Origin of the sequence: Mediterraneibacter catenae (assembly GCF_008691045.1) — a bacterium.
Classification (GTDB): domain Bacteria; phylum Bacillota; class Clostridia; order Lachnospirales; family Lachnospiraceae; genus Mediterraneibacter; species Mediterraneibacter ornithocaccae.
The window spans coordinates 1-57,671 of the sequence record NZ_VMSO01000013.1 but is presented as its reverse complement, the minus strand read 5'-3'; the positions used below and the strand labels follow the sequence as shown (position 1 = coordinate 57,671).

Sequence of the window (57,671 nt, the reverse complement as noted above, 5' to 3'; positions counted from 1 at the left end):
TTCATCAATGCTATAGTTATCCCATTGTACCCATAGAACATCTCTGTTTTGAGATGACCGAAGAAACCTTCACAGGCGGAATTATCCGGAGAGCAGCCTTTCCTTGACATAAATCTTGTGAGTCCGGCATCATCCATGATTTTAATCCATTCAGGCCAACGGTAATGGCAGCCTCTATCTGAATGAACGATGGGCTTCTCATCAGGAGAAAGAGTTGCTTTTTGCAAAGATCTGGCAGTGAATACTTACTTTTCAGGGCGTCGATTATCACTGCCTTCTCTCGGTTCGTGAGAGCTGTCTGATCGACGCCGGGGTCTTTTTTTAGACATTTATGGTTTCCTTAAGAATATCAATTTCCATTTGCATCTCTAGCATCTGTGCTTTGAGATCATCAATATTTTCGGCATTTGCAGCATTTGGAGTTACTGTATGTTTATCAGATTTTTTCATGGAAGGAAATATCCCTTTCTTGCGATAACGTCGATACCACCCATATATGGATGATGGCGTATATCCTATTTCTTCTGATACTGATTTTACATTCTCTCCATCAATAAAACAACGCTGAATTATTTCTAATTTGAATTCAGAAGAAGCTTGTTTCCAGTGTTTTACCTGTGGTGAATTATAAAGCTCTGGATATTTCTTTCTCCAGTGATATAACATAGGGTTAGAAGGATAACCAAGAATTTCTATAACTTTTCTTGGGAAACCAGTAGCCCCCAGCATCTGTAACGCGATAGCTATTTGTTCTTTTGTGTATTTCATCGTTAGTCACGATGTGTAAGAGTCCAACTTTTTGTCCACACACCCTCTTACATACCGAATTTACTTTTTCAATTCAAGGATTCTCCACCGGCCAATGTACCGCCCTCTTCCACAACATTGGCAAGATCGATAATCTCCTGCAGGGATGTCTCATCCGGATACATTACATAAAGAAGCTGGCTTGATGCTGAATAGCAGTAGTCCTGACCACCTTCTCCTTCAAGAGCCACTGACTGTATCGTCCACTGTGCATTGGTCCTGAGCTGATTACGGATCAGAGCGTTAAGCTGCGGCTGTGTCACATTCATCTCAACATCCTTGCTCACCTGATTCATGATCGTACCAGCCCTCAGAAGCATCGTAGGGGAAATCACCTTCTTCAGCATACCAGTAATTACTGCCTGCTGGTTCTTGCCTCTCTGATTATCTCCGTCTTCCAGATTGTGACGTTCCCTGCAGAATGCCAGGGCCTCCTCGCCGTCAAAGTGATTAGATCCCTTCTGGACTTCAACAACAGCGCCTGACTCATCACCGGTTGTGAAAGCATACTCCGAATCTACATCAATTCCTCCAAGGATGTCTACGATATCTATCAACGAAGTAAAGTTGAGCCTTACATAATAATTTATTTCTGTGTGATACAGCTCACCCAGAGTCGCCATTGAAGTCTCAATACCGTATACTCCGGCATGTGTCAGTTTATCCATAGATCCCTGGGAATACGTCGGTATCTGCGATGAAGGACCGTACAGCGGCACATAGGAGTCTCGCGGCGTAGTGATCAGCAAAATCTGATGTGTGGTCGGATTGACAACAGCGATAATATTAACATCGCTTCTGCTAGTCTCTGTTACCTCTCCGTAAGTATCTATTCCGCTGATATAGACCGTGAACGGCTTATTTGTCAGACTGGTATCCGAACCGCCGCCCAGATCGAGTTCTGTCTCTATAGACATTTCATATATGATTCTGCTGTTGTCACTGAATCCCTCTACTGCGTCATCCATAAGCTCTGTATATGCTTCATTATAAATAACGGCATCCACTTCTCCGTCCATCAGGGCCTGTGCCTGATCCTGCACAGATTCACATTCTGTCACGTTAAGTGTTGTCCCAAGTTCTTCCTGAAGATTAGTCACTGCAGTCTGTATGTTATCCCCGCCCTGCTGGAACTGGACGCCAAAGTCATAATCTATAGCATCCTCAATTGTTTCTGCCGGATTATCTGCAAGGACAGCCACAGCCATCTTATCCACCCGGGTATTTCCTCCCGTTATCATGGAAAGCATATTGTTTGCCTCGGCAATATTATATGTTCCAAATGCCAGAACACATACCATAACCAGACTGTATATCTTTCCCGCAGTCCCCCTTTTCTTTCTGACTGCCTGAGATGTAAAGGCAATACACCATAAAAATACCAATATCATCGCTACAAGAGCCAGATAGTTTCCGGGGAGCATATCAAGCAGCACGACCACTATCATAAAAATAATGCTGATCAATGCCTGCAGTATCAGGCAGAAAGAACCAAGCCGATTGCTTCTGGTCCTTCCAGATTGTCTTTTTCTTGCCATAGCGAATTATCCTTTTTCTGCTTGTCTTTAGTCTCTTTCGGAAGAATACAGTACGGAAGGATACACGCCATCCTCAATCAGTTTTTTAACTGCATTCATCACTGCTTCACGATCTTCTTTGTATGTCACTCCAAACCACTGGTCATGCGATTTCAGGACTTTTACTGTAAGTTCATTCTGCTGCAACAGATTGCCGATAATCGTCGGAAGCAGATATTCTGCCTTCAAATCGTCCGGAGCAGTATTATGAAGGAACTCATCAAATCCTGCTTCCAGAACATTTATAAAATCAGGTGTAAGCCCCCACATATTCATGGAGACCGGTGAGCCGGCATCCAATTTCACTTTACCGTCAGCAGTGCTGACCGCCGCACCTTCACCGTCTTTTTCTATGTTGTGCGTCTCTACAATACCTGTGAGCATACCTTCATGATCCACCTGGCATATCCCGCGTGTAACTCCGCCATTATCGCTGAGCGTATTCTTCAATACAAAGCCGACCATACAAATCTGTATTTTATCAGTGTCGTGCATACTTGTCAAATAGGAATACGCTTCCTTAAACGCATGCTTGCCATAATAGTCATCTGCATTGATTACCAGGAATGGACAATCAATCACATCTTTGCAACAAAGAATTGCCTGTCCGGTTCCCCAGGGTTTCGTCCGTTTTGGAAATTTCCCATGATACTTTTCCGGAATATCTGCAATCTCCTGATACGCATATGCAACGTCAATCTGTTTCTCAATCCGGTTTCCGATCACCTCTTTAAAATCTTTCTCAAGATCCTTGCGAATAACAAAAACAACCTTATCAAACCCCGCCTCAATTGCATCATAGATTGAGTAATCCATGATGATTTCCCCGTTTGGCCCCACCGGAGCCAGCTGCTTGATTCCGCCTCCAAAACGACTTCCAATACCTGCCGCCATGATGACCAGTGCTGCTTTGCTCATAGTATTTTCCTCCTGGTTTATATTTTCTCACTATAGCTGTACCATCGACTATTTCTTTATCCAATATTGTTTATGCTGCTGTCTACTCTCCCAGCCCGTCCTCTACAAGCTGTACCATTTCCCGCAATGCCGCTTCCTCATCTGTGCCTTCGCAGACAATTTCAATCTCATCTCCGCTCTTGATGCAGGCTCCAAGTACGCTCAATACACTTTTTGCATTAGCAGTCACATCTTCGTGACGCGTTTTCTTGAGAACAGTGATTTTGCATTTAAACTGCATGGCAGTCTTGCAGAAAAGCCCGGCAGGCCTTAAGTGTAGTCCGGTCGGATTCTTGATCTTCACTTTTCCGTTTACCATATTGTGTTCACCTCTTGTATATTACTTCATTATTCTTCCCCGGAGGGAGAATCTTCCTCCTGCCCCGAAGAATCATTTGACCCAGACGGACCTTCAGTATCACTTTCCGACTTATCCACCAGAGTAAGTTGTACAGTCACCTCTGACGTCAGTGTAATTCCTTCCGGAAGCGTAACGTTAACCGGAACATCGTAAGTCCCCGGTTGTGTATATCCTGACAGATCTACTGATACCGCATTACTGATATCCAGCACATCCAGTTTATCTTGTTCTCCGCTGAATGTAAATCTTATCTCCGCTCCCGTTTCATAACTCACTGATAAATCATCTGCCAAGTCATTAATTATGATTGAGTTAACAAGGAAATCAATTGTACGGGTTCCCTCCTGTTCAACCATTGCAGTCACTGTTATATTCTTTGCATTTTCGTCAACCAGTCTCACTCCGTCAGGCAGATATTCCGTAATATCCACTGTCTGCTCGACCGGATTTCGAGCACCGTTGACGCTGATTGCCGATGCCGGAATTGCAATCTCCTCCACATCCGCGATTACATCACTTTTGCCGCATATCTGCACACTTTCCGGTTCTGCAGTACAACTGGTGTATCTGTATCCCTCAGCAGGGCTGCCCGATGCCTCTGCCGTCACAGGAACAGTCTTTTGCTCCAGTACCTCGATTGATACAGTAATACCTTCATCACCCAAATTGTTTTCCAACTGGTTCTGACCTATCACATTCCCGTCCTTGCCGAACAGTATCAAGTCGGCGGATCTCTCTTCATCTTCCGAAATTCCATTAATATCGACCTGTGCTACCGCCCTGTCAATCTGCTCCAGTGTGGATTCTGCACCCGTGATTGTAACATTCTCCGGATTAACAGTCATGTCTCCGACAATATACCCGTCACGTTCATCTCCTGTAGTCTCTACCGTCAGCGCAAAAACCTTTCTCCCGGATTTTTCTCTCTGGATCTGGAGGTTTCGCGGCACTGCTTCCGCTGATGCATCCCGGTAATTCGGAATATCTACAGTAATGGGCACAAGCCCTGTGCTCGTATCCATCTCTCTTATATCCGCTGTAGCTACAATATCGTCTGCCGTCAGCTCCTGCTGTATCTGACGGTTAGCATATACCACAACGCTTACCGTCTGCTCCCCTACTACCTGATACACTTCTCCCGATGATGTAATAATATCATCATTTACAATTGTAACCGGTATGTTATTATACGTAATGCTGGAAACGGGATTATCGATATTCACTACAATCAGCCACAGAAAAACAGAAAAAACAAATGCCGTGATCTTCAGGCCGAGATTAATTGTAAGCTTGTATTTCTTCATTTTCTGCGCCATCCTTTCCGTATAGTGAATCTCCTCTTCGTCTCTGTATTCCTATACTGAATCTGGCTCAGTTTCTCCCGCAGTTCTTCCCTCTTGACTCCCCGTGTCAGATTTCCTCCCATGGCAACTGATACCAGGCCGGTCTCCTCTGAGACGACGATCACAAGCGCATCACAGACCTCACTCATACCGAGCGCCGCTCTGTGTCTCGTACCCAGATCTTTACTGATACTCATGTTATCTGAGAGGGGCAGATAACATGTTGCCGAGGTAATTCTGTCACCTCGTATGATGACTGCCCCATCATGGAGAGGTGTATTGTGCTCAAATATATTGATCAATACCTGGGAGGATACTTTACAGTCCAGTTCGATTCCGGTCATCTCGTATTCGTTGAGCCTGATCGCCTGCTCAACCACGATAAGCGCTCCTGTACATACATTCCCCATTGCATAGCATGCTGAAACAATACTGTCTGCTGTCATATCAGAAAAACGTTCATTCTCGCGACTCTTATCAAACAGATTGATATTGCTCAGCAGATTCTTTTCCCCCAGCTTCTCCAAGGCACGGCGAAGTTCAGGCTGAAAAACCACAATAGCAGCAATTGCAAGCACATTAATGGACTGGGCTGCCAGATACAAGATCGTATGCATTTGAAAAATCCATGCCAGCAGGATAAAAGCCCCAAGCATAATGATTCCTCTCAGGAGCATCCACGCCTTCGTGTTCTTGATCCAGAGCATGATTTCATACAAAATCACTGTAATTATCAGTATTTCAACAACATCTTTAATCTGCACATTCGGAAGATACATTCCCTCTGTGTAGTTGTCTATAAAATTTTTCAGCCAGTCTATCATAACTGTATGTCACCGCCTTATTTACTCGGTTTTCCCCTTTTCCTGGTCAAGTCCGAGCTCTTTACTTAAGCTTCTTGTCAGAAGTATCTCTTCTGTATTTGTATTCCCGGTTTCCTCAGGTGCGGTGTCCTGTTTCTCACGGGGCTTGTTTCCTGTAATATGTTTTACTTCTTTTTCAGGAACAGAAACTCCGACTTTCGGAACCGCCTTTACATAATAGTAGTATTCATCATCCTCAAACTGTATATTCTCTGTTCTGGAATAATCAACCGAGAAGAAAAGGAATTCCAGAACCAGTCCGACTGCAATCCCCAGTATGGCACTGACAACAATCTCCGCATAGGAAATCCCTGCATCCAAAGCAATATTACCTGCTGCAGAAGCGATCACGCAGACAGCAGCTCCTGCTGCAGAGGCAATCTTCCACGCATGATCCACGGCCCGTGTACGAATCAGATTCACTACAAGTATCCCCAGCACGACAGTCACCACCATCAGCCACATTTCTTTGCTCGTCAGTACCTGCCTGGTAAAACTCATCAGGCTGTCAAAAAGCCCCTCCGCATCTGCGCTTCTGAACGCCGCCGCGGAATCCTTAACAAAATCCACCATATAAAATGCTATCACACCACAGGACGCCGGCACGATCCATACCGGTGTTCCCATAAGTCCGAACACAACCGGAATCACAAGCGGAATCTTAAGTCCGAAAGCGAGCGCTGCAAGAAGAACCAGCCATGCCTTCTTCGGGGTAAAACGGAAATAAAAAATATACATCACCAGAAAGATAACCAGTGAAACTGCGGCGATCGGCAGTGATAGTGAATAAAAATGTACAAGGATGAGAACCGCTGCTGCCGTGACCATCACGATCATTGGGAAAAAAGTACAGATTACCGCCAGACCTACTGTACAGAAAACAGAGGAAGCCATTTCCATGAAACCTATATTGACATTGATCAGGCCAAACAGGACAAGGCCAAGTATAAGCTGCAGTGCTTTCAGAATATAAGTGGAATGCTTCGCGTATATTTCCCGCAGCTTTTCTCTCCAGACAAATAACGTACTCATGATCTGTGTATCTCCTTTTTTTGACTCATTTTTTCCAGTCGGGATAAATCCCGCATATATTTTTTCATTCTCTGTTTAGCCCGGATATGTTTTTTCCTGTAAAATGAACCTGCCCCGATTCCATATATGATCAGGAGAGACAGATAGGATACAAGAACAGCCGCTGCAATGAGAAGGAGCCTTGCTATCGTGATGCCTTCCACCAGGTCTACACCCACCGCCAAAACCAAAAGAAGTGCAAGCAGGAGATATCCCGCGGTCACCCAGATCAGAGTAATCCATGTATTTATACTTGAGTAATCTTTCTGATAATAGCCGGTGATTTTTATATCTTCTTCCCCATATTTCTTTTCATAGATTGAAGCTCTTGTCATCAGACGTACTTTTCTCTTATCAATCATAACGCTTTTACACGTCCTTCCTATGTACTGCATACTATTTCAGTCCATTATGTTTTAGTATATCATATACTCAGATACCTTGTCCAATGCTTATGGTTAAAAAGTAAACATTTTGAACCCCTGCCATTCTGAGCATTTTTGCGGCTTTATTGAGCGTTGCCCCAGTCGTATAAATATCATCTATGAGAAGTGCATTTCTGCATGGTTTCCACGTTTTTGAAACTGCAAATGCCCCCTGCAGATTTGCCTGTCTTTTCTTTCTTCCGAGGCTTTTCTGTGGCGCCGTCTTCCTTATTCTGAACAGTGCATTTGTACACACTGATATTCCTGTCGCATCGGAAAGTTCGCGGGCTATGATTTCGGCCTGATTAAAACCGCGCTTTCTCATGCGGGATCTGTGAAGAGGGATCGGGATGATCTGCTCAATCTCCCAGTTACTGATCTGACTCCTGTAATGCTCTGCCAATTCACAGGCAAATATCTTTCCGAAGCTGCGCCTGTTATGGTATTTAAATCTATACAGCGCTCCGGCGACTGGTTCTCTGTGCATCCACAGATTCAGTCCGCAGTTCAGATAAGATCCGTGTTCCCTGCAGTCAGGACAATACTCCTCTGTATCTGTACGGAGCGGTTTTCCGCACTTCATGCAGCGCGGTTCTTGTATATATACAATTTTCTTCCTGCATCTCTCACAGATCCCCTCGGGCGATATCCGGCCGCAAAACGGACAGACTGCCGGATAGAGAAGCCCGAGGATCCAATCCGCAGCTATATTCAGAAGGGAGCCTGATACTCTCTGATTCTTTCCGCCAGACTTGTATATCTCTCCTGCTCGTTTTTGTTTTGTATCATTTCCTGGAATACCGCATCACTCCCCACGATCGTCAGACATTTCTTAGCCCTGGTCACTGCTGTATATAATAGGTTTCTTGTATAGAGAAGTCTTGGACCCGGCAGAAGCGGAATAATCACTGCCGGATACTCACTCCCCTGGGACTTATGCACCGTGATCGCATAGGCCAGCTCCAGTTCTTCTGTCATATCATATCCGTATTTGACTTTTCTCGCCTCATCAAACTCTACTTCTATTGTTTCCGTATATTCATTGATTTCCGTGATTATCCCCATATCACCGTTAAAAATCCCAGTGCCGCTGTCTACCGTCAGTCCGAACTTCGTCGTAATCTCCCACTCAAGCTGATAATTATTCTTGATCTGCATTACCTTGTCGCCTTCGCGGAAAAGGCGGCCGTTAATTTCCTTTTCGTTCTTCTTCGGGTCTTCCGGATTCAGATATCTCTGCAGGATCGTGTTAAGCCGCTCTACTCCCAAAAGCCCTTTTCTTGTCGGTGTCATGACCTGAATATCATTTTGACCGGCATGCACGTACTTCGGCAGCTTTTTCTGGATCAGCATAATAGTGATCCCTATGATCGTATCTGCATCCTGGCGCTTCAGGAAAAAGAAATCTCGGCTCTTATTATCCAGCACGACAGGTTCTCCTGCATTGATTTTATGTGCGTTGACAACAATATCACTTTCTCCCGCCTGCCGGAAAATCCTTGTCAGCGTTACAACAGGGAACTGTTCGGACGCGATTACATCTTTAAGGACACTGCCCGGCCCCACGGATGGAAGCTGATCCACATCCCCCACCAGGATCAGGCGTGTTCCCGGTACAACAGCAGACAGAAGCGCATGCATCAGCGGCAGATCGACCATTGACATTTCATCGATAATGATCACATCTGCTTCCAGAGGATTCTGCCGGTTTCTCAGGAAACCGCCCACACTCTCTTCCTCCTCCGGATTGACATTGACTTCCAAAAGCCGATGGATCGTCTGTGCCTCATATCCGGTAGCTTCGGTCATTCGCTTGGCTGCCCGGCCGGTGGGCGCGGCAAGAAGGATGCTCATGCCTTCGCTGTCAAAAAAGCGGATCATCGTATTGATAGTTGTCGTTTTACCTGTTCCCGGTCCTCCTGTCAGAATGAGCAGTCCGTGTTTAATAGACTCGATCACTGCTCTGTGCTGCATGGGGTCAAGCTCGATCTGTTCTGTCTCCTCCACTTTAGAGAGCCGCCGTTCCATCATGTCCTCCGGCATGTCACAGTTGATATCAAGATCATGGAGCATTTTGGCTGTATTGAGTTCCAGATAATAATAATGAGCCGGATAGATCCGTATCTCTCCATCCTCTTCTTTCATCACAGTCTTCTTCTCAATACAAAGATCCATGATATGCTTCTCTATGTCATGGATCTCCACCCCGAGAAGCGCTCCCGCTCTCCGCATCAGGATCTCCTGCGGCAGGAACACATGCCCTTCACCGACTGCCTGCTGCAGAGTATAAAACAATCCGCTCTTGATCCGGTAATCAGAATCTGTATGTATGCCGATACGCGCTGCGATCTCATCTGCTGTCTTGAACCCTACGCCTTCGATATTGTCAGCAAGCTGATATGGATTTTCCTCAAGCACTTTGTATACACGCATACCGTAATATTGATAAATCTTTGCCGCAAGCTTTGTTGAGATTCCGTATTTCTGGAGATAGATCATTGCCTTACGCATATCCTTCTTCTCCTCAACCTGTACCGCGATCTCTCTGGCTTTGCGCTCACTGATTCCCTTGATCTCCGCCAGCCTTTCCGGCTCCTCCTCTATGATCCGAAACGTGTCTTTCTTGAACTTCTTTACGATCCGGCCGGCCAGAGCTGCACCCACACCTTTAATTGCACCGGATCCCAGATACTTTTCGATCGAAATAATATCTTCCGGCTCCTTTACTGTATGGGAGATTACTTTCAATTGAGTGCCGTATACGTTGTGGTTTACATATTCCCCTGACAGCTCCAGCAGTTCCCCTTCATTGATGAAGTTAAAATTTCCCACGCAGGTCACTTCACCGTCGTCATTTCCCAGATGAAATACTGTATAGCCGTTTTCCTCATTGCGGAACACAATATGCTCCACGTAACCTGTAACTGTTTCCAAAATTTAACCCTTTCATTTACGCAGAACAGGGATGTGTCTTACCGCTCACATCCCTGCTGATAACCATTCCCACGGCAGATACTCAGAAATCCTTTCTGCCGCTCATAAACTCTACAAACTCGCCGGTTCCAATAGCCACCACTTTCATCGGATCTTCGGCAGTCATTGTATTGATCCCTGTCTTTTCTTCAATCAGTTCCTCAAGTCCCCGAAGCATCGCTCCTCCTCCTGTCAGGACAATCCCCCGGTCGAGGATGTCCGCCGAAAGCTCCGGAGGCGTCTGCTCCAGAACTGAGATGACAGCCTCAACGATCTGGCTGGTGGCTTCCCTCAAAGCCTCCTCCGTCTCGGAAGAAGTCACTGTGACAGTCTTCGGCAGTCCGGTCACAAGGTTTCTCCCTCTGACTTCCATCGTCTCCTCTTCCACGAGAGGATAGGTTGTCCCGATCTTTATCTTGATATCCTCCGCGGTTCTCTCACCGATCAGAAGATTATGTTTCTTTCTCATATAACGGACGATTGCCTCGTCAAAATCATCTCCCGCGACTTTAATAGAAGTGTTGACTACTGTGCCGCCAAGAGAGATAACAGCGATATCTGAAGTCCCGCCGCCGATATCCACGATCATGTTCCCGCATGGTTTAGCGATATCAATCCCGGCACCTATGGCTGCCGCCACCGGCTCCTCGATCAGATGAACCTCTCTCGCCCCGGCCGCAAATGTAGCTTCTTCTACTGCCTTCTTCTCCACCTCAGTCACTCCGCTCGGTACACAGATACTGATGCGCGGCTTCTTAAAAGTACGTCTCCCGAGAGCTTTCTGTACGAAATACTTGATCATCTTCTCCGTCACTGTATAGTCTGAAATCACACCCTGACGCAGCGGCCGAACCGCTACGATATTCCCCGGTGTTCTTCCGAGCATGAGACGTGCTTCCTCGCCGATCGCTTTTATCACATTTGTATCCCTGTCAAAGGCAACGACCGAGGGCTCTTTGAGCACAACGCCCTTGCCATGGACATACACCAGTACACTGGCAGTACCAAGATCGATCCCGATATCTACTGACATATTCAATTCTCCCTTCCAAATCTTTATACTCTTTCCCGCGAAACCGCTCTGCTTCGTAATGGTAACCGGATTGTATCCACTCCTGCGCAGAGCATCCCTGTATCTCACTCCCTATAGGTTTTCTCTTACTATCCGTACGACGGAATACAGGCAGGTTCCCTCCTCCTGCCTGTCCGCATTATCCAGTATAATAGACTTTCTAAAAAATGGAAAGCTTTTTTTCGGATTTTATTTTCTTTTCAGCATTTCATCTATATATTTCCCTGTGTAGGACTTTTCATTCGCCGCCACTTCTTCCGGAGTGCCGCAGGCTACCACCGTACCGCCGCGGTCACCGCCCTCGGGACCGATATCGATGATATAGTCCGCCGTTTTGATCACATCCAGATTATGCTCAATAACGATGACCGTGTTGCCGTCACTGGCGAGTCTCCGGAGTATCTCAGTCAGCTTATGCACGTCCGCAAAATGCAGTCCTGTTGTAGGTTCATCTAATATATACACGGTCTTTCCTGTACTGCGTTTGCTCAGTTCCGCCGCCAGTTTGATCCTCTGCGCCTCTCCTCCGGAAAGTTCCGTTGAGGGCTGTCCCAGACGGATATACGAAAGCCCGACGTCATATAGTGTCTGCATCTTTCTGCGGATGCTGGGTACATGTTCAAAGAACGCCAGAGCTTCTTCCACAGTCATATTGAGTACATCGTAAATCGATTTGCCTTTATATTTTACTTCCAGAGTTTCACGGTTATAACGTTTACCGCCGCAGACTTCGCAGGGCACATACACATCCGGCAGGAAATGCATCTCGATCTTGAGAATACCGTCACCGGCACATGCCTCGCACCTTCCGCCTTTGACATTAAAGCTGAATCTGCCCTTCTTATATCCTCTGGCTTTGGCGTCCGGTGTTGCTGCAAAAAGATCGCGGATAAGATCAAAGACACCTGTGTAAGTCGCCGGATTAGACCTCGGTGTACGCCCGATCGGCGACTGATCAATATTTATCACCTTGTCTACCCTGTCCAGTCCCTCGATCTTTCTGTGTTTTCCGGGAATAGTACGCGCACGGTTCAAATCACGTGCAAGCCTCTTGTAAAGGATCTCGTTTACAAGGGAGCTCTTCCCCGATCCTGACACTCCTGTCACGCATGTCATCACTCCGAGCGGGAATGCAACATCGATGTTTTTCAGGTTATTTTCCTTTGCACCGATCACCTTCAGCCATCCGTCCGGTTTCTTGCGTTCCTCAGGCACCGGAATTTTAATCTTTCCGGATAAGTATGCCCCTGTAACGGAATTTTTATTTTGCATGATCTCTTCCGCTGTGCCGGCCGCCACAACTTCTCCGCCGTGTTCGCCGGCTCCCGGCCCGATATCCACAATATAATCTGCCGCCAGCATGGTGTCCTCGTCATGCTCAACTACGATCAGTGTATTTCCAAGATCCCTCAGATGCTTGAGAGTGGCAAGAAGCTTATCATTATCCCTCTGATGGAGCCCGATGCTCGGCTCATCTAATATATACGCCACTCCCACAAGTCCGGATCCGATCTGTGTAGCAAGGCGGATACGCTGCGCCTCCCCGCCTGACAGCGTTCCGGTAGCACGCGACAGTGTAAGATAATCCAGTCCTACATCCATCAGGAACTGTATTCTTGCCCTGATTTCTTTTAGAATCTGTCCTCCGATCATCATCTGTGTGTCAGACAGTTTCAAATCTTTCAAAAACTGCTGAAGCTTTTCTATGGAAAGAGAAGTCACTTCTGCAATGTTCTTATCAGCGACAGTTACTGCCAGTGCGCCGGGTTTCAGTCTTTGTCCGCCGCAGGCGGAACAGGGCGTAACATTCATAAATGTCTCATACTCTGCTTTCACCGTTTCTGAACCGGTTTCCCTGTATCTGCGCTCCACATTTTTGATCAGCCCTTCAAAAGCTACGTCGTAAACGCCCTCCCCGCGCTGTCCTTTATAGAATACTTTTACACTCTTTCCGTTTGTACCGTTTATAAGGATGTCATGTATCTTTTTCGGATATTTTTCAAACGGTGTGTCCAGATCAAAGTTGTATTCTTTGCAAAGTGCATCCAGAATTGCCCTTGTAAAGCTGGACTTATCCGTACAGGACTGCCAGCCGAGCACCGCGATAGCTCCCTCGTTGATAGAGAGCGACGGATCCGGGATAATCAGCTCTTCCGCAAATTCCATCTTGTATCCCAGTCCGTAACATTCCGGACATGCTCCGAACGGATTGTTGAATGAGAAGCTCCTCGGCTCAATCTCCTCGATGCTGATCCCGCAGTCCGGGCAGGAAAAACTCTGGCTGAAGTTCATCGGTTCACCATCGATCACATCAACCACTAAAAGCCCCTCGGCCAGATGAAGCACGCTCTCCACGGAATCTGTCAGACGCTTTTCGATCCCGGGCCGAACGATCAAACGATCCACAACAATCTCAATATTGTGCTTGATATTCTTCTCAAGTGCAATATCCTCTGACAGTTCATACATATTGCCGTCTATACGGACACGGACATACCCGCTTCTCTTGGCACGTTCCAGAAGTTTTGCGTGAGTCCCCTTGCGTCCCCGCACAACAGGCGCCAGAAGCTGGATCCTTGTCCGTTCCGGCAGAGCCATGATCTGGTCCACCATCTGGTCCACTGTCTGCTTGGCGATCTCCCTGCCGCACTTCGGGCAGTGAGGAATACCCACTCTCGCATAAAGAAGACGGAAATAGTCATAAATCTCCGTCACAGTTCCCACTGTGGAACGGGGGTTATGGTTTGTAGACTTCTGGTCAATGGAAATCGCCGGCGACAGGCCCTCGATGCTCTCCACATCCGGCTTCTCCATCTGCCCTAAAAACTGTCTCGCATAGGAGGACAGTGACTCCATGTATCTCCTCTGCCCCTCGGCATAAATGGTGTCAAAAGCCAGCGATGACTTTCCCGACCCGCTCAATCCGGTCAGGACAACCAGCTCGTTTCGCGGGATGTCCACATCTATATTTTTCAGATTATTTTCATTAGCACCCCGGATCCTGATGTATTTCCGGGCATCCATCTTAGTTCCCATGTATGTCTTATGTTTCCTTCCTATATTTCATTTATCGTAACAATTCCGAATCATTCAAGGTCATTCAGCATCTTCTTAAGATCAACCAGCTTGTCACGCAGCTCGGCTGCCGCCTCGAAGTTCAGTTCCGCCGCGGCTTTCCTCATCTGTTTCGTCATATCCTTGATAAGTTTCTCCAGTTCTTTTGTGCTCATGGATTCCGGATCTTTCTCCATGCGCATCTCTTCCGCCGCAACTTTCTTTGAAATACTGATCAGATCGCGGACAGATTTCTGGATCGTCTGCGGTGTGATGCCATGCTCTTCGTTGTATTTCATCTGAATCTCTCGACGGCGCTTTGTCTCGTCGATCGCCATCTGCATAGACTCCGTGACAGTATCTGCGTACATAATGACATGGCCTTCTGCATTACGTGCAGCACGCCCAATCGTCTGGATCAGAGATGTCTCTGAACGCAGGAATCCTTCTTTGTCCGCATCCAGGATCGCCACAAGAGTGATCTCCGGGATATCAAGTCCTTCTCGCAGAAGGTTAATACCGACAAGCACATCGAACACATCCAGACGCATATCACGGATAATCTCTGTCCTCTCCAATGTATCTACATCAGAGTGAAGATATTTCACACGGATACCCACTTCGCGCATATAATCTGTAAGGTCTTCTGCCATCCGCTTGGTGAGTGTCGTCACAAGCACCTTATTTTTCTTGGATACTTCTTTATTAATCTCGCCGATCAAGTCGTCGATCTGTCCCTCCACCGGACGCACGGATACCTCCGGATCCAGCAGTCCTGTAGGACGGATCACCTGCTCTGCCCGCAGGAGCTCATGCTCTTCCTCATATGGTCCCGGTGTTGCCGATACGAACATGACCTGATTTATCTTACTCTCAAATTCTTCAAAATTCAAGGGGCGGTTATCCTTCGCCGATGGGAGCCGGAAGCCATAATCTACCAGCGTGGACTTTCTCGACTGATCCCCGTGATACATGCCGCCGATCTGTGGGATTGTCTTGTGAGACTCATCGATCATCATAATAAAATCATCCGGGAAATAATCAATCAGCGTATAAGGCGGCTGTCCCGGCGCAAGTCCCGCCAGATGCCGCGAATAGTTCTCAATCCCCGAACAGAATCCGGTCTCTTTGAGCATCTCGATATCAAAGTTCGTACGCTCCGCGATACGCTGTGCCTCCAGGAGCTTATCCTGACGCTTAAACTCTTTCACCCGCTCGTCCAGTTCTTCCTCGATATCATGCACTGCCCTCTTTATATTCTCTTTATCCACAACATAATGCGACGCAGGGAAGATTGCCACATGCTTCAGTTCGTCTTTTATCTCTCCAGTAAGAATATCTATCTCTGTGATACGGTCGATCTCATCCCCGAAGAATTCAACCCTTATCGCAGTCTCGCTCTCATATGCGGGTATGATCTCAAGCACGTCACCCCGCACGCGGAACGTACCGCGATGGAAATCCATATCATTGCGGTCGTACTGAATCTCGATCAATTTCGCCATCACTTCGTCCCTGTCCTTCACCATGCCCGGGCGCAGGGAGATCACCATATTCTGGTAGTCCACCGGGTTTCCCAGACCGTAGATACAGGATACACTGGCAACGATGATCACGTCGCGTCGTTCTGTCAGCGCCATCGTGGCGGAGAGGCGGAGTTTGTCAATCTCCTCGTTGATGGCGGAGTCTTTGGCGATGTAGGTGTCAGAGGAGGGGACGTAGGCCTCGGGCTGGTAATAGTCATAATAGGAGACAAAATATTCCACTGCGTTATCAGGGAAAAATTCCTTGAACTCGCCGTAGAGCTGTGCCGCCAGAGTTTTGTTATGAGCAATGATCAGCGTCGGTTTATTCAGTTGCTGGATGACATTTGCCATCGTGAATGTTTTTCCGGAACCGGTGACGCCCAGAAGTGTCTGGCACTGGTTGCCTTCCTTGAAGCCCTTGACCAGGTCGGCGATCGCCTGGGGCTGGTCGCCAGTCGGTTTGTATTCTGATACTAATTCAAAATGATCCATGATTTATCCCTGCTCCTTTTTCTGATGTTTGATTTCTTCCCTGACACGCATCAAAATTTTCCCTAACAGATTTTGGCCTCTCCACCTATCTATGCAATGCCTGTTCTCATCTTTCATAGAAAGGCCAATTCCCCAGATCCGATCTTTTACAGCGCATTCCGAAATTATTTCTTCACCTGTCTTCTCCAGGTTTTCAGCAAGTTCAGGATTCTGACGGAATTTCTCGCGTACACCTTTATAAACAATTTCTTCTCTTACCTTTATCCAGATCTTATCATCAAAATGCTGTACAGATCTGCCTAATGCTTTTATATCTGCTACATTATCTGTCTGTAAAATCTTCTCTGCTGCTTCTTGATCTTGAAACAGCAATGCCTTTTCATACATCATATACTGTTCCATTGATGAAAACTTAATGCCATCAACTGTAAATTCAGACAGATACCAGTTGCTCAAATATCCATTCTCTTCTTCCGGATTATGAAAACAGATCATATCTCTTTCCCCCCGTAATTATCAGCAGCTTTATGGTACATTAAGCTCACACTGCTCTCCTACCTTACGAACAGCCACATACAAATCAAGATCATGCAGGCCCGGATATGCTTCAAACATAAATTTAACCGGGACCAGTTTAACGACTTCTTTGCTTGGTAGTCGGTATATCCATTGAAATAATGCATAAAACTGTCCAATCCAGTTTGGAGCAAATCCTCCTGCCATTTTTCCATGCTTTGGTTCATATTTATCATTTTCCAGGAAATAATTGTATAATGTTTCTGCATCCATTGTACAGACATAAGCCTGTCCTTCATCGACCATAGTTCTTGTATAGCTTTTCATATATGACTCTATAAAATCCGCCACATCAATTCCAGGATAATGTTCTTCTGCATATTCAAATAATTTTCCTTGATTTTCAACAACTTCTTCCAAGTAACTTTTACTGAACACTTCCATGATCTTACCTCTTATATTAATTTACTGAACACATTTTCAATCTTATTTTTATCAGAGTTGATCAAAGCATACATTGCCTCTCTTGCTGTTCTGTCACGCTGTGTATATTGCGGATTCACCTTATTATACTCAATTTCTTGCAACGCCGCAAAATCTTCTCTGAGACATTGAAATGCTTTTTCTGTCTTTAAACAGTACTGAATTCCCAAATCTCCCAATTTTAATAACTCTGGTAAGATATCAAGATCTACTTCATCCCGGACAAAACACTTGGCAATATAAAAATATGATGCATTTGCACGCCAGCCTTTGATCACGTCATATTTTTCTGTAGATACCTGATATTTTTGAATGAATTTAGGCGCTAATACTCTATATCTTCGCCCTGTATCTGCATCCCGATGTTTCATAAGCTCTGCAAGCCACGAAAGTATATCATATTTTTCAAAGTCCAATATCTTTAATACGCTGGTATCCAGTACAAATTTATGTACCCACCCATTCTTTTCAATCGGATTGCATACGGACCATTCAGATGCTAACACCGGACTTCCGGTCAGATAAAATCCTTTTCCGTAATCATGCTTGTCATTTCCCAATCCGTATGTCGGTACAATTTGTTTATCAGGCCTTCCATGATATAAAACAAGTTCATTTCCCTTGTTGCTCATTGCGATCTTCTTTATACTCAATAAAAATATGTTTCTTATTGTTCAAATTGGTGAAACACTGTTTCCCTAATTAATCTCTCGAATAAACCAGAATATACTTTTCATATTGCCATTTGAACATAAATCCAATAAAACTAATTTTTGAATTCGCCTCCATTGGACTCTTCTACATCATTATCTGATAACATGATATTTTCATCATCCGGCATAAAGTCTAAAAAATCACGAAAATTTTTCTTTTGTTCATCTGAAATATTTTCATTTTGTAATATTGCTTCTTTTATTTTGCCAAGTTCGTTTTGCAATGTATAAATTTGTGAATGCAATGACTCACTGTTCGAAATCATTACCCTGAATTCTTCTTGATCCAATGCTTGCATTTCATACAATGACAAAATATCTGCTCTGTATGTTAACTCTAACAATATTTGAAAATCTAATTCATCCGCCATAAACCTATATAATATCTGATTTGTTTTTTGAGGATGTTCCTCCTCTATTTCATCACAATTTTTTACCAAAAGTCACAAAATCATTTTGTCCACTTGGTATCATCCAGTCCGTTTCATCTTATTCCGTCCACAAAATCCGGATGAAAAAGCACTAAAACTTCACTAAAAAGAATCTGATAATCTGCAGTTTTTATTCCACTCTCCCGCTATTATAGCAGAATATGAAAGCAAAGTACAGAACAAACATTCGGGTTTCTTCTATGTATTCAGAATATACTTATCCACAGCAATATTTAAAACAAAAATAAGACACAGAACATCCCTGCTCTATGTCTTATTCTTATCGACCACATTTTCAATTATAAGTTCTCTTTGATCTTACGGATCATTTCTTCATACTCTTCCTCCGAGAGATATGTCTTCTGCGGATTCATCTGGAACACTCCGCCCCATTCATCTCCGCCTTTATATTTAGGCACGAGATGCATATGCAGATGGCATCCGGTATCGCCGTACGCACCATAGTTCACCTTGTCCGGACGAAATGCCTTATGAAGTGCATTTGCAGCTCTTGCAACGTCGTCCATAAACGCATCCCGCTCTTCTTTTGAGATGTCTACGATCTCACTGACATGATCCTTGTATGCGACGATACATCTTCCGGGTTTGCTCTGCTCTTTGAAAAGAATCAGGGAACTTACACTCAGATCACAGATATAAATTCCGAACTGATCCAGAAGTTCACCGCGCATACAGTAACCGCAATTTTGATCTTTTATAAAAATCACTCCTCCGCTTTCGCCGTTTTCTTTCATTATATCACCTGAGACGAAGAAAACCACGATTTTTTGAGGACAAGTGTAAATCAGCCCAGCCATATCCTGACAGCTGACTGCTGCGATCAAATACGGGTTTCAGCCGGATATTCCACGCCTTCCGGCAGTGGATCCCACTCGTTCAGCCCAAGGCGCTGTTTGAACATAGCCTGCTCCAGTGACAGATTCGGTGTGTCTTCTGACAGATATTCGATCAGTTCATCGACGCCTTCTCTTGTCACATTATTCACCATGAAAATGCGCTCGCATCCGGCATTGAGCAGCCACTGTCTCACCATCGGAATATTGGCATACGGGGAATCGATCTTTGTGATAATACCGATCAGCGGACGCTGGATAAATGCCCGGCTGCTGTCTCCAAACAGATTGAACGGCTCATCCGCCGCCTGGACAATGGCTACCACGTCCGCCTCAAACGAAAAGCATGCAAGACCCACGCTGAAGCGTTTGGATTCCGCATACTCTCCCGGAGAGTCGATCGTATCGTCCTCTGTGTTTGTATACTGTGTTTTTATATAATGAAGTTCTTCTCCTTTGAGCGCCTGCGTCAGGGAAGTTTTTCCCGCTTCGCTCCTGCCCATCAGAAACATCTTTCTCATCCCGTCACCTTACTTAACTTTCTCTAACTCCTGTGTATCTCACAGGTCTTAAATCCCAGGACCTCATCAAAGAATCTGACAACGCCCTCCACCGCTGTCTGAACCTCGGCCAGACCTCCGGTAATAATGAGGGAACCGCAGAAGCGGTCCATAAAACCAATCTCTACATGTGCGCTTTTTACCGCGGTATCCGCTGCCACAACAACAGCCTCCCATGGAGTAAACCTCATCAGGCCGATGGACTCCCCGGTATGATCCTCTCCCTCATGGACTCCGATATGCAGCGCAAGATTCTGGTAGATCCGTGTGTCGGACGGACTGATTATGTGCGCCATGCACACCTCTTTTCCGGGCACGCGGACGCGCGTCATGCGCAGTTTCTTTCCTTTCAGATGTTCGTAATCATCGTGGAACAGCTTTTCCAGCAGTTCCTCTTTCGTCATTCGAGCCATGGATGCACTTCCTATCTCTTTGTAATGTTGCAGACTACATATCCCAGAGAATCACGGAAGTATTCCACGATCTCCGTCAGTGCTGTCGTAACATCCGAAATCTCTCCTGTTATGATCAGCGTACCTGTAAAGCGGTCCGCAAATCCGAGATACACATTTCCACTCTTGACCGCGATATCAGATGCGATAACGGCAGATTCCGGCGGTGTCATATTCATGATACCGATTGCCGATGAGCGGTAATCCACCTGCGGATTCAGACCCAGTTTCTGATATATAATAGGAGATGGTCCGCCCATCACGTGTGCGAACGTGATTTCCTTTCCTGCCACAGTCTCCTGTACGATTCTTATCTGTTCACCATGATCATTTGCCATTAGTCAAATCCTCTCTCTCCTATGTATCTGCCCGTCTAAAAGCAGTCTCAACTATTAAAAATCATACTATTATGTATTCCGACTGTCAAGCTAATATATAGCCACAGCCGCCTCAAATACAACATATTATTTCATATCTTTCACGAGTTTTACAATACGGCTCGTACCCAGACGGTCCGCTCCAAGCTCCAGAAACTTTTCTGCATCCTCAAGTGATGAAATACCGCCTGCTGCCTTTATTTTCACATCCGGGCCGACATGTTCAGAAAACAGTTTAACATCTTCGAATGTGGCACCGCCGCCTGCAAATCCCGTCGAAGTCTTGATATACTCCGCGCCTGCCTCTGTCACGATCTGACACATTTTCACCTTTTCCTCATCTGTCAGAAGGCAGGTCTCAATAATAACTTTGAGGATGTTCTCCCCGCACGCCTCTTTCAGGGTACGGATTTCATTCTCGATCAGGTCATACTTCCCGTCTTTGAGCCATCCGATATTAATGACCATATCGATCTCGGATGCTCCGTTTTTAATGGCATCTTTCGTCTCAAACTCTTTTGCCGCCGTGGTCGTATATCCGTTCGGGAATCCGACCACCGTACACACTGCCGCTTTTCCGTTCAGGTAGTCGCATGCCTGTCTCACGAAGCTCGGCGGAATGCACACGGAAGCAGTACGATATGCAACGGCATCATCGCAGATCTGCCGGATTTCTTCCCACACAGCCGTCTGAGACAGAAGCGTGTGGTCAACATGTCTCAAGATTTCATTTACGTCCATACTTATGCCCATATTTATCTCCTTTTCTCTCTGTCGCTGTGTATCAGATTACGGACAGCTTCCACCGCCACCTGCACCGCCATATCAGTGTCGTGTACGACCGGATTATCCAGACCCAGTTTTTCCCTCTCCTGATTGGCAATAACGAGGAAGCAGGAGCCGACTCTCGCTTTAAGACAGCTTGCGACAACGAACATCGCCGCTGATTCCATTTCCGAGGCAAGGCACCCGAGACGCTTCCACGCTTCCCATTTATTCAACAGCTCATAGCTCACCGGCTTTACCTCCGGCTCATGCTGACCGTAAAACGAATCCTTGCACTGTACGACACCTGTATGATACGGATATCCCTTTCTACTGGCAGCGGCAGCCAGTGCATTTGTCACATTCAGATCCGGAACTGCCGGAAATTCAATGGGCGCATATTCCCTGCTCGTCCCCTCCATGCGGATTGCTCCTGTAGCTATCACGATATCGCCGCTCTTTACCTCCGGCTGCATCCCTCCGCACGTTCCGATACGGACAAATGTATCAGCTCCGCACCGGTACAGCTCTTCCATAGCAATTGACGCTGACGGACCACCGATCCCGGTGGAGGTCACACTGACCTTTTCTCCGTCAAGTGTTCCTGTATACGTTACGTATTCCCTGTTATCTGCGATCAGGACCGGATCATCAAAATATTTTGCAATCTTTGCGCACCTTTTCGGATCTCCCGGCATGATCACATAGCGGCCGACTTCTCCCGCAGCTACCTGAATGTGGTACTGTCTGCTGGCATCTTCTGAATAATTTTTCATGTTGCGACCTCCTCTCATATAACACTATCCATATAACTGTATGGTATCACATTCTGCCGTAAAATGCACCAGTGCACTTTAAACCTTTTGGTTTAAAGTGCATAACCAGAACATGGCTTCTTATGCCCGCGATTCCGGATTACAATATATGCAGCAGACTATCAAAATTAACAGGAGACCAGCTATGAAAAAAACACAGACTGACAGCACAGACAAGGCGGTGACAGATATGAGCAGCACTACGATTACAAATGCCACTCTCCCGGAAGAGCTTGCAGCTATCCCTCAGGATTATCTCTCCGAATCGGATCAGCCCGGAACACTTGTGGAACTTGAATATGACACTTACGAATCCATGACTTATAGCGAAAAAGACCTGGTGATCCACAAACGGGCGATCGTCTATCTTCCCTACGGATATTCTGAAGATATAGAGTATAATGTATTCTATCTGATGCATGGCGGGTGGAGCGACGAGACAACTTATCTTGGTACTCCGGATTATCCCAGCGAGTTCAAAAATGTACTGGACAATGCGATGGCCGACGGAAAGATTCTCCCCATGATCGTGGTATGCCCGACATATAACAATGAAAGCAATACAGACAGCTCCAGCTATTCACTGGCGCTTCAGCTCACGGACAATTATCACAACGAACTGATCAATGATCTCATTCCCGCTGCGGAGGGAACATACATTCCAGTACTGCCTTGACTATTTCCGCTATTTTCTGCCGTCCAGCGGAAATCTCACTTCCAACGGGGAATACATGGCGGATATCGTGCGGGATTCCGGCCATGAGTGGAATGATTTCTTTATTTTCGCAGCATCCGGCACAGATGATTTTGCTTATTCCGCATTTAGGAGTCAGATCGAAGCAATGGCAAATGTAGACGACGGCACATTCCGCTATGCTGACAACGAAAGAGAAGGTAATCTCTATTTTCTCGAACAGGACGGCGGCGTCCACAGCGGCGAGTACGCGATGGAGTATTTCTATAACGGACTTTGCTGGATCTGGCAGTAAGAAAGGAGTTTTACCATGAAAAGACCTTATGTAATATGCCACATTTTGAGTTCTCTGGACGGAAAGATCAACGGACCGTTTATGGGTACGCAGTCAGCAGGAAGTCTGGCGCGGGAATACGGCAGAATCCGCACGGAAATGGACGCAGATGCCTGGATGTACGGCACGTCCACCACGAAAGAATTTACAGCTCATAAAAAGCCTGTTTTAAAAGGTGGAAATCCGGCAGCTCTGAAAGATGATTTCGTGGCTGATGATCACGCCGAATTATATTATGTTTCAATTGATACAGCGGGTGAGATCGGATGGGATTCCGGAGCGTTCAATATCCGCGGAAGAGATTCTCACGTGATCGAGCTCCTCACCGAAGCCACACCAGATGAATATAAGGCTTACCTGAGAGAAAAAGGCGTCTCCTATGTCATCGCCGGGAGCAAAGAACTAGACTGCCGGATAGCGATGGAAAAGCTCTACAGCCTCTTCCATATTAAAAAGTTACTGCTCTGTGGCGGCGGTATCGCAGACTGGAGTTTTCTGAGGGCAGGCATGGTCGATGAGCTCAGTCTGCTTCTGGCACCTGTAACGGATGGTGGCAAAGGAAGCGCTTCTCTTTTTACTCAGAAAACAGGCATCACGGAAGGCGCCCCGGTAGAATTTACATTACAAAAAACAGAGACGATTGGTGACAGCGGGCTGTATCTTAATTACCTTGCCAAAAATGCTGTTTTGGCTGTATAATACTATCTAAACAGCAGTGCAGCGTGGGCCTTTACGGCCTGCGGGGCGCTGCTGTTTCTTTACAATACAGAAAGCCGAGTTCCCTGTTTTCAAGGGTTCTCGGCTTTTACCATCTTATTTCATTACAATATTAACAATCTTCTTCGGCACATAGATTTCTTTGATCACATTACCTGTAAGCTTGTCGGCGACAGCTTCTTTACCTGCCGCAATCGCCTCGTCCTTTGTAGCCTCGGTTGAAATACTAATAACAGCTTTTGTCTTGCCGTTGATCTGTACCGGAATCTCGATCTCGTCGTCTTTCATCTCGTTCTCATCATAGGTCGGCCAGCCTGCCTTAAAGACAGTCTCACTGTGGCCTAACTGCTCCCACATCTCCTCTGCGAAGTGCGGTGCGAACGGAGAGACGAGGACTGCGATTGTCTCCAGAGTCTCTTTATCGATTCCGCCCTCTTTCTTAGCAACTTCGATAAACTTATTGTTGTACTCCATGAAACCGGAGATAACCGTATTCAGGCTGAAGCTCTCCAGACGGCTTGTGATGTCGTAAACCATCTTGTGACGGAGCTTGATCATCTCTTTCGTCGCCTTGATATCCTGATCCTTGCTGTCCTGAAGCAGGTTCCAGAGACGTTTCAGGAAACGGTTAACACCGTCGATCCCGCGGTCATCCCACTCGGCATCCAGCTCCGGCGGTCCTACAAAGAGCTCATACATTCTCAGGGAGTCGCAGCCGTAATCACGAACGAGATCGTCAGGAGACACGACATTGCCCTTTGACTTACTCATCTTGATTCCGTTCTTTCCTGTGATCATTCCCTGATTGAACAGCTTGTGGAACGGCTCGTCAAAGTCGATCACTCCGATATCATACAGGAACTTCGTATAGAATCTGGAGTACAGAAGGTGGAGAACCGCGTGCTCAACACCTCCGATGTACATATCTACCGGCAGCATCTCGTCCGCTTTCTCTCTGGATACCAGTTCTTTATCATTGTGGTTATCTACATAGCGCAGGAAGTACCATGATGATCCCGCCCACTGCGGCATGGTGTTTGTCTCTCTCTTCGCCGGTTTTCCACATACCGGGCATGTGCAGTTTACCCACTCATCAATCGCTGCAAGCGGTGATTCTCCGGTTCCCGTCGGTTCGTAAGACTCTACATCCGGAAGCGTAAGCGGAAGTTCTTCTTCCGGTACCGGCACACATCCGCAGTCCGGACAGTGGATGATTGGAATCGGCTCGCCCCAGTAACGCTGACGGGAGAATACCCAGTCACGGAGCTTGTAGTTCACTGTCGCGCGGCCAAGTCCTCTCTCCTCGATAATATGCGGAGCTTCTTTCTTGAGCACAGCGGACTCCATTCCATTCCACTCACCTGAATTGATCATCGTTCCCGCTGCCTCTGTATATGCCTCTGTCATATTCTCGATCTCTTTGCCGTCTTTTGCGATGACCTGCACGATCGGAATATCAAATTTCTTCGCAAACTCAAAGTCACGGTCGTCATGAGCCGGCACGCACATGATAGCTCCCGTACCGTAATCAGCCAGTACATAGTCGGACAGCCAGATCGGCGTCTTCGCACCGTTTAACGGGTTGATCGCATAGCTTCCCGTAAATACACCTGTCTTCTCCTTGTCCTGCATACGGTCTACATTAGACTTCATGGAAGCCTCGTAAATATATTTCTCTACGGCGTCTTTAGTCTCCGGTGTTGCGAGAGATTTCGCAAGCGCGTGCTCCGGGGCAAGTACCATAAATGTAGCGCCGTAAAGTGTATCCGGTCTTGTCGTATACACCGTGATCTTCTCATCTCTTCCGTCTACCGGGAAGTCAACCTCTGCGCCGTAAGATTTTCCGATCCAGTCTGTCTGCATCTTCTTTACCTTCTCCGGCCAGTCCAGTTTGTCAAGGTCATTTAAGAGACGGTCTGCATACTTCGTGATACGGAGCATCCACTGGCGGAGGTTCTTTTTCGTCACTTCCGCGCCGCAGCGCTCGCATTTGCCGTTTACTACTTCCTCATTTGCCAGACCAGTCTTGCAGGACGGACACCAGTTGATCGGGAACTCTTTCTCGTATGCAAGTCCTTCCTTGAACATTTTCACAAAAATCCACTGTGTCCACTTATAGAACTTCGGATCTGTTGTATTTACTTCCATATCCCAGTCATAGAGTGCTGCGATATCATTGATCTGCTTCTTGATATTCGCCACGTTCTCTGCCGTGGATTTTGCCGGATGAACGCCCATCTTGATGGCATAGTTCTCAGCCGGAAGTCCGAACGCATCCCATCCCATCGGATGTACGATATAATATCCCTGCTGCAGTTTATAGCGGCTCCATACGTCGGAGATAACATAACCTCTCCAGTGTCCTACGTGAAGTCCGTTTCCTGACGGGTAAGGGAACATATCGAGGCAGTAGTATTTCTGCTTCTTATTTCCATTATCGTCAACTCTCGGATTGACCGGCTTTTCTTCCCATCTCTCACGCCATTTTTTTTCGATTGCTCTGTGGTTGTACACGATCTTTGTACCCATCTGATGATTCCTCTCTTTCTTCTCTCACTAAACGTCCGCCTGAAAACTGTTCTGATCTTTCATTTTAGCGGGACGCATAAAGAAAGCCTTTTCTTCTCATATCAAGAGACGAAAAGGCTTATTTTCCGTGGTACCACTCTCATTCATCTGACCAAAGTCCGATGCACTCATTGATTCTGTAACGGGAATTCCCGCTTCCGGCTACTCTGCGTTCACCGAAAGGACTCCAAGACCAGTTCAGAGTTTACGCTGCTGCCTCGCACCTTCCGGCAGCTCTCTGAAAACGATACGCTCCTACTACTTCTCTTCTAAGTCTCTGCAATATACTCAACCATTATAAAAAGAACATTAAAATAAGTCAAGAGGTTTCTGATTCAGATTCTCAGGATTTGCGGATTCTTGTTATTTTTTGTAACCACATCCTTACTTTTTCCGTCTAATCTATGTAAACTAAAAGGAGCGCCCCTTTTTATACACCGAAAAGGTATCAGAAACATGTCGGGAAAGGCATGAAAACGAAAGGAGATGCTTAAATGGATACAAGTGAAGAATTCCGGCTGGCAAAAAAAGCTATCCACGGAAATCCGGAGGCGTATGGCAGGCTTATCATTCTCTATCAGGAATATCTCTATAAGATTGCTTTCCTGTATATGAAAAACGAACAGGATTCCCTTGATCTGGTAGGCAGCACAATATTAAAAGGTTACCAGAATATCCGTACTTTAAGAAAGCCGGAGTTATTTAAAACCTGGCTTGCAAAAATCCTGATCAATACCGCGAAAGATGAACTTAAAAAAATCGTCTACTATAATGAGATTGATGAGGAACATATCTCTGACCGGTATCAGGCCGTATCCCTCGAAGAGACATTAGATCTGAAATCAGCAATTGAACTTCTTCCGGAAAAATATCGCACGGCCATCATCCTGAAATATTTCAGCGGACTATCTGCACGCGAGATCTCATATATCATGAACGCGCCCGAAGGGACTGTCAAAGCATACTTAAGCCGGGCACGTAATGAACTCAAAAAAATATTAAAGGAGGGCTATTTTTATGCTGGTTGATTTTAATAACATACATATTCCAGATGAAAAACTCAATCTTGTTGTGGAAGAAAGCCTGAACAAGGTTAAAAAGATTCATAGAAGAAACCGTTTACGCCGCATTACAGGTGGTACGATTGCAGCAGCAGCCGCAGTCATCGTACTGACAGGTATCTGCGCGTCCAATCCTGTGATTGCCGAACAGTTTACTAAACTGGGTGAGATCTTCGGTCTGGTGGAAAACGAACAGGATTATCCCGGCGATTATTCATCTGTCAGCGTTCCCGTTCCCTGAACCCCTCCGCCAAAGTGTAGCTGATGCAGATAAAAGCGGCGGTTCTTATCTAATGCTGGTCACTGAACAGGATACTGATTTTGCAGATCTTCCGATGAACCCTGACGGGAATCTGTATGTAGAAGCCGAGGGGGCTTTTCAGGACGAATATACCTTTGCCGGAGCATTCCGCATTGACTTTAATGTGTATCCATATGCGCTGTACGAAATCCCGGATTCTTTTACATGGGATCTTAAGATAACCAATATCTACGGTCCGGACTGGACCGGACAACCGGACAGTCCCCTGTCACTTCCCGGAGAATGGACTTTCTCCAGCCAGATCACCCGGCAGGAAATCGATACGAAGACAGTTGATGTGAACCAATATGCCCCCAACGGCGACGGTATTGTAAGCGTTACCATAACTCCCTATGAAGTTGACGTAGAAATGGGATATGACGAAGGCAAAGTCCAGCCCGGATATGAACGATTTGACAGTATACAGTCTGTAATGCTGGATGGATCAGGCAAGCTGATCGAGGATAATATAGGGCTGTTTTCCCCAGACGGATATGATCTGTCAATGATCACCGTCTATTATATGGAGACTCCGGATGAGGCATCCTGGTTGGAAATACAGGATAAACTGCTTGATGAGGATTTTGCGCCACAACTTCAGGAATATCTGGAAGACATTGCGATCCAGAAAATAGAAATACCATTGTAAATCCTTTCTTTCATATACAGATAAACACAGTTCCCGACAGTCGGGAACTGTGTTTATCTATACAACAAAGACAGAATTTACATTCCGCGCTTCACTTTTGCTTCCCACGGCACAATCTCACCGCTCTCCAGACTTTTTTTCACATCAATGATCCGCTGATTGGACGATCCACGGAACACCAGCCTGATGTCTTTCAACGCTTCCACGAACCTCCCGTCCACAAGCACATCTATCATGGACAGCATCTCGTCCGTATGTTCACATCTTGCACGGCTTTCGCTGAGCAATTCTCTGTCATAGAGATAACCGGTATAGCACCAGATATTTTTCTCCGGATACCGCTCTTTCACTTTCCTTAAGAGCTGTACAATCACCTTCTGGTTCTGCGGCTCAAACGGCTCTCCGCCAAGCAGTGTCAGTCCGTTTATATAACCTGGTGAAAGTGCATCTAGAATTTCCTGTTCTGTCTCTTCCGTATATTCTTTCCCATATGCAAAATCCCATGTGTCCTGATTAAAACACCCCGGACAGTGATGGGTACAGCCTGAAACGAAGAGGGAGACTCTTACTCCCTCACCGTTGGCGATATCGCATTTTTTAATTTCTCCGTAGTGCATATTTTCTCCTGACACCAGTTGACTGCACTGTTATTACAAATGCAGTACTCTTTCTTTGATCTCCTGTGTCCTTCCCTGATTCCAGAACTGCGTTCCGATATAGCCGCAGGTACGTCTCGCCACATTCAGTTTATCCTGATCTCTGTTGCCGCAGTGTGGGCACTCCCATTCAAGCTTTCCGTCTTCTGTCGTCACGATCTGGATTTCCCCGTCGTATCCGCATACCTGGCAGTAGTCACTCTTTGTGTTCAGCTCTGCATACATAATATTATCGTAAATGAACCGCATTACCTGAAGCACTGCAGGTATGTTGTCCTGCATATTCGGCACTTCCACATAGCTGATCGCGCCGCCTGTAGAGAGCGCCTGGAACTGTGACTCGAATTTCAATTTGGAGAATGCATCTATCTCCTCACTTACATGAACATGATAGCTGTTCGTGATATAACTCTTGTCTGTCACGCCCGGCACAATGCCAAATCTCTTCTGGAGACATTTTGCGAATTTATAAGTCGTACTCTCGATTGGAGATCCATAGATACTGAATCCGATGTTCGTCTCCTCTTTCCACTTGTCACACGCATCATTCATATGCTTCATAACATCCAGTGCAAACGGTGTTGCTTCCGGATCAGTATGGGATTTGCCTGTCATGTATTTCACACATTCGTACAGCCCTGCATAACCGAGAGATATTGTGGAATATCCACCGTAAAGCAGCTTGTCTATCGTCTCCCCCTTTTTCAGACGTGCAAGTGCGCCGAACTGCCATAGAATCGGCGCCGCATCGGAGAGCGTTCCCTTCAGTCTGTTATGTCTGCACATGAGAGCACGATAGCACAAATCCAGTCTGTCGTCAAAGATCTTCCAGAATTTATCCATATCTCCTCCGGAAGAAAGTGCTACGTCCACAAGGTTGATCGTCACAACTCCCTGATTGAAACGTCCGTAGAATTTATATTGGCCGTTCTCATCTTTCCACGGACTAAGAGCACTCCTGCACCCCATTACCGGAAAGCAGTTTCCCTCTTTAAGCTCTTTCATCTTCTTCTCGGAAATGTAATCCGGTACAAGTCGTTTTGCCGTGCATTTCGCAGCAAGTTCTGTCAGATAGTAATACGGAGTTCCTTCATCCACATTATCTTCTTCCAATACATAGATAAGCTTCGGGAACGCCGGAGTCACCCATACTCCTGCCTCGTTCTTCACTCCCTGATACCGCTGCTTGAGCGTCTCCTCAATGATCATGGCGAGATCTTTTTTCTCCGCCTCGCTCTTCGCTTCATTTAAATACATGAACACTGTGAGGAACGGAGCCTGCCCGTTCGTCGTCATCAATGTGATGACCTGATATTCAATGGTCTGGACACCTTTGGTAATCTCCTTTTTCAGGCGTCCCTCCACAATTGCATTGAGCTGGTCAGCCGGGCAGTCAAAGCCGATCGAACGCATCTCATCTTCCACCTCTGCACGAATCTTATCTCTCGACACCTGTACAAAAGGTGCCAGATGTGCAAGTGAGATACTCTGCCCGCCGTACTGGTTGCTGGCTACCTGGGCGATAATCTGTGTTGCGATATTGCAGGCTGTTGAGAAACTGTGCGGCTTCTCGATCATTGTTCCACTGATGACAGTACCGTTCTGCAGCATATCCTCAAGGTTCACCAGATCACAGTTATGCATATGCTGTGCATAGTAATCGGAATCATGGAAATGAATGATTCCCTGTTTGTCCGCCTCTACGATATCCTCCGGGAGGAGCATCCTCTGTGTCAGGTCACGGCTCACCTCGCCTGCCATATAATCCCTCTGTACACTGTTGACAGCAGGGTTTTTATTGGAATTTTCCTGCTTTACATCCTCATTGTTGCACTCAATGAGCGAAAGGATACGGTTGTCCGTTGTGTTTGCTTTACGCACAAGGGAACGTTTGTAGCGGTACCGCACATATCTCCTTGCAAGATCAAAAGCACCTGTCGCCATGATCTGGTTCTCTACCATATCCTGTATCTCCTCAACAGATACGGCGCGGTTCAGTTTGTTGCACTTGAATTCCACGAATTCCGCAATATCCTCGATCTGCGCGTCCGTCAGGCTTCTGCTCTCAGCCTTTGTGTCCGCTTTTGTGACCGCTCTCACGATCTTCCTGTTGTCGAATATTTCTTCGGAACCATTTCTTTTAATAATTTTCATACTGCCTTCTCCTTAATCGCCTCTATATTATATCTGGAACAGCCCCGCAACCGCCCCGGCGGATTTTCCTGCTGGGTCTGTATATCCGTCCGAAATCCATTCTAATACAAAATATAGTGCATTGCAATCCCCAAAACACACTATCATGTATTTTCAGAACTACCAGTTTCTATGTGAGGATTATCACGAAAATGAAATTATTTTATTTTTTTGTCATAACAACAGAACACACTTTTCATAATATTCTGTTATTTTCACACAAAAAGAACAGCCTTCACCCGGAAATTCCAAATAAAGACTGTTCTCGTGATTATGGCAGACTGCTCACCGCCCCTGTTTATTTCATTGTTTTAAGTCTTGCAAAATAATCTTTCGATTCTCTGACTACAACTCCGTTTAATGCAAGCAGCGCAATAAGGTTCGGGAATGCCATTAACGCGTTGAATACATCCGCGATATTCCATACCGCTGCAACCGTCATGTAAGGTCCGATAAAGACAGCCGCAATATACAGCCATCTGTAGCTTTTTACTACGGTCTTATTTCTGTTAAAAAGATACTCAACGCACCGCTCCCCGTAGTAATTCCATCCGAGGATCGTAGTAAATGCGAAGAACACAAGACAGATCATCAGAGAGAATGTTGCCACTTCCGACGGAAACGGCAGACCTTTCTGGAATGCATCCATCGTGATTTCCACACCTTCCAGATCCGGGTTCATCCAGGAACCCGCGATCACTACAGAAATCCCCGTCATCGTACAGATAACGATCGTGTCGATAAATGTTCCCGTCATAGATACCAGACCCTGTCTGGCCGGCTCTTTTGTCACGGCCGCTGCCGCTGCGATCGGAGCACTTCCGAGACCGGATTCATTGGAAAAGATACCTCTTGCGATACCCTGCTGCATGGCTACGACCATACTTCCCATGGCGCCTCCCGCCAGCGCGCTTCCCGTAAAGGCTGACTTAATAATCGATACAATCGCTGCCGGTACTTCTGTGATATTTGTAATAATAATAATCAGCCCAAGTACAACATACAGCACTGCCATAAAAGGCACAACGACTTCTGATACTTTTGCTATCCTCTTGATACCGCCGATCACGACCAGGCCCACGCACAACGTCAGGATGATACATGTGATCACCGTACTCCAGGAATATGTTCTTCCAAACAGCGACACAACATTTTCCGCGCTTGGATCAAAAAAGTTAGTAACCGCCGATGAAATACTGTTCACCTGTGTGAATGTACCGATTCCGAAAAGACCAACACACGCACCAAAAAATGCGAATATCTTCGCCAGCCATTTCCAGTTCTTTCCCATACCATTCTCGATATAATAGAACGGTCCGCCCAGAATATGTCCGTCTTTGTCAACGGTGCGGTACTTGATCGCCAGAAGACCTTCCGCATACTTCGTCGCCATGCCTAAAAATGCAGCCACGATCATCCAGAAAAGCGCACCCGGACCTCCGGCGGCAAGCGCAGTCGCCACACCGGCAATATTTCCGGTCCCGATCGTCGCGGACAGTGCAGTACACAGCGCACCGAAACTTGTCACTTCCCCGTGACCTTCCTCTTCATTTTTAATCATAAATTTGAATGCTTTGCCGAGATGCCTTATCTGTAAAAGCCCCAGCCTGACTGTGAGTAGAAATCCTGTAAACAGGATAAGAAGGATCAGCGGCAGCCCCCACACAGCGCCCTGAACCGCAGTAATTATTTCGTTGATCTGCTCCAACATTCCTTTATACCTCCATCCTTTTGCCTGAGAGACTCACGTTTCTCCCTGAATCTCCCTGTCGGGATCATCCGGCATCAACGCTTACACCTTCGGCGCTCTTCTGCAGTTTGTCCGGCACAAATGACCGGAATCAATCCGTAAAAGAGACTCTCCTGAGTATTTTCTCCCGTGTATTAACACGACAGATTAAACAATAGCACTATTACTGCATAAATGCAAGTAAAAATTCGGATTTATCAAACTGACTGGCGATAAATAATAATGTCCGAAAACAGATGGAGATAAGGCACAGAAATACTTTTTTAAGGTGACCGACATGTGCTTCAGGCTCCGCTCCATAATCTGAGAAAAATTAAAGAGTCTGAAAACTGATTAAATACAAAGCCGCAAAATGGACAACTCGCCTTCGGCTCAGACAATCCATTTTGCGGCTTAACATCAGTTCCTGGACTCTTAACTTTTTCTGACAGATTATTCCGAAGTCGCCTTCCTCACATGCCGGTCACCTCTTTTCCGTCTTTCCATGCCTTATCTCCGTCCGTTTTCTACTTTATTACTATCAGCAGTCATTCCGACAAACCTGAAAGCTACAAAAGCGGTAGAAAAGGGATCGCAGTCGAGAAAGATCCGGCTTTGTTCCTTCTGTTTGAAATTCGATTTTCGGGATGGGAAAGAAAGCAGCCGGGAGGTATGTATTGTGTACGCACCGTTGGAGCGGCGTCGGCACTTAGAGCGCGTCTTTTGCGCTCTTATGTACCGTTACGCCGCGACCGAGTGAAAACGTGTGCGCTAACAATACATACCTCCCGGCGGACTTTTTCTCAGTCAGATAAATCCGAAGTTTACTTCTTCAGGGCAATCTCCTCTTTGATTTTCTCAACGAACTCCCCGAGTCCGCACTGTCCTTCATCACCCTGTTTTCTGCTTCTTACAGATACTTTTTCTTCTTCCTCTTCTTTGGCGCCGACTACGAGCATGTACGGGATCTTCTTCATCTGCGCCTCGCGGATCTTATATCCGATCTTCTCTGCGCGGCTGTCGATCTCAGCGCGGATGCCTGCTGCCTGCAGTTCATTTAACACTTTCGTGCCATACTCCATGTGCTTGTCTGAGATCGGCAGGACTTTCACCTGTACCGGAGCGAGCCATGTCGGGAATGCGCCCGCAAAGTGCTCGATCAGGATTCCGATGAAACGTTCGATAGAGCCGAATACTACTCTGTGGATCATGATCGGTCTGTGTTTCTCTCCGTCCGCTCCTGTATACTCCAGGTTAAACCGCAGAGGAAGCTGGAAGTCGAGCTGGATCGTACCGCACTGCCATGTCCTTCCGATGGAATCCTCCAGGTGGAAGTCGATCTTGGGACCATAAAATGCACCGTCTCCCTCATTTACAATATACGGAAGTCCGATATCATCCAATGCTGCTCTGAGCGCGTCTGTTGCCATTTCCCAGTCTTCATCGCTTCCCATACTGTCATCCGGACGAGTGGACAGTTCTACATGATATTTGAACCCGAACAGACTGTATACTTCATCGATCAGTTTCACGACGCCCTTGATCTCGTCCTTGATCTGCTCCGGTGTCATGAAGATATGTGCATCATCCTGAGTAAAGCAGCGCACGCGCATCAGTCCGTGGAGCTGTCCTGATTTTTCATGGCGGTGTACCAGTCCCAGCTCTCCCATACGAATTGGAAGATCGCGGTAAGAACGTGGCTCTGACTCGTAGACGAGGATACCGCCAGGACAGTTCATCGGCTTGATAGCGAAATCTTCTTCATCGATCACTGTCGTGTACATATTTTCTTTATAATGATCCCAGTGTCCGGAAGTCTCCCACAGATGGCGGCTCAGCATGATCGGAGTATTTATCTCTACATAACCGGCTTTTCTGTGGATTTCTCTCCAATAGTCAAGCAGTGTATTTTTGAGCACCATGCCGTTTGGCAGGAAGAACGGGAAGCCAGGTCCCTCTTCTCTCATCATGAACAGTCCCAGCTCTTTTCCAAGTTTCCTGTGATCACGCTTCTTCGCCTCTTCGATCATGGTCAGATACTCTTCAAGCTCTGCTTTCTTCGGGAATGCAGTTCCGTAGATTCTCTGGAGCATCTTGTTGTGCTCATCGCCTCTCCAGTATGCTCCGGCCACACTTGTCAGCTTAAACGCCTTCACCGGCTTTGTTGTCATAAGATGCGGGCCTGCGCACAGGTCAGTAAATTCTCCCTGTGAATAGAAGCTGATCGTCTCATCCTCCGGCAGATCCTCAATGAGCTCCACCTTGTATGATTCACCTTTCTCCTTAAAGTATTCGACTGCCTCATTTCTCGGCATTGTGTACTGTTTGATCTCAAGATTCTCCTTGACGATCTTCTTCATCTCCGCCTCGATCTTCTCCAGATCTTCTGCTGTGAGCGGAGTCTCTCTATCTACATCATAGTAAAATCCGTCTGCGATGGAGGGTCCGATGGCAAGTTTTGTCTCGGGATACAGACGTTTGATCGCCTGCGCCATGATATGGGATGCTGTGTGGCGGAACGCGCCTTTCCCCTTCTCATCATTAAATGTAAGGATACTGAGCTCACAGTCATGATCGATCACTGTTCTCAAGTCAACAACCTCTCCGTCAACCTCGCCTGAAGTAGCCACTCTGGCAAGTCCTTCACTGATATCAAGGGCAATCTCATACACGCTTTTCGGCTCCTGATACTCTTTAAATGAACCGTCTTTTAATGTGATCTTCATTTTTCTCTTCCTTTCTCTTCTCTGCTTATCTTCTTTTTTGTTTTCCGGCTGACGCTGATAAAAAATCCTGTACAAAGGACTTTCCGGCAGAAAACAAAAGAGACATTCCCTGGAATGTCTCTTACTTTTCTGAAATCTATGCAGTCACACGGAAACACTCCTCACAGGGACGGGAGCACTTCCCGCGGTTCCACCCTGCTTGTTTTCCATGGAAAACCATCTTCATTCAAATGATGATAACGGAATCACCGTGCCTTATTAGGGCCGCTCGGAGGTGGTCTTCAGTCATGCCGCGCAACAGGATCTTTCCAGCAAACGGATCCCTCTCTGTCGATGCACGGACAGCTTACTGTCCTCTTCAACGCTTTCTCTACACCGGTTATTCTACCGCAGGCAGACAGCCCGTGTCAAGCATCAAATCACTGTTTCAACAGGATAAATGCCTCATAAGGCTTGAGCTGCAGGCTCTCTCCACACTCCGGCACGTCGTCCGCATAGTTATGAAGCAGGATCTGTGCCTCCTTCCATTCTCCGCTTATCTGACACTCTGCCGGTTCTCCCGTGAAGTTAGCGCAGACAAGCATCTGTGTATCGCTGTCCGTTCTCAGATATGCGAATACCTGTTCATCTTCGGGCAGGAGCAGTTCAAATTTTCCATCTACAAAGACCGGGTATTCTTTCCTCATCCGGATCAATTTCCGGTAGAAATGATACACAGAGTCCGGATCTTTTTTCTCACTCTCTGCATTGATATCCGTGTAATTCGGATTCACCCTGATCCACGGTTTACCGGTTGTAAATCCGGCATTTTTCTCCCCGCTCCACTGCATCGGCGTGCGGGCATTATCACGGCTCTTTGCATAGATCGATTTCATGATCTCGTCCTCTTTATATCCCGCGTCAAGTCTTTCACGATACATATTCAGCGTCTCAATATCCTCATAACTGCTGATATCCGGGAACCTCACATTTGTCATGCCCAGCTCCTCACCCTGGTATACATAGGGCGTGCCCTGCATCCCGTGGAGTACAAGGGCAAGCATCTTAGCAGACTCCTTTCGGTATTTCCCGTCATCACCCCATCGTGAAACGATACGCGGCAGATCATGATTGTCCCAGAACAGACTGTTCCATCCCCTGCCGTACAGTTCTTCCTGCCATTTCGCCAGACATTTTTTGAGTTTTACAAAAGGAAGCGGCGCCAGATCCCACTTTTCCTTTCCTTCCTGCTGGTCCATGACCATATGCTCGAACTGGAATACCATGGAGAACTCGGTTCCGTCCGGATTGCTGTAGAGTTTCGCAATCTCCGGAGTTGCTCCCCATGCCTCGCCCACAGTGATCAAATCCCCTTTCTGGAATGTCTCTCTGCTCATCTCCTGCAGGAACTCATGGAGTCTCGGGCCGTTGTTCGTGATCCCGTTATCCGGCTCTTTAGCAATCTGGTCGATCACATCAAGGCGAAATCCACCCACACCTTTCTCCATCCACCAGAGGATCATGTCATAAATCTCCCTGCGCACCTTTGGATTTTCCCAGTTCAGATCCGGCTGCTTTACGGAAAACTGATGGAAATAATACTGGTTCAGTTCGGGCACCCACTCCCAAGCCGGTCCTCCGAACGCTGCTTTCATATCATTGGGGTACGTCCCTTCCACGCCGTCCTTCCATACATAGTAGTCGTGGTAAGGATTGTCTTTTCCCTTCTTTGCTTCCAGAAACCATCTGTGCTCATCCGACGTATGATTCAGGACCAGATCCATGATGATCCGTATATTCTTCTCCTTTGCCTTTGCGATCAGCTCTTCCATGTCATCCAGACTTCCGAACATGGGATCAATATCCTGATAATCCGAGATATCATATCCGTTGTCGTCCTGCGGAGAGCAGTACATAGGCGAGATCCACACCGCATCGATCCCCAGCTCCTCCAGATAATCAAGCCTGCTGATGATCCCCCGGATATCACCGATACCGTCTCCGTTGGAATCCTGAAAACTTTTCGGATAAATCTGGTAAACTACCGCATTTTTCCACCATGGTCTTTTTATCTCTGTCATCGTAAAACCCCTTTCTTATAATGCTTTCTTTCTGATCAGCGTGCCGTTCTTTTCCAGGATTCCCCTGTCATATTTTCTCGCAAAAAGTATTTCTCCGCCCTCTCCTACATTCAGCGGACCGTCAGAACAGTTCAGGACAACTTCAAGTTCCCGGTTATCTGGATCAAGTTTTATATATTCCACGCACCTTCTGTCCGGATACTGATTCGGGAAATGGAAGTGAGGACTCCTGCAGGTCTCTTCTGTCTGGCGTATCCGGATCAGCTGCTTCATCAGTCCTATCTTTTCCTGATTTTCAGCCGTACCGATCTCATCCCACGGCATGCACCTGCGGCAGTCCGGATCAAAGCCCCCTTCCATGGCGATCTCCGTTCCGTAATAGATGCAGGGGCTTCCCGGCAAAGTAAACAGCACGGCAAGCTGCTGGTAAAAGATATCCGGATCATGAAAACGATTCATCAGCCTCTCCGTATCATGGGAGTCCAGGAGATTGAACAGCACATTGTTATTCTGCTGCATATACATAGTATAACAGCGGTTGACCATGTACTCAAGCTCTTTCTTATCCATAGACGCATCCAGGAAATAATCATGAATGCCGCTCATCAGCGGATAATTCATTACCGAGTCATACTCATCTCCCATAAGCCACTGGCTTGCGTCATGCCAGATTTCGCCGAGCAGATAGATATCGGGACGTATCCTTTTGAGCCGCCGGCGCATCTCCTTCAGAAAACGATGAGACACTTCGTTTCCCACATCAAAACGGATCGCATCGATATCGAATTCCCGGATCCACTGTTCACACACGCCGCAGAAATAGTCGATCACTTCCGGATTATTCGTATTGAGCTTGGGCATCCAGTCCGCAAATGCAAACGAATAAAATCTCCCGTCCCTCGTATTTCCTGTTTTAGCGATCTGTGACCAGTCGTTTACCATAAACCAGCCGGAATAAGGAGAATCCGCACCCTTTTCCAGTACATCCAGCCAGGGTGCGAACTTCCGGCCGCAGTGGTTAAACACTGCGTCAACCATCACACGAATTCCCATACTGTGGGCATTGTCGACAAGACGTCGCATCCCGGCATTATCTCCGAAAGAGGGATCGATCTTGGTGTAATCTTTCGTATCATACTTGTGGTTCGTCTCCGCCTCCATAATCGGGTTCAGATAGATTCCGGTAATGCCCAGATCCTTTAAATACGGCAGTTTCCCGCGGATTCCTTCCAGATCTCCGCCATATTTCTCCTTATTCGTCACCGGTCCTGTCTGCCACGGCAGGATGTCCGGATCATCCCGGTCCGGCGTACCGTTGCAGAACCGGTCAGGAAAGATCTGATACCACACCGTGTCGTTGACCCAGGACGGAGTGCGATTCACGTCCGCCGGATTCATCCACGGTACGATGAAATACTGGAGCAGACGTCCCGGCATGTTGACCTGCTCTTCCGTCAGGAAACCGTCTTCAAAATAATACCAGACCTCACCGTCCGTATGAAGTTCAAAGTAATATTTGCATCTCTTATATGGCGGATTCAACGTAGTCGTCCACCAGAGCTGATGGGGCAGACGCTTTTTATAAACTATCTCCTTCCTCTGTCCGCTCCATCTCTCACTGCCGCCGAGTATGCCGGCGTCAAATGGATCACCGTGTATGATAAATACCCTTTTTACGTCGTATCCGGTTTTCAGATTGACGATCAGCCGGTCCTCATCCAGAGGATAACTCATCTGTTCCGATGTTTTATGATATACTGCTGCAAAATCCATGCTGTTTCCTCCCTGCTGTCCTCTCCAGCGCCTCATATACCCTGAGCAGTTCCCCCACGCTCCAGGCCTGCGCAAAACATCCTTTCGACATGACAGGCTCCGCCCCGTCATAAATCTCCGGAAGCTGTCCGATACATCCTTCCCGCAGTGCACCGTAAAGTGCCTCGAGCTGGCTGCGCACATATGTTTTCGCACTTTCGCTGTATCCGTTCACCTTCAGGTAAGCAAGATAGTATGCGCCCAGCGGATATACCCACACAGTCCCCTGATGATACGCCAGATCCCTGTCCAATACTTTCCCGCCGTATACCGGTTTAAACTCCGGATCAGCCGGTTCCAGGGTCCGCAGACCGTATGGAGTATAAAGTTTTTCAAATACCGTGTCTACTACCATTCTTTCTTTGTCCGGTTCAAGCATGGTAAACGGCATGGACACTGCCCATACCTGATTACACCTGATCTGAGAGTCCGCCTTCGTTCCCGACACCACATCTTTCAGGCAGTGATGCTCTTCCATCCAGAACTTTTCTTCAAAGGATCGTCTGGTCCGTTCTGCGGCCGCATCATACTCGTCCGCATTCTTCCCGTCTGCACACTTGTCCGGGAGCAGCCGCGCACACTCTCCCATTATTCTGAGCGCATTATACCAGTAGGCGTTGATCTCCACCGGTTTCCCGTGCCTCGGCGTAGGCAGGATCTCACCTACCCTGACGTCCATCCACGTCACCTGGTCCAGTCCGCTTCCCGCTGTGATAAGCCCGTCATCATCCATCCGGATATCATAATCCGTCCCCCTCATATAGTATTCAATGATCCGCTCCATAACAGGATACATCTCTCCTGCAAATGCCAGATCACCGGAGGCTTTATAGTATAACCAGACGCAGTTGATAAACAGGAGCGCCGCATCCACTGTATTATACATAGGTTCACTCTTTCCTTCGGGGAAGAGATTCGGCATAAGCCCGTTTTTCTCATAGCGGGCAAATGTCCTCAGAATAGACACCGCGTCCTCATAGCGTTTTGTAGACAGGCATATTCCGGGCAGGGCGATCATTGTGTCCCTTCCCCAGTCTTCAAAAAACGGAAAGCCTGCCAGGATCGTCTCCCCGCCGGTGGACTCCCGTCTTGAAACGAACTGATGCGCACTTTTCACAAGACAGCGTGCAGTCTCATCTTCAAGCCCTGCCGTCACTTCCAGTTCCCTGCGCGTTTTTTTCAGTTCATCTATGACAGATTCCGCCAGATCCCTCACACTTTTTATCTGACCTGCTGTATTATTTCCTTTCACATATTTGTCTTCCGTCGAAAAGACAACCGAAAGGATATTTTCGCATCCGCTTTCCACAGTCATTGTAATCCGGTGGCATGCCTTTGCCCTTCCGGTGCTGCGCCGTCCGTCGCATACGTCATATGAATAATAATATGCTTCTTCGGTCTCCGGCATCTCTGTATCACATCCGTCTGTCCTGTAATACAGTTTCATGCCGCCGCTCTCCACACATCCTTCCGTGTACATAACTCTGTTCTCCTGCGCCGGTTCTTCCCCTTTGGGGGCGAACTGATAGAACGGAGTTACCGTCAGGCTGACAGCGCTGCGGCTGCGGTTCTTTATCCGGTAACAGACTGCAGCTGTATTTTCCTTCTGTTTTATAGCCGCCTCCTTCGCAATCTCCACTCCGTTTACAAGGTACTGCCAGACCGGGGTATCCTCATAGGAAAAACCAGTCTGGTATCTGTATCCCTCCTCCCGGGTGCCATCCGCAAATTCCTGTGAAGAAAGGATATATGTCTCATTTCCGATATCCAGTTTCTCCGCCAGCCGATGAATGACATTATACCGGTTATTCGGCGCTTTTGTACACGCCATGAGAAAAGCATGATCATTTCGCGCCGCCGATCCCGTGACGGTCAGCGAAGAAAAGCCTCCCAGCCCGTTCGTCATGAGGTAGCAGTTCTCCTGTCCTCTTTCCAGTGTCTTCCAGTCCTGTTTTCCGTATCTCCATTTTATGCCCATCTTATCTGTCTCTCCTGTGTCTCCTCGATTTCCGTCTCCGTCGTGCCGGCGTCTCCCAAAGCTCTTCCAAGAACAAGTACACTCTGAGGTTCAATCTGAATACTTTTTCCTGCGGGATTATGCGTCCTCCACAATGAACTGTCCTCGCCGCTGCAGAGAATCTCCCATGCACCGTCTCCAACCGGCAGATTTCTGACAGAACTGCTGCTGTTATATATGATCCTCAGCATATCCCATCTGTCATGGCCGTCCTCTGAGCGGTTGTCCACTGCAAAACTCACAAGTCCTTCTGATTTCTCCATATCCCGGATCCGCTCTGCTGCATGCGGGGATTTATCATACAGTCCGGGCAGCCGGGACCGCAATGCTATCAGTCCTTTATAGTATTCTACAAGATCTCTGTTTTTCCATGCCTGCTCCCAGTCAAGGCGGTTCAACGCAATAGAAGCATTATACGAATCCTCAAGACCATCTTTCGTCCTCGCGAATTCTTCTCCTGACAGGAGGAACAAATTTCCCTGACAAGTCATGTACAGAGCCGCTGCCATCCGGTTCAGACGCATTCTCTCTGTCTCATCCGTCCCGGGCATAGTCTCGGCAAGCTCCAAAATCATTCACATTGATTTCAAAGCTGATTTTTATTATAATATTTTCAGAAGTTTTTGGAAAACCAGGGGGATAACAGATTATGACAACTATACAGGATATCGCTGATAAACTGGGGATTTCCAAGAGCACCGTTTCAAAAGCATTGAACGACGCCCCCGATATCAGCGAAACATTGCAAAAACAAGTTCTTGAAACCGCCGTGGAACTTGGATACACAAAGCTGCGGCGTTACAAAAAACCGGCAAAAAAACTATGCGTTATCATACAACGTAATAACATCCAATTCGAAGAACCTCATCACTTCGCTTATGACATCATCATGGGATTCCGCCAGATTGCTGAACCGTCGGGCTACGAAGTCGCTATTGTTCCGGTAGACGCTGACGTCCAGAGAGAAATTTCCTATGATGCATTCATGCTCCAGCACGACTTTTCCGGAGCTTTTGTACTTGGCTTCTCTCTTGTGGAGCCATGGATGAAAGATTTCCACGCCTGCCGGACACCAACCGTACTTTATGACAATCACATCATCGGCAATCCGATGATATCATATGTAGGTATTGATAATGAAGAAGGCATGGATCTCGCCATAGACCATCTGAAGAAACTGGGGCATCAGAAGATCGGATATTTAAGCAGCGCGCTCGGTTCACATATCATGCAGGTACGACACAGGGCGTTTTTTCAGGCAATGCGCAGCCATGGCCTGAAAGCCGACTCCTCCTATGCCGGCTGCTCTTATTATCTGTCAGAATGTATGGAAAAACACCTGCCTCGCCTGCTGGACATGGGAATGACTGCGATCATATGCTGTCAGGATACATTCGCCAGCGCTGCGATCACCCAGTGTCAGCAGCTTGGATACCAAGTACCGAAAGATGTCAGCATCATCGGTTTCGATGATATTCCACTCTCCGCCTACACTTCGCCGCCGCTTACCACGGTGCGCCAGGACCGCATCCAACTGGGAAAGAGCGGATTTAACGCGCTCAGCGGACTGTTAAACGAGATTCCTCTCGGCACTATCCTGCTCCACGCAGACCTTATTGTAAGAAACTCTGCCTCTGCACCTGCCAACTGCTGACATATCCGCCTGCCGCCAGGCATAACAGTTCTTCAGACATACTCACAACACCGTTTCTGACAGCATGCGACAGAAAGGATTTTCGACATGACAGTTTTGCGAATAGCACAGGCACAGATGCCCGTATATACAGATATAAAGCAGCTTGCCGGAGTTCTCAAGACTCTGGCTGAACAGGCCGTTCAGGAAAAAGCTTCTTTCCTGACACTCCCGGAAATGTTCTGCTGTCCTTACGACGTCAGCAGTTTCCCCGTTTACGCCGAGCCTCAGGGCGGTCCGGTATGGCAGATATGTTCCGATATCGCCCGCTCTTTTCACATTTACCTCTCTGCGGGAACTATGCCGGAACAAGATGAAAACAGACGGATTTATAACACAGCCTATGTGTTTGATCAAGATGGCCGTCAGATTGCAAAGCACAGAAAAATGCACCTGTTTGATATTAATGTGGAGGATGGGCAGTATTTTCAGGAGTCCGCTGTACTCACTGCCGGAAATAAAGTTACGACTTTCGAAACCGGATTCTGCACTATGGGGCTTGCCGTCTGCTATGACATCCGCTTCCCCGAACTATTCCGTCTCATGGCTCTTAAAAATGCCAGGGTCATTTTTGTTCCTGCATCTTTCAATATGACGACCGGTCCAATGCACTGGGAACTTCTCTTCCGTTCGCAGGCTGTCTCTAACCAGGTCTTTATCGTCGGAACAGCTCCGGCAAGAGATATCAATTCATCATATATTTCATGGGGACACAGTATTGTGACTGATCCATGGGGAAACGTACTCTCCAGCATGGAAGCCGGCACTGAGCTGCGTATCACCGAAATCAATCTGGAAGAATGCAGCAGAGCCAGAGAACAGATTCCTGTACTCCGGCACAGACGCGAAGACGTCTACACATTAAAAGAGCGTTGAACATATTTCAACGCTTTTTTTCGATCATTCTGTTCTTTTTGCATGGCGGACATACTCTGTGAGATGATATTCCAGTTCCGCCATTGTATCTGCTGTCTCCGGTTCCGTATACGATATCCTGTGTATCAGCCGGTGTACATAATCATTTTCTTCTGCTATATCCAGACTCTCCCTGAAGTTCAGATCATAAAAATACGCCAGATAAGATATCCAGTAATCCATAAGCGTAACGCGGTCCGACGAAAGGATACTCTTTTCTCCAAGAGCATCTCTGCGTATCTTCGCCGTAATTTTCGCTGCGCCAATTTCAGCCGCTTCTGCCCCCATAAAAGTTTCCAGAGGATCTTCGAGTTTCACCCGGCAGTTGTCCAGTTTGTCCGCATCCCGGATAATACGTGCATGAAGAAGTGTTTTCTCATCATCTATACCTTCAAGAGCAAAATCGCTGTGCTTTGCGATGGCAGTCTCTATGACAGCGTCCCAACGATCCTCCGTAAGGAATCGTCGTATCATTCCTTCTCTGAACAACACCTTCACTCCATAGGCCGCATGATCCATTGTATCCGGCAGAAAACTGTCATATCTCTTAAGCTGCTCGAAGCGTCCGATATCATGCAGCAGCGCTATGATCCGGGCAAGAAAAACATCCTCGTCCGACAGGCCCATGCGCTCTGCGATCTCCGAACTTTGCTCCACTACACCATATGTGTGTACGATCTTAAGCCGCACCTTGTCATTTTCTCTGTCGTAGTTATCCAGATAACTCTCAAACACCGCTTTTGCAGATGTATAGTCTGTCATACTCTCATCCTCCTGTCTATTATGATATGCTGATTATCGACCTGTCCCTTACCCCAATGCCACGTCCAGTACCATCATAAGCACGAACCCGACCGCAACTCCTACTGTACTGATATTCGAGTGTGCCCCGCTCTGTGCTTCAGGAATCAGTTCTTCCACTACCACATAGATCATCGCTCCCGCAGCAAACGCCAGAAAATATGGAAGAAACGGCACTACGAATCTTGTCAGGAGAATCGTGACAAGAGCCGCTGCCGGTTCCACGATACCGGAGAGAGCTCCATATGCAAACGCCCTTGTCTTCGACAGTCCCTGACTTTTAAGCGGCATAGAGATAACGGCGCCCTCCGGAAAGTTCTGGATAGCAATGCCCACAGACAGCGCAAACGCACCTGCCAGAGTCATTGTTGTATTCTCAGAAAGCACTCCTGCAAATGTGACACCGACTGCCATCCCCTCAGGAATATTATGGAGCGTCACTGCAAGGACAAGCATGGTTGTTTTTTTTAAATGTGCTGGTACGCCTTCCGGTTTCTCATCTGTAAAATGCAGATGCGGCGTCAATGTATCAAGCACGAGCAGGAATCCCATTCCCAGAAGAAAGCCTGCCGCAGGCGGAAGCCAGGGAATTCCTCCCTTTTCCTCTGTCATACTGATGGCAGGAATCAAGAGCGACCAGACAGAAGCTGCCATCATGACACCCGAGGCAAAACCAAGCAGCAGTTTCTGCAGCCTTTCATTCATTTCCTTTTTCATAAAAAATACCATCGCCGAGCCAAGGGCGGTCCCGGCAAATGGTATCAATATTCCGATCAGTGTATTCTGATTCATATCCTCTCTCCTTACATCTGTCCGTTCCCGGCAGCGTTCTCCATTCAGAATGCGCCGGGTATTTATGTCGTCATTTTCTCGTTATCCTATCATATGCACAGGGAGAAGATTTTGTCAACGCCTATTCTGCCGCCAGCTCTTTTCCTGCTGCACGGCACTCTTCCAGAGCCTCCTCATCCGGCGACTCATTAGTAATGACGCCCTCATCTCTTATAAGAACAGCTCCTGCATTCCTCATACGTTCTGCCCAGTCTCTCATCCATTCTCCGTCTCCCCAGCCATAAGATCCGAATAAAAGGATCTTCTTCCCAGACACGAACGGTTCAAGACTTTCTACAAACGGTTCCATTTCCGTCTCTTCCAGCTGCTCTGCTCCCATAGACGGGCAGCCAAGCGCAAACACATCTTCCGACACAAGAACAGCCACATCAGCATCTGCCACTTCCATGAGGATCGGTTCTGCTCCAGCAGACCTGATTCCTTCTGCTACCGCCCCGGCCATAGCCCGGGTATTTCCGGTTCCACTCCAATATACTACTGGTACGTTCATGATTCTTCCTCCATTTCATAATGTTTTCCACTGACGCAGCACCTGCCCTGACAGCACTGCTTCTGTCATATGGCAATCTCCCGGATACTCTTTCCGGTAATAAACTCATTGACCGCACAGTTTTTTGCACGGTCGTATTCCTTGAAGATCATTCTGGCTGTCGCAAGATCACTGTAGACTTTCCAATATCCGATCATCAGGTACCGCCTTCCTTCATTTTCAATAAATCCTTTTACATCCTCGGCAGGATATCCAAGAAAAGCCCCTATCTCATGTGGGAATCCCATCCCCTGCTTTGCAAAATCTCCAACGCGTGAACACAGGCGGCAAAGCATATCATCCAGATCCATACGGCCGTAGCCGTACTCATGAATAAGACTGCGGATCTTCGGACCATTCAGATATCTTTCCAGCTCGCCGGGACGGTAAAAAAGGACAAGGCATTTTCCCTCTGAGCAGGATAGTCTGCGATATGCTATTCCCGTATCCTGAAGCAGCTCCGAGAGTCCGTCATAGAGACAAATATCCATCGATATTACGCAGGATACTTTCAAGCCTTTCAGGAACGGCGCACACTGGAGAACCACCTGAAATGCCAGGCGGAGCCTCCGATCATTATTTTTTAAGAAATATGATAATACTTCAGCCGGCATAGTTCCTCCTTAATTATGAGAATGATTTTCAATTAAAACAATACTACCATACATGTCTTATCATTGCAATATGGATTTTGAGAATTTATATCATTTACTATTTATAGGCAATTTGCTCAATTAATTTTATTTTTTTATCCTTTTTTTAGTTGTTCCCCATATGTCTTTAGTGTATAATGTGTATATGATATTTGAGAGGTGAAAGTCTCAAACAATACATACATAAAGGAGAGATTCGCCATGGTAAATTTAATTACAGGCCCAAGAGGCAGCGGAAAGACACAGCAAATGATTGATCTTGCAAATGAGAAGGTGAAAACTTCCAGCGGAAACGTAGTATTTATCAAAAAAAGCCATAAGGACACATACACGGTAGATTTCAATATCCGTGCGATCCGTATGGCAGATTATCCAGATATTCTGACACTCGAAGAATTCGTAGGATTCCTTTACGGCATGGTAGCCGGCAATCACGACATCGAAACGATCTTTATTGACAGTGTGCTGAAACAGGCAAACATCACTCTTGAAAGTCTCCCTGTCTTCCTGCAGAAACTGAATAAGATAAGCTCTGAAAACAATATCGACTTCTATCTGAGTATAGGCGCAGATAAGAACGAGATTTCCGGTATTGACTCCTCTGATTATAATGTGATCGCATAACAGGAGATACCGATAGACTCTCGCAGACACAGAAACGGCATCGCCGGATATCTGTGAAAATGATTAAAAATGAATAACGTTCAGCGGCGGCAGAAAATCAATTCTGCCGCCGCTGTTTTTCTTCTTATACTGTTTTATTTCCCCGCTGTCTCCGTGCCTTCCGATTCTGCGTCTGTTCCGGTCATTGACAGGACGGTGTTCGTTTCCTCTCCTTCTTTGTATTCGATCGTCACTTCATCTCCCACATCAAAGCGGATGACATCGATATAATCCACAACAGACACGTCAAAGATATCGTCTGATCCCTCTACCATGATATAGTAATGGGAATTTCCCTCGATAACGCCCTGGGCGATCTTTGTGATCTGCCCTGTCACTGTCAGGATTTCCCGGGTATCTTCCTCCACTTCTTTGATGCCGTTCTTGTACATCAGTGCCGTATACTGTTCTTCGCACTCGCTCACCGTATCTCCGGTCGCCACGATCTGGTATTTCTGTACATTAACCATGGCATACATCTTCACGAGGCCCGCATCGTCTTTCAGCGCTATAAAATATGTCGGCTCACCCGATATATTGAGCAGCAGCGGAAAAGTCGCGATATAGTGCAGGTTCTGCACTTGTCCCTCTGCCGAATCCATGGCTGACTGCTCCGTCGCGCCTTCTACTTCATAGAATCTTGTCTCCATCGTCCTCTGGTTCATGAGCACGAAACCGACATTTGACTGATCTCCGGTAATGGACGTAACACCCGTATATACCCACACATCATCATCGATTGCCAGATAATTATATCCGTCTGTAGTTACAAGACAGTCTTTCTGGCCGAACACGCTGTTCAAAAAGCCGTGCTGCAGTGTTCCATGGTAATCATAGAGTTCAACAAGAAGATCCGCGGAATACGCCCTGTCTATCCACTGAGGGGCATCCTCTATCGCATAATCCTGTGTCTCTCCTGTAATGGCATTGCAGAGCACAACCCTTCCGATCGTAACACCTCCGAACAGCCCGATATTGTACTTTTTCACAGGGCAGATCCAGTAGGGAGTTCCCTCTTCATCTACTTCAAAGCTCAGATCATTAAAAATATAGGTCGGATACTTGAACCGCAGGTGTCTGTATATATTACGGTTGAAATGGTCGCTTGTAGTATATTTCATTCCTTCATCCAGCTTCACAAGTTCCGTATCCTGCGTTGCCATATCGATTTTAATATATGCAGGGATTCCCTCGCTGCTGTTCGTCAGCCATTTAATGATGCTGGCATATTTCAGTGGAGACACGCGCACCGGACGATCCTGATAGTTAATCTGTGAATACAAGTCATCTACTTCAAACTGAGACACCATATCCACCATGCTCCCCATCTCCCTGTTGCCGAGGAGAGCAGCCGAATCCCGGTCAAGAAGCGGAATCTGGTCAAAGGAAAGCTCTTCGATATCTGCAGCAAACTCGCCGGTCTCTACTGTCATGAGTTTCTGATATTTGTCCGCATTGACGATCGGCGAGGACAGGAGCGTCCCGGCAAGATATACGATAACAACCGCAGCAAACACTCCCAGGATAATTTTCAATCCCTTTGACTCCTTGAGTTCATAACGGTTTAATCCCTTTTTCTTTGCAAAGAGCGCCGCGATCAAAAGGATGAGTACTCCCAGAAATATCCAGAACTCTGCAGAGTGGATATTGAGCGCCGGAAGAGCTGTGTAATAATAAATGCCAAGCGCCAGAATCGCGATTACCACTATAATAATTCTTCTTTTAATCTTTTTCATTTTTCCCCTTTCAGAACTTCTTCCTCCACAGCGCCGGTGATAAAAGAAGAAGGAACGGTATGATCTCCAGCCTTCCCACGAGCATGTCAAAGCTGAACACAATCTTGGAAAGCGGCGAGAACATATGGAAGTTCTCTACCGGTCCCACCTTGGAGATACCCGGTCCAACATTATTTATTGTTGTCAAAACGCCGCTGAAAGATGTAGCAAAATCAAAATTGTCGATTGACACAATCAATACAGATGCAGCCAGTATAAATACGTATGCAGCAAAATATACATTTATTCCCCTCAGAGTATCCTGCCCTACTTTCTTTCCATTGAGTTTTACAACAGTCACCGCATTTGGATGCAGGATCTTATGGATCTCCTGACGAATCGACTTCAGCAATATCACAAACCTGCACACTTTGATACCACCGCCGGTAGAACCCGCACAGGCTCCGATAAACATGATTACCAAAAGTATAGCCTTCGACAGTTCTGGCCACAGTTCATAATCCGCCGTGTAGAATCCGGTCGTCGTGATGATCGACGCCACCTGAAACGCCGCGTAGCGGAATGCATGGAACACATTTTCATAGATACTCAGGATATTGATCGTTATCACTGTAACAGATGCCGCTATAACACCGAGATACGCGCGCAGCTCCTCGTTCTTGAGCACACTCTTCCAGTCCTTTAAAAGCAGCAGGAAATACAGATTGAAGTTCACACCGAAAAGGATCATGAACACCGTGATCACACCATCGATATACGCGCTGTCATAGAAAGCAACACTTGTATTTCGGTTGTTGAATCCTCCGGTTCCCGCCGTGCTGAACGAATGGATCAGCGCATCGTAGAGATTCATCCCGCCGAACATGAGCAGTACAACCTCTACTGCCGTCAGCACGAAATACATCCCATAGAGTATCGCTGCTGTATTTCTCGCTTTCGGAACAAGCTTATCCGCCTCCGGTCCTGGCATTTCCGCACGCATAAGCGGCATGGAATTCTCATCGTCCAGAGAAGTAATCATAAGCACAAAGACGAGCACTCCCATGCCTCCGATCCAGTGCGTAAGGCACCGCCAGAAATTGATTCCCATTGGCAGACTCTCAATCTCCTGCAGGATTGTAGACCCGGTCGTCGTAAATCCGGATACTGTCTCAAAGAAAGCATCTACATAGTTCGGTATACTTCCTGATATAACAAACGGCAGAGCCCCGAAAAGAGACCACAGAAGCCACGCCAGAGCAACAATGGCAAAACTCTCTTTTCCGTAAATCCTTGTAGATTTCGGTCTCTTCCTTCCAAATATAAGGAAAACAATTCCCAGGATCGCACTGACAATCAGGAAAGAGAAACCGCTCTTCTCCCAGTAAAGGAGCGACACAAAAGCAGGGATCAAAAGCACGACGCCCTCAACACCGAGCATCTTTCCCAGTATGTATATAATCATTCGTTTATTCATTTTTTCGCTCCTACGCCAAAATATCCTCTATATCTTCAATATGTTTTTCCATTGTAATAACAATCACACTGTCACCCACTTCGATGCAGTCATCTCCGCCGGGAATAATAATCTGCCTCTTTCTTGCAATACACGCGATCAAATTATTTGACTTGATCGCCAGGTCTTTAAAAGGTATCCCGGTGTATCTGGTCTCTGACTTGATGATAAATTCAAGCGCTTCTACTTTGTCGTCCACTAACTGGTACAAGGTTTCTACATTTGCACTGCCCTGTGAATTCTTTCTGGCCCTGATATAACTTAAGATAGCATCTGCCGTCGCCGTCTTTGCCGATACGATACTGTCAATCCCGAAATCCTCGACCATGCTGGCACGGCGGTCTTCGTTGATCTTGGCAATAATCTTTGCTGTTCCCTGACTCTTTGCAAACAGAGCCGTAATGATATTCTCTTCATCCATGCCTGTCAGTCCGACAAACGCATCTGCCTCTTCAATGCCTTCTTCTATCAGAAGATCATGATCTGTAGCATCTCCGTTGATGATTATTGCTTTCGGAAGAAGTTCACAAAGTTCTTCACATCTGTTTACGTCTCGCTCAATAATCTTGATCTGCATCCCCAATTTGCAAAGCTGTACTGCAAGATAGTAAGCAACACGGCCGCCGCCGCAGATAATAACTTTCTTAATCTTCCCACGGTGTTTGCCGAACATGCGGAAGAACCTTTCCATCTCGCCGTGTGAAACCGCGATATGCAGCCTGTCTCCTTCGCGAATAACGTAATCGCCGTCCGGGATCAGTACATCCCCGCAGTGCTCGACCGCACAGACGAGGAGCTTGATCTGAAACTTATTATACATGTCTGCAAGAGACATACCGGCAAGTTTCCCATCTTTTGGTATCAGATATTCGATCAGCTCCACTCTTCCTTTTACAAAAGTCTCTATCTTACTTGCATCCGGGAACAAAAGAACCCTGCTGATCTCATCCGCCACAATCAGCTCCGGATTAACCGCCATACTAAGATGCAGGTCTTCCTTTAAAAGGCCGATCTGTTTGAAATAGATTGGATTACGCACACGGGCAATCGTGTGTTTTGCCCCGAGCTTTCTCGCAATAAGGCAGCTCAGCATATTGCACTCATCAGCCGATGTACACGCGATCACAAGATCTGCATGAGGCACATCCGCCTCTTTCTGCACTTCGGCATCTGCCGCGTCGCCTATTACACAGGCAATATCCAGCCGGTCCACAGCATATTTAAGTTTCCTTTCATTGCTGTCGATCATCACCACATCATAATTTTCGACAGAAAGCTGTTTTGCAAGTTTATACCCTACTTTTCCATCCCCAATGATAACAATCTTCATCGCTTTTCCCTCTGTTGTATCAATATTTTATCACGGTATACAGACTTCTCAGTTTATCTGTATACATAGCAGAGCAATTATAGCACCTTTACATATAAAGCACAACAATCTTAGCACTTTCTTTACACGAACCCATTATCGTTTCTTCGCATGCGAAAAAGGAGGCAGAAAAACACTTTTTCCGCCTCCTCTCTATCACTTTTTCAATCTTTTACCTGTTTCTAAGAAGTTTTCGACCGTATATCACTCTTCAGATGCTCTTGATGCAATCTCTTTCTCCTGAACATCTGACGGCGCCTGCTCATATCTGGCAAACTCATAGGAATACGTACCTCTTCCGCCTGTCATGGAACGCAGTGTCGTACAGTATCCGAACAGCCCTGTCATCGGAATGTCTGCCTCAATAACCTGCTTGCCGCCTGCGATCGGGTTCATACCGAGCACACGGCCGCGTCTCTTGTTCAGATCTCCCATCACATCACCTGTATAATCGTCAGGAACCGTAACTTTGATCGAAGCGATAGGTTCAAGAAGGACCGGTGATGCCTCCAGGAATCCTTTCTTAAACGCCTGCGCTGTAGCTGTCTTGAAGGCCATCTCAGAGGAATCTACCGGATGATAAGATCCATCATAAAGTATCGCTTTCACACCAACGACCGGATATCCGGCGAGAGGTCCCTTAACAACAGAATCCTGAAGCCCCTTCTCGACTGCCGGGAAGTAATTCTTCGGAACCGCTCCGCCGACAACGCACTCTTCAAATACATATGGCGTGTCAAGATCTCCTGACGGCTCGAATTTCATCTTAACATGTCCGTACTGTCCGTGTCCACCAGTCTGTTTCTTGTATTTCATATCCACGTCAGCATTCTTACGGATAGTCTCGCGGAACGCTACCTTCGGAGTTTCCAGCACGATCTCAACTTTATATCTGGCGGCAAGCTTGCTCGCTGCAATCTCGAGATGCTGATCGCCCATACCATATAGAAGCGTCTGACGATTTTCACTGTCATTGACCGCACGCAGTGTAACATCCTCTGCAGTCATTCTAGCAAGAGCCTGCGATACTTTGTCCTCATCTCCTTTATTCTTCACACGGTATCTCATATATGTATAAGGTACGGAATAGTCGGTCTTTGCGTATGATACCTGATTTGACTTTGTAGACAAAGTATCACCGGTACGTGTATTTGCAAGTTTTGCGATAGCTCCGATATCTCCGGCAAAGAGCTCCGATACTTCCGAAGGTTTATTGCCGCACATCGTATAAAGTTTGCCAGGCTTCTCCTCAGACTCAGTATCTGCATTGTAGAGGATATCATCACCTTTTAAGACACCCGAGCACACTTTGATAAATGAATATTTTCCGATAAACGGATCCACCATCGTCTTAAATACATAGGCTGTTTTCGCCTTTGAGAAATCATAGTTTGCCTCGAAAATATCATTTGTTGTGCGGTTGATGCCCGCGCATGTCCTCTTATCCGGGCTCGGGAAGAAACGAACAATATCTGACAGAAGGTTAGCAACACCCTGTGCCTGTACATTAGATCCCATAGCCACCGGAACGATATCTCCTTCCATAACCTCTGTACGCATTGCCGCACGTATCTCCTCGATCGAGAACTCTTCGCCATTAAAGTAGCGCTCCATGAATTCCTCACTCGTCTCGGCTACAGCTTCCATCAGAGAATCTCTTAAAATCTCAAGGTTCGGTTTACAATAATCCGGGATCTCACACTCTTCTCTCTGACCAATCCCCGTATATCTGCGTCCCGCATTCTTAATAACATTAATATAACCTACCAGCTTTTCATTCTCACGGATCGGCTGGAAATGCGGAGCAATCTTCTTGCCATACCGAGCCGTCAGATCCTCTACTACCTGACGGAAACTGGCATCATCTACATCCATTTCTGTCACATATACCATTCTCGGGAGATTATACTTGTCGCACAGTTCCCACGCTTTCTCGGTTCCTACCTGGACGCCCGCCTTGCCGGACACCACAATAACTGCTGCATCCGCGGCGCTGACAGCCTCCTCTACTTCACCGACAAAGTCAAAATATCCCGGCGTATCAAGGATATTGATCTTTGCTTTCTCCCACTCAATCGGGATCAGGCTTGTGCTGATCGAAAAACCACGTTTCTGTTCCTCTTTATCAAAGTCACTCACCGTGCTGGCATCTGACACTTTACCCATGCGGTTCGTTGCTCCCGACACGTACAGCATTGCCTCGACAAGACTTGTCTTTCCACTTCCGCCGTGTCCGAGCAATACCACGTTTCTTATTTCGTCCGTTCTGTAAACCTTCATGCTGCTGCCTCCTTGTATGTAGTTATTATGCCCGCTATTTTTCCACCACGCAGACACATCATGGGTATATTGTACTAAAATTACAGTATGATTACAACTATTTTATTCATTTTTCACATACATTATTTATGTTTACTTTTATGCTGTAAAGTGCTAAGATATTTTTGTATATGCGGGGCATCCCGTTTCTTACCATTTATATAACGAAAGGATTAAGCTTATCATGGCTTCTACTAAAATCGGTTTTATCGGATTGGGGCTGATCGGCGGCTCTGTCGCTAAAGCCATCCGTAAATATTACCCTGACTACAACATTATAGCATTTGACAAAAATCGGGAGACATTAGCTCTGGCCGTGCAGGACGGTATCATCCAAACAGCCTGCTCTTCTATCGATAAAAATTTCAGAGAGTGCAGTTATATCTTCCTCTGCGCTCCGGTCGCATACAATACTGCCTATTTATCGCAGTTAAAAGATATTATGAGTCCCGACTGTATTCTGACCGATGTGGGCAGTGTGAAGACTTCCATCCACGAGGAGATCACTGCACTTGATATGGAGGAAAACTTCATCGGCGGACATCCGATGGCCGGTTCTGAGAAGAGCGGATTTGCCAATTCAAAGGCGCATCTTATCGAAAACGCCTACTATATCCTGACTCCCACAGAGAAAGTATCAAAAGAACGTACAGCGTCCTACCGTGATTTCATCGCCTCCCTGAAAGCAATTCCGGTCGTACTGGACTATAAAGTACACGACTGCATTACCGGCACGATCAGTCATCTTCCGCACATCATTGCTTCTACACTTGTAAATTACGTGCGCGATCATGACACAAAAGACGAACTGATGAAGGCGCTGGCTGCAGGCGGATTCAAAGATATTACGAGAATCGCGTCATCCTCTCCGGTAATGTGGCAGCAGATCTGCCTCAAAAACCGCGCAAATATCTCTCAGATCCTTGGCGGGTACATTGCCTCGCTTGAAAAGGCAAAGGCTTCTGTAGATTCCGGTAATGAAGCAGAACTGTACTCTCTATTCGAGACTTCCCGGGACTATCGTGATTCTATGCCCAACAGCTCCGCAGGTCCGATCAAAAAACAGTTCGCCGTCTACTGCGACATCATCGATGAAGCCGGCGGGATTGCAACTATTGCAACTATTCTGGCAAGCAACAACATTAATATTAAAAATATCGGTATCGTACACAACAGAGAATTTGAGGAGGGCGTGCTCCGAATCGAATTTTACGATGAGGCTTCTTCCGCAAAAGCAGTACAACTTCTGCAAAAATATCATTATGTCGTCTACGAAACCTGAAAGAAAGGATAAAAACTTATGGAATTATGCAGTATTACGGGATTAAAAGGAAAGATCAGTGTTCCGGGAGATAAATCCATCTCACACCGCTGTGTGATGTTCGGATCGATTGCCAGCGGCACGACAGAGATACACAACTTTCTGGAAGGAGCGGACTGCCTTGCAACTATCCGCTGCTTCCGGACCCTCGGCATTGACATTGAAAAGAATGATGACCTTGTCCTTATACACGGCAAAGGTCTCCACGGGCTCTCTGCGCCGGACAATATCCTGGATGTAGGAAACAGCGGCACTACGACCCGACTGATGTCCGGAATTCTGGCCGGACAGCGCTTTGAGTCGAAATTGTCAGGTGATGAATCCCTCAACTCCCGTCCAATGAAACGGATCATCGAACCACTGACACAGATGGGAGCCAATATCTCCAGTATATTAAGAAACGGATGCGCTCCCCTTTATATCACTCCAGGCAGACTTCACGGAATTCACTATAATTCTCCCGTTGCATCAGCACAGGTAAAATCCTGCATTCTGCTGGCCGGACTATATGCCGACGGAAAAACTTCCGTCACTGAACCGAGCCTGTCAAGGAATCATACTGAACTGATGCTCAAAGAATTCGGCGCTGATGTACACACCACACATGATATCGGCAGCACAAAAGCGACCGCCAGCATCTCCCCCTGCAAAGAACTGTACGGTCAGAAGATTACCGTGCCCGGAGATATTTCCTCCGCTGCCTACTTCTTAGCAGCAGGGCTTATTGTCCCCGATTCCGAGATAGTCATCGAAAATGTCGGAATAAATCCGACCCGCGCCGGTATCCTGAAAGTATGTGAAGATATGGGCGGAGATATCTCACTACTCAACGAGAGGGTTGAAGGCGGAGAGAAAATCGCGGATATTCTCGTCCGTACAAGCAAGCTCCACGGTACAACTATCCAGGGAGACATCATTCCCACACTCATTGATGAGATTCCTGTCATCGCAGTCATGGCAGCTGTCGCCGAAGGAACAACCATCATTAAAGATGCTGCTGAACTAAAAGTCAAAGAGACCGACCGCATTGAAACCATATGTGATAATCTGAAAGCCATGGCATGCAATGTGACTCCTACATCCGACGGCATGATCATCACCGGTGGGAAACTCAAAGGCGCATCCATCCACACACTGCTCGACCACCGCATTGCAATGGCGTTCAGCATCGCCGCACTTGTAGCCGAAGGAAACACAAAGATACTCGACAGCAAATGCGTGGATGTGTCCTATCCGACGTTCTACGATACATTCGAGGAGCTGTTGTAAATTCGGATTTATCAGACTGAGAAAGAGTCCGCCGGGAGGTATGTATTGTTAG

General features: G+C 46.9%; 52 protein-coding genes, 1 riboswitch and 2 other annotated features (1 of these 55 running past the window's edge). Of the genes, 11 read left to right on the top strand and 41 right to left on the bottom strand.

From position 1 onward, the window contains the following. The 24 genes from FNY66_RS16225 to udp form a co-directional block, all read right to left on the bottom strand. Positions 1 to 9, bottom strand: the 5' portion of a protein-coding gene (locus tag FNY66_RS16225) for an IS3 family transposase (protein ID WP_143449273.1). Its footprint begins 147 nt before the window's first position; the window shows 9 of its 156 coding nt (coding positions 1–9); it begins with the start codon at positions 7 to 9; its stop codon lies beyond the left edge, outside the window. 312 nt (positions 10 to 321) lie between these two features. Continuing rightward, positions 322 to 768 carry a helix-turn-helix domain-containing protein gene (locus tag FNY66_RS10525; RefSeq protein ID WP_087151522.1) on the bottom strand — a complete coding sequence of 149 codons (447 nt, stop codon included), beginning with the start codon at positions 766 to 768 and terminating at the stop codon, positions 322 to 324. A gap of 68 nt (positions 769 to 836) precedes the next feature. Continuing rightward, a complete protein-coding gene (locus FNY66_RS10520; protein ID WP_150311116.1) occupies positions 837 to 2,345 on the bottom strand; it encodes an LCP family protein in 1,509 nt (502 codons plus the stop codon). A gap of 27 nt (positions 2,346 to 2,372) precedes the next feature. Beyond that, a complete protein-coding gene (locus tag FNY66_RS10515; protein ID WP_150311115.1) occupies positions 2,373 to 3,302 on the bottom strand; it encodes a nucleotidyltransferase family protein in 930 nt (309 codons plus the stop codon). An 82-nt stretch (positions 3,303 to 3,384) separates the two neighbouring features. Next, positions 3,385 to 3,660 carry an HPr family phosphocarrier protein gene (locus FNY66_RS10510; RefSeq protein WP_087151525.1) on the bottom strand — a complete coding sequence of 92 codons (276 nt, stop codon included), beginning with the start codon at positions 3,658 to 3,660 and terminating at the stop codon, positions 3,385 to 3,387. A 29-nt stretch (positions 3,661 to 3,689) separates the two neighbouring features. Beyond that, the gene (locus FNY66_RS10505; protein WP_229409498.1) at positions 3,690 to 5,006 is read right to left on the bottom strand and encodes a CdaR family protein; all 1,317 of its coding nucleotides are present in this window, start codon (positions 5,004 to 5,006) and stop codon (positions 3,690 to 3,692) included. Beyond that, entirely contained in the window at positions 5,003 to 5,869 is an 867-nt protein-coding gene (gene cdaA / locus FNY66_RS10500; protein WP_087151527.1) for a diadenylate cyclase CdaA, read from the bottom strand. The genes FNY66_RS10505 and cdaA overlap by 4 nt, the downstream gene beginning before the upstream one ends. 21 nt (positions 5,870 to 5,890) lie before the next feature. After that, on the bottom strand, positions 5,891 to 6,940 hold the full coding sequence (locus FNY66_RS10495) for a hypothetical protein (RefSeq protein ID WP_150311113.1): 1,050 nt from the start codon (positions 6,938 to 6,940) through the stop codon (positions 5,891 to 5,893). Continuing rightward, positions 6,937 to 7,341, bottom strand: coding sequence for a hypothetical protein (locus FNY66_RS10490; protein WP_190324828.1), 405 nt, complete (start codon positions 7,339 to 7,341; stop codon positions 6,937 to 6,939). Before FNY66_RS10490 ends, FNY66_RS10495 begins: the two co-directional genes overlap by 4 nt. Before the next feature lie 70 nt (positions 7,342 to 7,411). Next, a complete protein-coding gene (locus tag FNY66_RS10485) occupies positions 7,412 to 8,098 on the bottom strand; it encodes a ComF family protein (RefSeq protein ID WP_324613916.1) in 687 nt (228 codons plus the stop codon). 17 nt (positions 8,099 to 8,115) lie between these two features. Then, positions 8,116 to 10,338, bottom strand: coding sequence for an SF1B family DNA helicase RecD2 (gene recD2, locus FNY66_RS10480; RefSeq protein ID WP_150311112.1), 2,223 nt, complete (start codon positions 10,336 to 10,338; stop codon positions 8,116 to 8,118). An 82-nt stretch (positions 10,339 to 10,420) separates the two neighbouring features. Next, positions 10,421 to 11,410, bottom strand: coding sequence for a rod shape-determining protein (gene mreB, locus FNY66_RS10475; RefSeq protein WP_087151551.1), 990 nt, complete (start codon positions 11,408 to 11,410; stop codon positions 10,421 to 10,423). A gap of 228 nt (positions 11,411 to 11,638) precedes the next feature. Then, positions 11,639 to 14,485 carry an excinuclease ABC subunit UvrA gene (gene uvrA, locus FNY66_RS10470; RefSeq protein ID WP_150311111.1) on the bottom strand — a complete coding sequence of 949 codons (2,847 nt, stop codon included), beginning with the start codon at positions 14,483 to 14,485 and terminating at the stop codon, positions 11,639 to 11,641. A 50-nt stretch (positions 14,486 to 14,535) separates the two neighbouring features. Then, a complete protein-coding gene (gene uvrB / locus FNY66_RS10465) occupies positions 14,536 to 16,521 on the bottom strand; it encodes an excinuclease ABC subunit UvrB (RefSeq protein ID WP_150311110.1) in 1,986 nt (661 codons plus the stop codon). 3 nt (positions 16,522 to 16,524) lie between these two features. Next, positions 16,525 to 17,016, bottom strand: coding sequence for an NADAR family protein (locus FNY66_RS10460; protein WP_087151534.1), 492 nt, complete (start codon positions 17,014 to 17,016; stop codon positions 16,525 to 16,527). Positions 17,017 to 17,046: 30 nt separating this feature from the next. Further along, positions 17,047 to 17,481, bottom strand: a complete 435-nt coding sequence (locus FNY66_RS10455) for a hypothetical protein (protein WP_087151535.1) — start codon at positions 17,479 to 17,481, stop codon at positions 17,047 to 17,049. An 11-nt stretch (positions 17,482 to 17,492) separates the two neighbouring features. Further along, positions 17,493 to 18,152 carry a DUF3990 domain-containing protein gene (locus FNY66_RS10450; RefSeq protein WP_087151536.1) on the bottom strand — a complete coding sequence of 220 codons (660 nt, stop codon included), beginning with the start codon at positions 18,150 to 18,152 and terminating at the stop codon, positions 17,493 to 17,495. 134 nt (positions 18,153 to 18,286) lie between these two features. Further along, complete coding sequence (locus FNY66_RS10445; protein WP_150311109.1) at positions 18,287 to 18,604, bottom strand: hypothetical protein; 318 nt, start codon at positions 18,602 to 18,604, stop codon at positions 18,287 to 18,289. A 359-nt stretch (positions 18,605 to 18,963) separates the two neighbouring features. After that, complete coding sequence (locus FNY66_RS10440; RefSeq protein WP_087151552.1) at positions 18,964 to 19,383, bottom strand: HIT family protein; 420 nt, start codon at positions 19,381 to 19,383, stop codon at positions 18,964 to 18,966. 122 nt (positions 19,384 to 19,505) lie between these two features. Further along, positions 19,506 to 20,039, bottom strand: a complete 534-nt coding sequence (locus tag FNY66_RS10435; protein ID WP_087151538.1) for a EutP/PduV family microcompartment system protein — start codon at positions 20,037 to 20,039, stop codon at positions 19,506 to 19,508. A 23-nt stretch (positions 20,040 to 20,062) separates the two neighbouring features. Continuing rightward, complete coding sequence (locus tag FNY66_RS10430; RefSeq protein WP_087151539.1) at positions 20,063 to 20,491, bottom strand: BMC domain-containing protein; 429 nt, start codon at positions 20,489 to 20,491, stop codon at positions 20,063 to 20,065. 11 nt (positions 20,492 to 20,502) lie between these two features. Continuing rightward, entirely contained in the window at positions 20,503 to 20,868 is a 366-nt protein-coding gene (locus FNY66_RS10425; protein WP_087151540.1) for a BMC domain-containing protein, read from the bottom strand. Positions 20,869 to 20,994: 126 nt separating this feature from the next. Beyond that, positions 20,995 to 21,648 carry a deoxyribose-phosphate aldolase gene (deoC, locus tag FNY66_RS10420; protein WP_087151553.1) on the bottom strand — a complete coding sequence of 218 codons (654 nt, stop codon included), beginning with the start codon at positions 21,646 to 21,648 and terminating at the stop codon, positions 20,995 to 20,997. Positions 21,649 to 21,662: 14 nt separating this feature from the next. Further along, entirely contained in the window at positions 21,663 to 22,448 is a 786-nt protein-coding gene (udp, locus tag FNY66_RS10415) for a uridine phosphorylase (RefSeq protein WP_087151541.1), read from the bottom strand. Positions 22,449 to 22,632: 184 nt separating this feature from the next. Between udp and FNY66_RS10410 the strand changes: the two genes are divergently transcribed. Genes FNY66_RS10410 through FNY66_RS10400 form a run of 3 tightly spaced genes read left to right on the top strand, consistent with a single transcriptional unit; the run spans position 22,633 to position 24,214 of the window. After that, complete coding sequence (locus FNY66_RS10410; protein WP_150311108.1) at positions 22,633 to 23,163, top strand: alpha/beta hydrolase; 531 nt, start codon at positions 22,633 to 22,635, stop codon at positions 23,161 to 23,163. Further along, entirely contained in the window at positions 23,114 to 23,476 is a 363-nt protein-coding gene (locus FNY66_RS10405) for a hypothetical protein (protein ID WP_150311107.1), read from the top strand. Before FNY66_RS10410 ends, FNY66_RS10405 begins: the two co-directional genes overlap by 50 nt. Positions 23,477 to 23,491: 15 nt before the next feature. Then, positions 23,492 to 24,214, top strand: coding sequence for a dihydrofolate reductase family protein (locus tag FNY66_RS10400; RefSeq protein WP_150311106.1), 723 nt, complete (start codon positions 23,492 to 23,494; stop codon positions 24,212 to 24,214). Positions 24,215 to 24,328: 114 nt separating this feature from the next. Here FNY66_RS10400 and leuS read toward each other — a convergent pair whose 3' ends face one another. After that, complete coding sequence (gene leuS, locus FNY66_RS10395) at positions 24,329 to 26,761, bottom strand: leucine--tRNA ligase (RefSeq protein ID WP_150311105.1); 2,433 nt, start codon at positions 26,759 to 26,761, stop codon at positions 24,329 to 24,331. 101 nt (positions 26,762 to 26,862) lie between these two features. Further along, positions 26,863 to 27,081, bottom strand: a binding site (T-box leader). A gap of 213 nt (positions 27,082 to 27,294) precedes the next feature. Between leuS and FNY66_RS10390 the strand changes: the two genes are divergently transcribed. The 3 genes from FNY66_RS10390 to FNY66_RS10380 are packed head-to-tail and all read left to right on the top strand — an operon-like array spanning position 27,295 to position 28,811. After that, positions 27,295 to 27,828, top strand: a complete 534-nt coding sequence (locus FNY66_RS10390) for a sigma-70 family RNA polymerase sigma factor (RefSeq protein ID WP_150311104.1) — start codon at positions 27,295 to 27,297, stop codon at positions 27,826 to 27,828. Next, positions 27,818 to 28,102, top strand: a complete 285-nt coding sequence (locus tag FNY66_RS10385; protein ID WP_150311103.1) for a hypothetical protein — start codon at positions 27,818 to 27,820, stop codon at positions 28,100 to 28,102. The genes FNY66_RS10390 and FNY66_RS10385 overlap by 11 nt, the downstream gene beginning before the upstream one ends. A 52-nt stretch (positions 28,103 to 28,154) precedes the next feature. Next, the gene (locus FNY66_RS10380) at positions 28,155 to 28,811 is read left to right on the top strand and encodes a hypothetical protein (protein WP_150311102.1); all 657 of its coding nucleotides are present in this window, start codon (positions 28,155 to 28,157) and stop codon (positions 28,809 to 28,811) included. Between the two features lie 77 nt (positions 28,812 to 28,888). On the opposite strand, the gene nrdG is transcribed toward FNY66_RS10380, so the two are convergent. The 8 genes from nrdG to FNY66_RS10340 form a co-directional block, all read right to left on the bottom strand. Next, a complete protein-coding gene (gene nrdG / locus FNY66_RS10375) occupies positions 28,889 to 29,428 on the bottom strand; it encodes an anaerobic ribonucleoside-triphosphate reductase activating protein (RefSeq protein WP_087151548.1) in 540 nt (179 codons plus the stop codon). Between the two features lie 33 nt (positions 29,429 to 29,461). After that, positions 29,462 to 31,621, bottom strand: coding sequence for an anaerobic ribonucleoside-triphosphate reductase (nrdD, locus tag FNY66_RS10370; protein ID WP_087151549.1), 2,160 nt, complete (start codon positions 31,619 to 31,621; stop codon positions 29,462 to 29,464). Positions 31,622 to 31,958: 337 nt separating this feature from the next. Further along, a complete protein-coding gene (locus FNY66_RS10365; RefSeq protein ID WP_087151550.1) occupies positions 31,959 to 33,371 on the bottom strand; it encodes an alanine/glycine:cation symporter family protein in 1,413 nt (470 codons plus the stop codon). A 2-nt stretch (positions 33,372 to 33,373) separates the two neighbouring features. Then, positions 33,374 to 33,536: riboswitch (glycine riboswitch) on the bottom strand. A 677-nt stretch (positions 33,537 to 34,213) separates the two neighbouring features. Further along, positions 34,214 to 36,115, bottom strand: coding sequence for a threonine--tRNA ligase (gene thrS, locus FNY66_RS10360; RefSeq protein ID WP_087151450.1), 1,902 nt, complete (start codon positions 36,113 to 36,115; stop codon positions 34,214 to 34,216). 162 nt (positions 36,116 to 36,277) lie between these two features. Then, positions 36,278 to 36,486 (bottom strand) — a binding site (T-box leader). A gap of 48 nt (positions 36,487 to 36,534) precedes the next feature. Further along, entirely contained in the window at positions 36,535 to 38,175 is a 1,641-nt protein-coding gene (locus FNY66_RS10355; protein WP_150311101.1) for a glycoside hydrolase family 13 protein, read from the bottom strand. A gap of 15 nt (positions 38,176 to 38,190) precedes the next feature. Beyond that, positions 38,191 to 39,948 (bottom strand): glycoside hydrolase family 13 protein, encoded by a 1,758-nt coding sequence (locus FNY66_RS10350; RefSeq protein WP_150311100.1) that lies wholly within the window; start codon positions 39,946 to 39,948, stop codon positions 38,191 to 38,193. Next, complete coding sequence (locus FNY66_RS10345) at positions 39,923 to 41,959, bottom strand: amylo-alpha-1,6-glucosidase (protein WP_150311129.1); 2,037 nt, start codon at positions 41,957 to 41,959, stop codon at positions 39,923 to 39,925. Before FNY66_RS10345 ends, FNY66_RS10350 begins: the two co-directional genes overlap by 26 nt. Further along, positions 41,956 to 42,555 carry a hypothetical protein gene (locus FNY66_RS10340; protein WP_150311099.1) on the bottom strand — a complete coding sequence of 200 codons (600 nt, stop codon included), beginning with the start codon at positions 42,553 to 42,555 and terminating at the stop codon, positions 41,956 to 41,958. The genes FNY66_RS10345 and FNY66_RS10340 overlap by 4 nt, the downstream gene beginning before the upstream one ends. A gap of 98 nt (positions 42,556 to 42,653) precedes the next feature. Here FNY66_RS10340 and FNY66_RS10335 point away from each other — a divergent pair, with 98 nt between their 5' ends. After that, positions 42,654 to 43,658 (top strand): LacI family DNA-binding transcriptional regulator, encoded by a 1,005-nt coding sequence (locus FNY66_RS10335; RefSeq protein WP_150311098.1) that lies wholly within the window; start codon positions 42,654 to 42,656, stop codon positions 43,656 to 43,658. Positions 43,659 to 43,745: 87 nt separating this feature from the next. Beyond that, complete coding sequence (locus FNY66_RS10330; protein WP_087151446.1) at positions 43,746 to 44,573, top strand: carbon-nitrogen hydrolase family protein; 828 nt, start codon at positions 43,746 to 43,748, stop codon at positions 44,571 to 44,573. A gap of 24 nt (positions 44,574 to 44,597) precedes the next feature. Here FNY66_RS10330 and FNY66_RS10325 read toward each other — a convergent pair whose 3' ends face one another. From FNY66_RS10325 to FNY66_RS10310, 4 genes are all read right to left on the bottom strand, one after another. Next, a complete protein-coding gene (locus FNY66_RS10325; RefSeq protein WP_150311097.1) occupies positions 44,598 to 45,374 on the bottom strand; it encodes an HD domain-containing protein in 777 nt (258 codons plus the stop codon). A 48-nt stretch (positions 45,375 to 45,422) separates the two neighbouring features. Next, on the bottom strand, positions 45,423 to 46,205 hold the full coding sequence (locus FNY66_RS10320) for a ZIP family metal transporter (protein WP_087151444.1): 783 nt from the start codon (positions 46,203 to 46,205) through the stop codon (positions 45,423 to 45,425). A 121-nt stretch (positions 46,206 to 46,326) separates the two neighbouring features. Further along, the gene (locus FNY66_RS10315) at positions 46,327 to 46,755 is read right to left on the bottom strand and encodes a flavodoxin (protein WP_150311096.1); all 429 of its coding nucleotides are present in this window, start codon (positions 46,753 to 46,755) and stop codon (positions 46,327 to 46,329) included. Between the two features lie 65 nt (positions 46,756 to 46,820). Continuing rightward, the gene (locus FNY66_RS10310) at positions 46,821 to 47,408 is read right to left on the bottom strand and encodes a DUF3793 family protein (RefSeq protein WP_087151442.1); all 588 of its coding nucleotides are present in this window, start codon (positions 47,406 to 47,408) and stop codon (positions 46,821 to 46,823) included. A 240-nt stretch (positions 47,409 to 47,648) separates the two neighbouring features. Here FNY66_RS10310 and FNY66_RS10305 point away from each other — a divergent pair, with 240 nt between their 5' ends. Further along, positions 47,649 to 48,071 (top strand): DEAD/DEAH box helicase family protein, encoded by a 423-nt coding sequence (locus FNY66_RS10305; RefSeq protein ID WP_087151441.1) that lies wholly within the window; start codon positions 47,649 to 47,651, stop codon positions 48,069 to 48,071. A gap of 134 nt (positions 48,072 to 48,205) precedes the next feature. Here FNY66_RS10305 and FNY66_RS10300 read toward each other — a convergent pair whose 3' ends face one another. The 4 genes from FNY66_RS10300 to FNY66_RS10285 all read right to left on the bottom strand — a co-directional run bounded on the left by FNY66_RS10300 (position 48,206) and on the right by FNY66_RS10285 (position 54,990). Continuing rightward, positions 48,206 to 49,846 carry a CvpA family protein gene (locus tag FNY66_RS10300; protein ID WP_150311095.1) on the bottom strand — a complete coding sequence of 547 codons (1,641 nt, stop codon included), beginning with the start codon at positions 49,844 to 49,846 and terminating at the stop codon, positions 48,206 to 48,208. Between the two features lie 10 nt (positions 49,847 to 49,856). Then, positions 49,857 to 51,302: a TrkH family potassium uptake protein gene (locus FNY66_RS10295; RefSeq protein WP_150311094.1), complete on the bottom strand. Its 1,446-nt coding sequence runs from the start codon at positions 51,300 to 51,302 to the stop codon at positions 49,857 to 49,859. A gap of 10 nt (positions 51,303 to 51,312) precedes the next feature. Next, on the bottom strand, positions 51,313 to 52,671 hold the full coding sequence (trkA, locus tag FNY66_RS10290; RefSeq protein ID WP_087151438.1) for a Trk system potassium transporter TrkA: 1,359 nt from the start codon (positions 52,669 to 52,671) through the stop codon (positions 51,313 to 51,315). A gap of 243 nt (positions 52,672 to 52,914) precedes the next feature. Further along, positions 52,915 to 54,990 (bottom strand): elongation factor G, encoded by a 2,076-nt coding sequence (locus tag FNY66_RS10285; RefSeq protein ID WP_087151437.1) that lies wholly within the window; start codon positions 54,988 to 54,990, stop codon positions 52,915 to 52,917. Between the two features lie 223 nt (positions 54,991 to 55,213). Here FNY66_RS10285 and FNY66_RS10280 point away from each other — a divergent pair, with 223 nt between their 5' ends. Further along, positions 55,214 to 56,311, top strand: a complete 1,098-nt coding sequence (locus FNY66_RS10280; RefSeq protein WP_150311093.1) for a prephenate dehydrogenase — start codon at positions 55,214 to 55,216, stop codon at positions 56,309 to 56,311. An 18-nt stretch (positions 56,312 to 56,329) separates the two neighbouring features. Next, positions 56,330 to 57,619: a 3-phosphoshikimate 1-carboxyvinyltransferase gene (aroA, locus tag FNY66_RS10275; RefSeq protein ID WP_087151435.1), complete on the top strand. Its 1,290-nt coding sequence runs from the start codon at positions 56,330 to 56,332 to the stop codon at positions 57,617 to 57,619. Positions 57,620 to 57,671: the final 52 nt, after the last annotated feature.

What these genes read in the sequence shown, in the direction of transcription:
- FNY66_RS10365 (WP_087151550.1), bottom strand. Translation starts at nt 33,371, where the DNA reads ATGTTGGAGCAGATCAACGAAATAATTACTGCGGTTCAGGGCGCTGTG.
- FNY66_RS10435 (WP_087151538.1), bottom strand. Translation starts at nt 20,039, where the DNA reads ATGAGAAAGATGTTTCTGATGGGCAGGAGCGAAGCGGGAAAAACTTCC.
- FNY66_RS10385 (WP_150311103.1), top strand. Translation starts at nt 27,818, where the DNA reads ATGCTGGTTGATTTTAATAACATACATATTCCAGATGAAAAACTCAAT.
- nrdG (WP_087151548.1), bottom strand. Translation starts at nt 29,428, where the DNA reads ATGCACTACGGAGAAATTAAAAAATGCGATATCGCCAACGGTGAGGGA.
- mreB (WP_087151551.1), bottom strand. Translation starts at nt 11,410, where the DNA reads ATGTCAGTAGATATCGGGATCGATCTTGGTACTGCCAGTGTACTGGTG.
- FNY66_RS10490 (WP_190324828.1), bottom strand. Translation starts at nt 7,341, where the DNA reads ATGATTGATAAGAGAAAAGTACGTCTGATGACAAGAGCTTCAATCTAT.
- FNY66_RS10505 (WP_229409498.1), bottom strand. Translation starts at nt 5,006, where the DNA reads ATGAAGAAATACAAGCTTACAATTAATCTCGGCCTGAAGATCACGGCA.
- FNY66_RS10430 (WP_087151539.1), bottom strand. Translation starts at nt 20,491, where the DNA reads ATGGCTCGAATGACGAAAGAGGAACTGCTGGAAAAGCTGTTCCACGAT.
- trkA (WP_087151438.1), bottom strand. Translation starts at nt 52,671, where the DNA reads ATGAAGATTGTTATCATTGGGGATGGAAAAGTAGGGTATAAACTTGCA.
- udp (WP_087151541.1), bottom strand. Translation starts at nt 22,448, where the DNA reads ATGAAAAATTATTCAGAAGATGCCAGCAGACAGTACCACATTCAGGTA.
- FNY66_RS10405 (WP_150311107.1), top strand. Translation starts at nt 23,114, where the DNA reads ATGATCTCATTCCCGCTGCGGAGGGAACATACATTCCAGTACTGCCTT.
- FNY66_RS10400 (WP_150311106.1), top strand. Translation starts at nt 23,492, where the DNA reads ATGAAAAGACCTTATGTAATATGCCACATTTTGAGTTCTCTGGACGGA.
- FNY66_RS10350 (WP_150311100.1), bottom strand. Translation starts at nt 39,948, where the DNA reads ATGGATTTTGCAGCAGTATATCATAAAACATCGGAACAGATGAGTTAT.
- FNY66_RS10460 (WP_087151534.1), bottom strand. Translation starts at nt 17,016, where the DNA reads ATGATCTGTTTTCATAATCCGGAAGAAGAGAATGGATATTTGAGCAAC.
- FNY66_RS10455 (WP_087151535.1), bottom strand. Translation starts at nt 17,481, where the DNA reads ATGGAAGTGTTCAGTAAAAGTTACTTGGAAGAAGTTGTTGAAAATCAA.
- FNY66_RS10320 (WP_087151444.1), bottom strand. Translation starts at nt 46,205, where the DNA reads ATGAATCAGAATACACTGATCGGAATATTGATACCATTTGCCGGGACC.
- FNY66_RS10510 (WP_087151525.1), bottom strand. Translation starts at nt 3,660, where the DNA reads ATGGTAAACGGAAAAGTGAAGATCAAGAATCCGACCGGACTACACTTA.
- FNY66_RS10390 (WP_150311104.1), top strand. Translation starts at nt 27,295, where the DNA reads ATGGATACAAGTGAAGAATTCCGGCTGGCAAAAAAAGCTATCCACGGA.
- FNY66_RS10355 (WP_150311101.1), bottom strand. Translation starts at nt 38,175, where the DNA reads ATGACAGAGATAAAAAGACCATGGTGGAAAAATGCGGTAGTTTACCAG.
- leuS (WP_150311105.1), bottom strand. Translation starts at nt 26,761, where the DNA reads ATGGGTACAAAGATCGTGTACAACCACAGAGCAATCGAAAAAAAATGG.
- aroA (WP_087151435.1), top strand. Translation starts at nt 56,330, where the DNA reads ATGGAATTATGCAGTATTACGGGATTAAAAGGAAAGATCAGTGTTCCG.
- FNY66_RS10300 (WP_150311095.1), bottom strand. Translation starts at nt 49,846, where the DNA reads ATGAAAAAGATTAAAAGAAGAATTATTATAGTGGTAATCGCGATTCTG.
- uvrA (WP_150311111.1), bottom strand. Translation starts at nt 14,485, where the DNA reads ATGGGAACTAAGATGGATGCCCGGAAATACATCAGGATCCGGGGTGCT.
- FNY66_RS10325 (WP_150311097.1), bottom strand. Translation starts at nt 45,374, where the DNA reads ATGACAGACTATACATCTGCAAAAGCGGTGTTTGAGAGTTATCTGGAT.
- FNY66_RS10295 (WP_150311094.1), bottom strand. Translation starts at nt 51,302, where the DNA reads ATGAATAAACGAATGATTATATACATACTGGGAAAGATGCTCGGTGTT.
- FNY66_RS10450 (WP_087151536.1), bottom strand. Translation starts at nt 18,152, where the DNA reads ATGAGCAACAAGGGAAATGAACTTGTTTTATATCATGGAAGGCCTGAT.
- FNY66_RS10445 (WP_150311109.1), bottom strand. Translation starts at nt 18,604, where the DNA reads ATGGCGGATGAATTAGATTTTCAAATATTGTTAGAGTTAACATACAGA.
- FNY66_RS10310 (WP_087151442.1), bottom strand. Translation starts at nt 47,408, where the DNA reads ATGCCGGCTGAAGTATTATCATATTTCTTAAAAAATAATGATCGGAGG.
- nrdD (WP_087151549.1), bottom strand. Translation starts at nt 31,621, where the DNA reads ATGAAAATTATTAAAAGAAATGGTTCCGAAGAAATATTCGACAACAGG.
- FNY66_RS10410 (WP_150311108.1), top strand. Translation starts at nt 22,633, where the DNA reads ATGAAAAAAACACAGACTGACAGCACAGACAAGGCGGTGACAGATATG.
- FNY66_RS10380 (WP_150311102.1), top strand. Translation starts at nt 28,155, where the DNA reads ATGCTGGTCACTGAACAGGATACTGATTTTGCAGATCTTCCGATGAAC.
- FNY66_RS10495 (WP_150311113.1), bottom strand. Translation starts at nt 6,940, where the DNA reads ATGAGTACGTTATTTGTCTGGAGAGAAAAGCTGCGGGAAATATACGCG.
- uvrB (WP_150311110.1), bottom strand. Translation starts at nt 16,521, where the DNA reads ATGGATCATTTTGAATTAGTATCAGAATACAAACCGACTGGCGACCAG.
- FNY66_RS10330 (WP_087151446.1), top strand. Translation starts at nt 43,746, where the DNA reads ATGACAGTTTTGCGAATAGCACAGGCACAGATGCCCGTATATACAGAT.
- FNY66_RS10285 (WP_087151437.1), bottom strand. Translation starts at nt 54,990, where the DNA reads ATGAAGGTTTACAGAACGGACGAAATAAGAAACGTGGTATTGCTCGGA.
- FNY66_RS10335 (WP_150311098.1), top strand. Translation starts at nt 42,654, where the DNA reads ATGACAACTATACAGGATATCGCTGATAAACTGGGGATTTCCAAGAGC.
- FNY66_RS10525 (WP_087151522.1), bottom strand. Translation starts at nt 768, where the DNA reads ATGAAATACACAAAAGAACAAATAGCTATCGCGTTACAGATGCTGGGG.
- FNY66_RS10280 (WP_150311093.1), top strand. Translation starts at nt 55,214, where the DNA reads ATGGCTTCTACTAAAATCGGTTTTATCGGATTGGGGCTGATCGGCGGC.
- FNY66_RS10520 (WP_150311116.1), bottom strand. Translation starts at nt 2,345, where the DNA reads ATGGCAAGAAAAAGACAATCTGGAAGGACCAGAAGCAATCGGCTTGGT.
- FNY66_RS10315 (WP_150311096.1), bottom strand. Translation starts at nt 46,755, where the DNA reads ATGAACGTACCAGTAGTATATTGGAGTGGAACCGGAAATACCCGGGCT.
- thrS (WP_087151450.1), bottom strand. Translation starts at nt 36,115, where the DNA reads ATGAAGATCACATTAAAAGACGGTTCATTTAAAGAGTATCAGGAGCCG.
- FNY66_RS10340 (WP_150311099.1), bottom strand. Translation starts at nt 42,555, where the DNA reads ATGCCCGGGACGGATGAGACAGAGAGAATGCGTCTGAACCGGATGGCA.
- deoC (WP_087151553.1), bottom strand. Translation starts at nt 21,648, where the DNA reads ATGGACGTAAATGAAATCTTGAGACATGTTGACCACACGCTTCTGTCT.
- FNY66_RS10425 (WP_087151540.1), bottom strand. Translation starts at nt 20,868, where the DNA reads ATGGCAAATGATCATGGTGAACAGATAAGAATCGTACAGGAGACTGTG.
- FNY66_RS10515 (WP_150311115.1), bottom strand. Translation starts at nt 3,302, where the DNA reads ATGAGCAAAGCAGCACTGGTCATCATGGCGGCAGGTATTGGAAGTCGT.
- FNY66_RS10305 (WP_087151441.1), top strand. Translation starts at nt 47,649, where the DNA reads ATGGTAAATTTAATTACAGGCCCAAGAGGCAGCGGAAAGACACAGCAA.
- cdaA (WP_087151527.1), bottom strand. Translation starts at nt 5,869, where the DNA reads ATGATAGACTGGCTGAAAAATTTTATAGACAACTACACAGAGGGAATG.